A 56452-nucleotide genomic window follows, 5' to 3' on the forward strand; every position below is an offset into this window, starting at 1 on the left:
GCGACACGGCCGGCCCGCAGCGCCGATTCGCAGGCGTCGAGGTCGCGCGTGGCGATATGCAGCATCGGCTCGGCGCCGACGCCGAGGGTGAAGCCGCCGATCGCGACCTCATCGCCCTGCCGCCGCGCCCCGTCCAGCGCCGACCAGGCGGCCAGGGCCGGCTCGGCGAGCGGCGCCGGCAGGTCGAGACGGAGGACGCCAACGGCGCCGTTGGCGTGGCGTTCCCATCCCGGCCGGCGCAGCAGCTCCGGCGTCCGATGCTCGGTGGCGAAGAGCGACAGGCCGAAGGCGTCGCGCCGGGCCGGATAGGCCAGCCGGAAGGAGGGTTGCACCGGACCCTCCGGCAGATCGAGCAGCCGGGCCAGGTCGCGCGCCGGCTCTCCCCCTGCCCCCGCGGCCTCGAAGGCGGCCGCGGCCGAATCGGCCGAGCGGGTGGCGAGCGCGATCCCGAGCAGCCCCTCCCCGTCCCGCGCCAGGCGCTCGCCGAGGCCGTTGTCGAACTGGCTCGGGTCGAGCACGCCGAGCAGCTCGATATAGTCCGCCTCCAGCATGACGCAGTAATTGGCGGTGCCCCAGCCGATGTGCCGGCCGCGAGGCGTCGGGGTGAAGCCGAGCCGGTGCCAGGTGTCGCGCGCGTCGTCCAGCGCCGCCACCGCCAGGATGACGTGGTCGAGCCCGGTGATCGCCGGCATCAGAAGCCTCCGTGCTCGGCCAGATAGGCCTCCTCCTCCGGCGTGGTGATCCGCCCGAGGATGAGGTTGCGGTGCGGGAATCGGCCGAAGCGCTCGATCACCGCGAGGTGCCGCCGGGCGTAGTCGATGTATCCCGGGTCGCTGAGGCCGGCCGTCTGCAGCTCGACGCTGCGCTGCTGGTCGGCCAGGTCCTCGCTGTGCTCGAAGGGCAGATAGAGGAACAGCCGGTGGTCGTCGGTCAGCGCCGGATCCTTGTCGAAGCCCTGCTCGACCGCCGCCTTCGCCGTGGCCAGCGCCTGGGGATCGGTGGCGAAGGCGCGCGGCGTGCCGCGGAACAGGTTGCGCGGGAACTGGTCGAGCACGATGCACAGCGCCACCGCGCCCAGCGGCGACGCCGCCCAGTCGTCGTGCCGCCCGGCCGCCGCCTCCTCCTGCAGGGTCAGGAAGCGGGCACGGATCTCGGCGTCGAATCCGGCGTCGCCGGAGAACCAGCGGTCCTTCCCGGACTGCTCGAACCAGAAGGTCAGGACGTCGTGCGCGGCGACGGCAAGCGGGGTCATGCCGGACAGGCTCCATAACCGATGATGTCGTCGAACAGGGCGTGCAGCGGGTCCTCGGCCAGATCGACCCCGCCCCGCGGGTCGAGCCGGGCGGCGAATCGGCCGGCCATCAGCGCCTTGCGCCGGTCGCCGCCGGCCAGATCGGCCGCCGCCTCCTCCAGCATCAGCGAAGCGGCCAGCAGCTCCGCCGCCGGATGCATCAGCCGGAGGGCGAGGCGAGGTCCGTCCTCCGGACGCGCCCGCAGATGGGCGAAGCCGGCGCGGCACGAATCGAGCACCGGCCGCAGCCGGGCCGCGACGTCCTGCAGCGCCGCGGGCGTGGCGTCGAGGATGCCGGACACCCGGTCCAGGAAGGCCTGGTCGCCCGGCAGCTTGCCGATGGTGGCGCGCAGGAACTCCAGCGCCTGGACGTTGGCCGGCCCCTCCCACACCGCGGTCACCAGGGCGTCGCGGTAGAGCCGCGCCGTCGGCCATTCCTCGGTGTAGCCGTTGCCGCCGACGATCTCGACCGCCCGGGCGGCCGCCGCCGTCGCCTCGGCCGCGGTCCAGTACTTGGCCAGCGCCACGGCAGCGCGGCGCCAGCCTTCGACCGCCGGGTCCTCGCCCGGCGCCTCGAAGGCCTCGGCCGCCTCGAAGGCCAGCGCCGCCGAGGCCTCCTGCGTCGCGGCGAGGTCGAGCAGCGCGTCGCGCATCATCGGCGTGGTGCGCAGCAGCGTGCCGCCGACCCGGCGATGCCTGGTCCAGGCCAGCGATTCGAGCACGGCGCGGCGATGCAGCCCGGCGGCGCCGAAGGCGTTGTGCACCCGGCTGTATTCCAGCGCCTCCAGCATCGCCTTCAGGCCGTGCGGCGGCGGCGCCACCTCGGCCGCCCAGGCGCCGTCCAGCACGGTCTCGCCGGTGGCGAGGCCGCGGGTGCCGACCTTGTCCTTGAGGCGGCGGACATGCAGCCGGTTCGGCGTGCCGTCCGGCAGGACCGAGGGCACCAGGTAGCAGCCGAGGCCGCGCGCGCCGTCCGGCGCGCCGCGCGGCCGGGCGGTGGCCAGCGCCGCCCCCGCCCCGGCATTGCTGGTGAACCATTTCAGTCCGGTCAGGCGCCAGGCCGCGCCGTCCGGCTCCGCCACCGTGGTGGTGGCGGCGACGTCGGTGCCGCCGTGCAGCTCGGTGGCCCAGGTGCCGCCGCTCAGCGCCTGACCGTCCATCCGGGTCAGCAGCGGCAGCCATTGGCTGCGCACCGGGTCCGGCGCCAGCCGGTCGAGCACCCAGGCGACGGCGCCGGTCAGCGTCACCGGGCAGTGCAGCGAGACGTCGGCCTGGGACAGCACGCCGCCCATGACGAAGGACAGCAGATGCGGCGCCCGATCGGGTCCGAAGGCCAGACCGATGACGCCGCGGCGATAGGCGTCGGCGTGGCAGGCCCGGTACTCGGCGTTCAGCACCACCCGGCCGGTGGCGTGGCCCGCCCCGTCATGGGTCTCGAGCCGCGGCGGCGCGTGCCGGCTGGTGTAGTCGGCCTGCGCCTCCACCGCGTCGCCGACCCAGGCGCCGAACTCCGCCAGCCGGTCGCCGAAGCGCGGCAGCAGGTCCGGGCTGCGCCGGGCCAGGCGGCGCTGCAGGTCGCGGTCGGTGGTGAACAGGTTCAGGCCGCGGATGGCGGGCGGAAGCTCGATCGGTCGGGTCCGGTCCATGGAGGCGGCCTCCCAGCAGCGATGCCCCAAAATAGCACGGGGCGGCCCCCGGCCGGATGACATGTCATCCGGCCAGCCCAATGGAAAAGAGCGCGATTCACGTTTCAGGGGAAAGCGAAACCGCTTTCCCCTGAAACGATCGCGCTCCAGCGCCGCCCCGCGGGGAACATTCCGGCAAGAAGGACTCAGTGGGCGTTGGCCCAGACCTTCCGCTTCACCGAATAGAGCAGCCCGGCGAAGATGATCAGGAACAGGATCACCTTGACGCCGGTGCGCTTGCGCTCCTCCAGCGTCGGCTCGGCCGTCCACATCAGGAAGTTGGTGACGTCCCAGGCCATCTGCTCATGCGTGGCGTTGGTGCCGTCGCTGTAGGTGACGGCGCCGTCGGTCAGGATGTTCGGCATCGCCGTCACGTGACCGGGGAAATAGGTGTTGTAGTTCAGTCCCTCCGGCACCTGGAAGCCTTCCGGCGCGTCGTGGAAGCCGGTGAGGAAGGCGAAGACGTAGTTCGGGCCGTCGGTCTCGCCGCCCGAGCCGCGCGCCTTGGCCATCAGCGACAGGTCGGGCGGCACCTTGCCGCCATTCGCCGCCGCCGCCGCCTTGTCGTTCGGGAACGGGTTGTGGAACCGGTCCGAGGGCAGCGCCGTGCGCTCGATCGGCTCGCCGGCGTCGTTGGTGTCGGCGACCTTGTATTCGGCGGCGATCGCCTTGACCTCGTCCTCGCTGAAGCCCAGGCCGCTGAGGTCGCGGAAGGACATCAGATGCATCGAGTGGCAGGTCGAGCAGACCTCCTTGTAGACCTGGAAGCCGCGCTGGGCCGCCGCCCGGTCGAAGGTGCCGAAGAAGCCGCCGAAGGACCAGTTCTGGGCCGGCGGCGCGGCCCCCTCCTCCGCGGCGCGGGCGGCCGGAAGCCCGGCGCCGAGGGCCAGCACCAGGGCCGCGGCGGTGACGGCGGATCTGCGCATGATCTTGTCGAGGAGCATGGTCACGCCTTCACCGTGTTCGTAGCGGCCGACGGCCCGAGGACGGATTCGCTGATGCTGCGCGGCAGCGGCAGCGGCCGTTCGATCTTGCCCAGGATCGGCAGGATCACCAGGAAGTGCAGGAAGTAGTAGGCCATGCCGACCTGGCCGATCACCACCGGCAGGCCTTCCGGCGGCTGCGACCCGGCGTAGCCGAGGCCGATCACCGACGCGACCAGCAGCCAGAAGCACCAGCGGTAGATCGGGCGGAACCGGGCGCTGCGCACCCGGCTGGTGTCGAGCCAGGGCAGCACGAACAGGATGGCGATGGCGCCGAACATGGCGATCACGCCCAGCAGCTTCGCCGGGATGCCGAACAGGCTGAAGGTGATCGAGCGCAGGATCGCGTAGAACGGCAGGAAGTACCATTCCGGCACGATATGCGCCGGCGTCTGCAGCGGGTTGGCCTGGATGTAGTTGTCCGCATGCCCCATCAGGTTCGGCGCGAAGAACACGATGAAGGCGTAGAAGATCAGGAACACGGCGATGCCGAAGCTGTCCTTGGCCGTGTAGTACGGGTGGAAGGGCAGCGTGTCCTGCGGACCCTTCGGGTCGATGCCCGACGGGTTGTTCGAGCCGGTGATGTGGAAGGCGCCGACATGGATGATGACGACGCCGAGGATCACGAAGGGCAGCAGGAAGTGCAGCGAGTAGAAGCGGTTCAGCGTCGGGTTGTCGACCGCGAAGCCGCCCCACAGCCAGGTGACGATGTTCTCGCCGACCAGCGGGATGGCCGAGAACAGGTTGGTGATGACGGTGGCGCCCCAGAAGCTCATCTGGCCCCAGGGCAGCACGTAGCCCATGAAGGCGGTGGCCATCATCAGGAGGAAGATCAGCACGCCGAAGATCCACACCAGCTCGCGCGGCGCCTTGTAGGAGCCGTAATACAGCCCGCGGAAGATGTGGATATAGACCGCGATGAAGAACATCGACGCGCCGTTGGCGTGGATGTAGCGCATCAGCCAGCCGTAATTGACGTCGCGCATGATGCGCTCGACCGACTGGAAGGCGAAGTCGACATGCGGCGTGTACTGCATCGACAGGAACAGGCCGGTCGCGATCATGATGACCAGCATCATCCCGGCGATGGCGCCGAAGTTCCAAAGATAGTTGAAGTTCCGCGGAGCCGGGTACTCGCCGTACTCCTTGTACATCATGGAGAAGATCGGCAGCCGCGAGTCGATCCAGCGGATCGTCGGGCTCCGGAAGGTCGACGGTTGGGCCGAGTCGTGGGCCATGGGGCAGTCTCCGGAACGAGCGGCTCAGCCGATCTTGATCTTGGTGTCGGCGGTGAAGGCGTAGGTCGGCACCTCCAGATTCGTCGGCGCCGGTCCCTGCCGGATGCGCCCGGAGGTGTCGTAGATCGACCCGTGGCAGGGGCAGAACCAGCCGCCGAACGGGCCGCGGTTCTCGCCCGGGTTCTGGCCCAGCGGGATGCAGCCGAGATGGGTGCAGACGCCGACGACCACCAGCCATTCCGGCTTCTGCACGCGCGCCGAATCGGGCTGTGGGTCCGGCAGCTGGTTGAGCGGCGTGTCCTCGGCGGCCTTGATCTGGTCCTCCGGCCGGTGGCGGATGAACACCGGCTTGCCGCGCCACTTCACCGTCAGGGACTGGCCGACCGCCACCGGCGCCAGGTCGACGTCGATCGTCGCCAGGGCCAGCACGTCCTTCGACGGGTTCATGCTGTCGATCAGGGGCCAGGCGACGCTGGCGACGCCGACCGCGCCCACGGCGCCGGTCAGGAGATAGAGGAAGTCGCGTCGGGTGCCCCCCTCCCCGGATGCGTGATCCCCGGTCGGCGTATGGCTCGGGCCAGGCGTGCCCTGGAGGGTGGTATCCGACATTGTTTCAACGGTCCTTCTTGGTCGACCTTATTCCCCCGCGCCTCCCCGAAACTGGCTGGCTTCGGCCCGGACGGCGACACGCAATCCGGGCAGGAGGCGGCTTCGGGTCTATACAATGCCATCCCGACCCTGGCAATTCGCTAAGAACCACCAGCGACGCAGCACCGCGGCCCGGCCTCAGTCACCATGCGCCTCGTCCTCTACGAACCGGATATCCCCCAGAACGCCGGCACCATGATGCGGCTGGCCGCGGCGCTCGGCGTCGCCGTCGACCTGATCGAGCCCTGCGGCTTCCTGGTCGACGACCGGCGGCTGCGCCGCGCGGCCATGGACTACGCGGATTTCCTCGATCTCACGCGCTGGACCAGCTGGCGGCGCTACGCCGGGACGGCCCATTCCGGGCGGCTGGTGCTGCTGACCACGAAGGCCGACCTGCCCTATACGGGCTTCGCCTTCGCCCCCGACGACCGGATCATGGTCGGGCGCGAGAGCGCCGGCGTGCCGGACGAGGTGCATGACGCGGCAGATGCGCGCATCGTCATCCCGCTGCGGCCGGAGGCGCGCTCGATCAACGTCGCGACGGCGGCGGCGATGGCGCTGGGCGAGGCGATTCGCCAGACCCGGGCCGGTTCCTGACCCCGCCCTGCGGCGCGGATGGACATTCCCGGGCCCCTCCCGCCCGTCCTATGGTGCCGGCGCTGCAACGAAGGTCCGCCGCATGAGCCCGACACCCGACCTGACCGACTCCCGCAAGGCCGAAGCCGCCGCCTGGTTCGCGACTCTGCGCGACCGGATCTGCGCCGCCTTCGAGGCGATCGAGGACGACTATGCCGGCCCGCCCGCGAGTCCCTGGGCCGACCGGCCGCCGGGCCGCTTCGAGCGCCGCGCCTGGGACCGGCCGGGCGGCGGCGGCGGGGTGATGTCGATCATGCGCGGCCGGGTGTTCGAGAAGGTCGGCGTCAACATCTCGACCGTCCACGGCGAGTTCTCGGAGGCGTTCCGAGCGCAGATCAAGGGTGCCGAAGGCGACGGAAGGTTCTGGGCCTCGGGCATCAGCCTGGTTGCGCATCTGCAGAGCCCGCTGGTGCCGGCGGTGCACATGAACACGCGGCGGATCGAGACCTCGGTCGGCTGGTTCGGCGGCGGCGCCGACCTGACCCCGATGGTGCCGGACGAAGCCGACACGGCCGAGTTCCACGCGGCGCTCCAGGCCGCCTGCGACCGGCACGATCCCGGCTACTACCCGCGCTTCAAGGAGTGGTGCGACAGATACTTCTTCCTGCCGCACCGCGACGAGCCGCGCGGCGTCGGCGGCATCTTCTACGACAATCTCGACAGCGGCGACTGGGACGCCGACTTCGCCTTCACCCGCGACGTCGGCCTGGCCTTCCTCGACGTCTATCCGCGCATCGTCCGCCGCCACATGGACCGGCCCTGGACCGAGGAGCAGCGGGCCCACCAGCTGCGGCGCCGCGGCCGCTACGTCGAGTTCAACCTGCTGTACGACCGCGGCACCACCTTCGGTCTGAAGACCGGCGGCAACACCGAGGCGATCCTGATGTCGCTGCCGCCGCTGGTGGCCTGGCCCTGAGCCTGCCGCAGCCCGGCGCTGCATATTTGCCGGGTGGACAGCGATCGAGGCCGGCGTGAACTCCCGCCCTTTGGACGGCAGTCCCAAGGGAGGCGCAGGGAATGGCGGTACAGGCTTCGGGCCCCATCGGTCTTCAGGCGGCGGAGCGGCGGCACGCCATCGCCGCGGCCACGATCGGCAACGGGCTCGAGTGGTTCGACTTCACGGTCTACGGCTTCTTCACCCCGATCATCGCCCGGCTGTTCTTCCCGGCCGGCGACGACCTGACCTCGATCCTGCTGACCGTCGGCACCTACGGCGTCGGCTTCTTCATGCGCCCGGTCGGCGCCGTGGTGCTGGGCATCTATGCCGACCGCGTCGGGCGCAAGGCGGCGCTGACCCTGACCATCCTCCTGATGGCGATCGGCACCGCCCTGCTGGGCTTCGCCCCGACCTATGCCCAGGCCGGGATCGTCGGGCCGCTGGTGATCGTGCTGGCGCGGCTGATCCAGGGCTTTTCCGCCGGCGGCGAGATCGGCGGCGCCACCGCCTTCCTGATCGAATACGCCCCGCCGCAGAAGCGCGGCTTCTACGCCAGCTGGCAGCAGACCAGCCAGGCCCTGGCCGTGGTGCTGGGCGGCGTCTGCGGCACCATCGTCACCCAGGCGCTGGACCCGGCCGCGATCGACAGCTGGGGCTGGCGCGTGCCGTTCCTGTTCGGCCTCCTGATCGGGCCGGTCGGCTTCTACATCCGCGCCCGGATCGACGAGACTCCGGTCTTCACCGACAGCCACACCCGCAAGAGCGAGTCGCCGCTGCGCGACGCCCTGGCCGAGCATCCGCGCGGCATCGCCTCCGGCTTCGGCGTCACCATCCTGTGGACGGTCTGCACCTATGTGCTGCTGTTCTACATGCCGACCTATGCCGTGAAGCAGCTCGGCATTCCGCTGGCCGACGCCTTCATCGCCACCACGATCGGCGGCGTGGTGCTGATGGCGGGCTGCCCCTTCGCCGGCGCGTTCTCCGACCGGATCGGCCGCAAGCGGCTCCTGCTCACCGCCGCGGTCGCCATCGGCGTGCTGGTCTGGCCGCTCTTCGCCTGGGTCAACGCCTCCCCGACCCTCGCCGTGCTGGCGACGGTCCAGGCCGTCCTCGGCCTGCTGCTGGCGGCCTTCACCGGGCCGGCCCCCGCCCTCCTGGCCGAGCAGTTCCCGGCCGGGCTGCGCTCGACCGGGCTGTCGCTGGCCTACAACTTCGCGGTCACCATCTTCGGCGGCTTCGCGGCGCTGATCGTCACCCTGCTGATCGAGGAGACCGGCAGCAAGCTGGCGCCGAGCTTCTACGTGATCGCGGCCGCCCTGGTCAGCGCCCTCACCCTCGCCACCATGCGCGACCGCACCGGCAAGCCGATCGACTGAGGCTGTCGGATCGCCGCGCCCTCATCCGTCCTCTGGTCGAATCCGGCGTGCGAGGCGCCGAAATCGACAGGAGGACGAGATGAGAAAAGTCGTCGCCGCCACGTTCCTGAGCCTGGACGGCGTGATGCAGGCCCCGGGCGGGCCGGAGGAGGACCCGACCGGCGGCTTCGCGTTCGGCGGCTGGGTGTTCCCGCACTGGGACGAGGCCACGGGCCAGGCGATCGACGAGACCTTCGGCGCGCCCTTCGACCTGCTGCTCGGCCGCAAGACCTACGAGATCTTCGCCGCCTACTGGCCGTATGTCGGCGAGGACGATTCGATCGGCAAGGTGTTCAACCGGGTCACCAAATACGTCGCCACGAGATCGGCCACGCCGCTGACCTGGCGGAACTCCGTGGCCCTGCACGGCGATGCGGCGGATGCGGTGGCCGAGCTGAAGCGGCAGGACGGGCCGACCCTGCTGCTGCAGGGCAGCAGCGGCCTGATCCAGTCGCTGCTGGCGCGCGACCTGATCGACGAGTTCCGCCTGATGACCTTCCCGATCGTGCTGGGCAAGGGCAAGCGCCTGTTCGGCCCGGGCGCCATCCCGATCGGGCTGAAGCTGGTCGGCAGCAAGGCCTCGACCACCGGGGTGGTGATGAGCACCTATGTCCGCGCCGGCGAGGTGGCGGCCGGATCCTTCGCCCAGGCCGAGCCGAGCGAGGCCGAGCTCGCCCGACGCGAGCGGATGAAGCGGGAAGGCTGAGACAGGCGCCGGTCGCTTTCACATGACCTCTCCCGGGGCGGGAGAGGTCGGGCTCGCGTAGCGAGACCGGGTGAGGGCTGGCACAGGCTTCGACAAAAAGCCCCTCACCCGGAGCCGCTTCGCGTCTCCGACCTCTCCCGCAAGCGGGAGAGGCGACAACTCGGCGCCTGCTGCGATCGCTCTTGCGTGATCTTGCCCGACTCTACGCCGGCAAGGCCCCCGAGCGCTTGGCGGTCCAGGTCGCGACGTAGTCCATCAGCGCCGGCGACAGGCAGTCATAGGGCGGCAGCCCGAGCTCCTTGAGCCGGGCCCGGATGCCCTCCATCCGGCTGGGATCGACGCCCGATTCGATGATCGAGGAGACAAAGGCGGCGAAGGTCGGCTCGGCATAACCGTCGTGGTCGAACCGTTCGGGATGGATGAAGGACAGGCCCTTGAATGGGTGGTCGCGCTCCACCGGTCCGTACAGATGGACGCCGCACTGCTTGCAGGCGTGCCGCTGGATCAGGGCGCTCGGATCGACCACCGCGAGCTTGTCGCCGTTCTCCAGCACCGTCACCTTGTCGCTCGGCACCACCGCGACGACGGAGAAGGCGGCGCCCTGCGGCTTCCAGCATTTGGTGCAGCCGCAGGCGTGGTTGTGGGCGACGTCGCCTTCGATGCGCACCTTGACGGGACGGTCGGTGCACAGGCAGGTCAGCGTGCCGCCCTGGAAGCTGCCGGACCCGCGGCGCACGCCGCCGTCGACGACCGGGTGTATCGACACTTGGCCGTTCATCGCGTTTCTCCCCTTGAGGTTCGTTGACCCGGATGGTCGTTCCGACGGAAGTGTCCGACATGTGCGGCGGAATCTCTATTGGACCCTGGGACGAGAAATGGTGCCGGGATCGGGAGTCAGCCCAGCCGGCCAGACAATCGGGTCAAGGAATATTCACCTACCACTGTCACGCCCGGGCTTGACCCACGGGTGTCCGGTTAAGGATGGACAACAACCGGCGGAAGAATTTCAGAGCTCAAGCCTCAATTTATAACTGTCATGCTCGGGCTTGACCCGAGCATCCAGGAATGTCGATGCCGCTCTGGGTGGCCCTGGGTTGCCGGGTCAAGCCCGGCGATGACAATAGAAATTGAGCCCTACTCCTCTTTCGCACCCTGAAAACCCTCAACCGGACACCCGTGGGCTTGACCCGGGCATCCAGAAGGTCTCGACATCCTCTGGATTGCCGTCCTCGGGCTTGACCCGAGGACCGCCCGGCAATGACAAAAAGCAAAGAGCCCAGCGTTGTTCAGCCTCCACCCGATCGCCCTGCCAGCCCAGCCCGAGGAGTGCCATGTTCGATCCCGTTGAGCGCCGCCCGATCGGCCGTACCTCGCTGCGCGTGTCCCGCCTCGGCATCGGCGGCGGCAGCCTGTTCAGCTCGATCGGCGACGCCGCGGTGGCGGCCCTGGTCGACCACTGCTGGGAGCGCGGCCTGCGCCATTTCGACACCGCCGCCCTCTATGCCGGCGGGGTCAGCGAGGAGCGGTTCGGCACGGCGCTGGCGGACCGGCCGCGCGACGAGCACGTCCTGTCGACCAAGGCCGGCCGCACCACCGAGGACGGCGAGAACCGCTTCGACTACACGCGGGACGGCTTCCTGCGCTCGATCGACCGCAGCCTGACCCGGCTGAAGCGTGACCGGCTGGACATCGTCTTCATCCACGACGTCACCCCCGACCTGCTCGGCGACGCCTACGACGCCCGCTTCGCCGAGGCGATGGACGGCGCCTACCCGGCGCTGGCGGAGCTGCGGAGCCAGGGCGTGGTCGGCGCCGTCGGCGTCGGGGTCGGCAGCTGGCAGGTCTGCCGGCGCTTCGCCGAGGCCGGCGATTTCGACTGCATGATGCTGGCCGGCGGCTACACCCTGCTGAAGCAGGATTCGGTGCCGTTCCTCGATCAATGCTTGGCGCGCGGCATCTCGGTGCTGCTGGCGGCGCCGTTCAACACCGGCATCCTGGCGACCGGCGCGGTCGAGGGCGCCCGCTACCAGTACAGGCCGGCCCCGCCCGAGATCCTGGAGCGCACGCGGCGGATCGAGGCGGTGTGCCGCCGCCACGACGTGCCGCTGCCGGCGGCGGCGCTGCAGTTCCCGCTGCGCCACCCGGCCGTGGCCAGCGTCGTCGTCGGCCACCAGTCGGCGGAGGAGGTCGACCGCAACATGGCCCTGCTGCGGCGGGAGATTCCGGACGCCTTCTGGGCCGAGCTGGCGGCGGAGGGGGTGGCAGCCGTCCAGCCGACGCCGTGACGATCCCGGGGCGGGACGGCTCTGCCCCACAGCCATGTTGTTGCAGGCGAGCGCGACTCGCTTCGAAGCGCCCCTCCATCCGGCACGCGCCGGAGCATCTCACCCGTTCCAGGCGAGGCCGATCGCGGCGTTCTCCTCCCGCGAGCCGAGCCAGTATCCATAGTCGGCGACATGCCCGGGAAACGCCGCCATCTCGGCAGGGCTTGCCGGCCGCGGCGTGTCGCCGATCGCGGGGGAACCGATGGTTGCGAAAAACCGGCTCATCCGGACGGTCGTGACCGTCAGGAGATCCGCGGAAGCGGAGCCGGCGTTCCGGATGGCGTGCCGGACATTCGGCGCCACATATCCGGCCTCGTCGGGATCCAGCCTCAGCCAGCCTCCGCCGGGGCCGTCCCGATAGAGGTCGAGCGTGCCGCTGATGATGAAGACGCACTCCGGATCGGCATGGCCGTGAAGCGGCACGGTCCACCCCGGCGCCACGGACTCACGAAGCAGCACCAGATCGTCGTCGCCGCCTCCCAGCCGGGCGAGCACCTCGACCCGGGCCCCGAGCGCATCCCACCGCTCCGGTTCCCTGATGGCGGGCGGCGGGGCGGGCTGATCGGGTTCGGCCGAACGCAGCAGGCGGACCCCGAAGGCCGGCGCGGCCTCCACGAGACGCTGCCGATCCGCATCCGTCATCGCGCGCGGTTCGGCATAGGGCGAAACCTCCGAGCCCGCGGCCGCGACGAACCTGTCGAACCAGGCCGGCACGCACAGCAGGAACTCCCGCGCGGCTGCAGCGGAGTCATTGAACAGCCGGTGCGGGCGTTTCGGCGGAAGCACGCGGAGCTCGCCCGGGCCGAGAATCGTGCTGCGCCCCTCCGTCTCCACGCCGAGGGCGCCCGACAGCACATAGGAGACCTCGGTCTCCCGGTCGTGGCTGTGAGGCGGCGTCGAGCTGCCCGCCGGCTTGACGACGTGCAGGACGGCGAAGGCTCCGCCCGTCTCCGCCCCCGGGACCAGCACCGTCATCGTGTTTCCGCCGAACGCATAAGCCTTCGTCATGATCACACCCTCGCGGCTCGGTCCTCGCGAACGCGGTCGGATAAGGGAGACACCATTGTCAGCCGTGGCCGGTCGGGGCTGCGGCCCGGTCCGAAATCCCGAGCAGCGAGTTGATCTGGCCGATGATGTTGCGCGGATCGGGCGGCTTCGGGCAGACCGGCACATCCGCATAGATCCGCGAGAGATCCTGCGCGCTCTCGCCCGTGACGAAGACGAAGGGGATCTTCCGGGCCGCCAGTTCGGCGGCCACCGGATAGCTTCGCTCGCCATGGGCGAGCATGAGGTCGAGGAGGGCGAGGTCCGGCGGTCCGCCGGCGATGAGCCCGAGCGCCTCCGATACCGAGGCTGTCGGGCCCATCACGTCGAAGCCGGCCTGCTGAACGATGCTCGCCATCATCGCAGCAACAAAGAAGTCGTCCTCCACGATGAGGATCGATTTCGCCTCTCCATCGATCGACATCGCTCCCCCGCCCATAAGGCATGTATCGGCAGAAACGTCATACGATGAGATTGGTTCCTATGCTTCGGCTCGCCCCGCTTTTACCTCGCATCAGGAAATAATTCTTTTGCCCCCCCGACCCGATCGCGAAGATCTGCGATCGCCGTTCGGATACGGTCGGGCCCTGCCGGAGCGCTCGCCCGCATGACGGCGAACCATTGGCCCTGTCATTTCTATAGCCGGGCGCGCGACTTGGCACGACGGGCACATGCTTCGGCAGGTCGCCGATGGTCGGAGAGGGCGGCGAGGGGAAGTTCAGGGCCTGCCGATGGTGGCCTGCTCGATCCACTCGTTGCCGAACACGGCGCCCCACACGAATCTTTCGGTTTGTGGAGATAACCCCTGTCTCCTCGCCAGCTTCGGCCGAATGTCGAGAAGGAAGTTTCGGTCAAGAAAGCGACTCATGGGGGACTGAGGCTCCAGCAATTTGTCGAACGCCGTCAGGAAGGCCTTGTGCCCGAATTTGGCAGGCATCGAAGGCATGAACGCGCTCTTGGCCCGATACACCATCGTGGCCGGGACGTGCTGCGCCAGCGCCGCCTTCAAGACCCATTTCGGTTCCTTCTCGCATCCGACCCAATCGGCTGAGGCGAGCGCGACATGGATCATCTCTGGCAGAAGGAAGGGGTAGACGATATCCAATGACGTTCCGTTGAACAGCGATCGTGCTTTTTGCGCGGCAACCGAGGCACAGAGCTGCGCGAGGTCGAAGGCCAGCAGTTGTGGCCAGGGATCAGGTGAAGACATATAGGACAGCCACTGGGCCAGATGCCGCTCAATGGCATGAATGCTTTCCTTTGATGGATGATAGGCAATACCAAGCAGTGCATTCTGGGCAAAAGTGGCAAACGGGTACTGCCATTGGCTGGTTCGGCGAAGGAGCCTCAGCCAATACTCAAGCTTGCTGTCATGTCTCCACGCCCGAATTTCCTGATACGCCCTGGCACCGAGCTTCCGACCCCAAGCTGGGACCGAATGGAGACGCTGCCACTGCGCGACCTTGCCGAAGAGCCCGAAGTCACCGTCTGCTCCGATCCCGTCGAGAACGACACCACCGGCAGCACACTGCGAAATGACGGCACGGACCAATGTGCACGTCGGAACTGCCGAGGGATCGGAGAAGAGGGTTCGATAGTAGAGACCGGCATGCTGCAGCACATCCGCGACGTCGGAGCCGTCAGGAGCCTCTTCTACCCGCACGAATCTCAGCCCCAGATGCCGGGCCATTTGTTCGGCGAGCATCGACTCCGGGTCATTCGGACCGAAACTGTAGTTGACGAGCGTGACGTCCTTCAGCCCGACGGCGGATGCTCTGGCTGCGAGGAGCCCCGAGTCGACCCCGCCGCTGAACAGGATCGTGACCGGACGCCCCGCGCAGTTCTCGAGCAGGACGCGATCGAGCGCCGATATGACTGTCGAGACCTGCTGGTCGATGTTGGGGGACGGTGAGACCCTGGGCGATGGCTTCAGGGCGGATTGCTCGCGGATCGTCAGCGCACCGGAGATGGAAACGGTTGTGGTCGTCCCCGGAATGAATCTGCGGATGGCCTTCCAGGGGCTGAGAGGAGGAACAACTGCGCCGAACTGGAGATACGAATAGACGGCGGTTTCGTCCAGCTCGTCGCCAGGCGCATACAGAGCCCGCAGGTCATCGCTTGTCCGGACGAAGTCGTCCTCCGTCCGGTAATACAACTGATCCGTCGCAGCCAGCGGAACCGACACCTCCGCCCTGTCCTGCTTCCCATGCAGCCCAAAACTCTTCGCGAAGACATTGCGGCCCGCCGCCCGGACAGTTTTCCCACCAAGATCTAAATCGTCGGGCACAACAGCCGAAACTTGAGTCATCCCATAAACTCCGGACATATCTATTTATTTAGATCGGACAATTATTTCGATCCTCTCTTATTTTACACATAACTGCAAAGCTGAAGCCTTGTACGAAAGAATATGGGGCGCTACCCAATACCGGTGAGCCTATGAAGGGATCGTCATTGCGAGCGCAGCGAAGCAATCCAGGGCCTCAAGAGCGGAGGGATGGATTGCTTCGTCGGCTTCGCCTCCTCGCAATGACGGTTCTTTCGCAGGAGAGTCCGATCATGGGGGCGTCGGTATAAGAGGCGCACTCGCCTCTCGAGACGCGACTCGATGGCTAAGGGCGGCTCGGAGGAACGGAGTCGCAACCAGGGCTACCGAGGGATTCGGCAAGGACACGCGGCTGCTGAAGCTGATCCTGGCGGTCTGTCAGGCAGTCAATATCTCGATGATCTGAGGGGCACTGAGGTTGCAGCCGTACAAAGAGCCCCGCAGCGGTTCGAAGGCGGAGTACATCCGCCGATAGATTTCGGTTGTAGGCCTGCGCGCATCAAGATCACGTTCCTTGAAGCGAGCAAACCGGCCTATATCCTTTATCAATTGACGACAGGTGCTCAGGTGCTCTGATTCCCTATTCGAATCAAAGCCGAAAAACTTGATGTCCCTGACAAGATGCGGCGCTTTCGCCCTGATGCTGGCCTTGTCCTCCTCTGACAGTCCCTCATACGAGGCCTCAATGAGACACCACATATCCAGAATCTGAACAAGCTCCTCGACACGTTCTTTTTGATCTTCATACCCCCGGAAGAGATCAGGATATTGCCGCACCAATCGCCAGTACTCACCATCATTCAATGATGCCCCAACAATATTCGGATCTATTTTTCCAGATATATTTAGCTTCGCATATACCTCGCAGAGCATCGCCAATATCAGCCTTTCTCCGTCACTCAATTCCATGGCAATGCCTCCCGTCTTTTTTACATCTCGTCACCTGCGTCGATGTGTCCGGTTGGCTCGATTCGGGAATGGCACCTCTCCAGCCTGATCATCCGAAAGCGCCACGCGAAAACCCCTGCGCCGGGCTGGAGATGGATCGACCGTCTGGGGCTGCCCTTCTCGAGAGCAGCCCCAGCCCATCCCCGTGCTGCGGGCTGGTCGCTGGATCTCCAATAGCTTGGCCGACATCCCCTGGGTCGCTCCCCACCGCAGCAGCACTGTAATCTGAGTTAGTCGGTGGGAACTATTGCCCGAGAGAGGTAGAGGTCGCCCCCGAAGGCGGATCGCGCGAGCCGCGCCGACGAAGAGTGCCTGCCCGGTTATGGCCGGCTGTGGAGCTCCAGGGGGCCGGGCCTTGCGAGACAGGTGATGCGGTAGCCTGCGCCTGTTCGTGCCCGGCCCCTCACCGTCATCGCGAGGCGCACAGCGCCGTGGCGATCCAGCCTGCCGCCGCCGCGCCGGCCCGGCCCGTCGGGTTAACGCAATGTTCATTGCTTAACTCCAGGCGCCTCGTTCATGATATGTTCCATGCAGGAAGTGCCGCCCGATCTCGACATCCAGGCGTACTGCCGCGGCCTCGCGCTGCAGCAGGTCGAGATGCTCTCGCGTCTCGCCGAGATCGGCATGCGGCTGGCCGAAGGCGCCGGCGCCCGCGCCCTCGCCGCCCAGGCCGCGGCTCAGGCGGCTGCGGAAGCGCCGGCCCCGGCGGAAGCGCCGGCGTCGGCCGGACAGGATCCCGGCCTGGACTTCGCCCGCTACGCCCATCTGGTGCGCCAGACCCTGGCCCAGCGCGCCCGCGCCGCCAAGGATCTCTGCGCCGAGGACAAGGCCCGCACCGCCACGCAGGAGGCCGGCCGCCAGCCCCGCCGCATCCGCCACCGCAACGAGGTCTGGAACGTCCTCGACTGCATGATCAGCGACGAGGTCGAAGACAAAGGCCGTGCCAGGGCCCTGCAGGCCGAGCTCGCGGAGCGGGTCGAGCTCCTCTACGAGGATCAGGAGGTCCGGGTCGAGGACCGGCCGGTCGGCGCGGTGATGGCCGGGCTGGCCTGCGGCCTCGGCCTGTCCGAGGAGTGGCGCCGCTGGTCCGCCGCCTGGCCCGCCGAGCCGCGCCCGGCCCGGCCGTCCGGCAGCCCGGCCGCGATCGCGGCCGAACGGGCCCGGCGCCGCAAGCTGGTCGCCGCCATGGTCGGCCGGGCCATCGCCCAGGTCTCCGACCCCGCCCGCATCCCCGGCCTCGAGGCCGGGCTCGCCGTCCGGCTGCAGGAGCCCGACGCGGTCGAGCTGCTCGACACCGAGAGCTCCGCCATCGCCATGGTCCGCCTCTGCCGCTCCCTCGGCATCGATCCCGACTTCGACGACACCGGGTGATGGGCCGGCCTCCTACGATGCGGCCGCGGTGTGCTCCGTGATCGCGCCGACGATGACGTCCCAGTCGGCCGGATGCAGCTCGTGCCCGCCGCCTTCGATGCGGACCAGCCTCGCGCCCGGCACGACGGTGGCGAAGGCGGCGCCGTGCTCGACCGGGAAGATCGGGTCCGCCGTGCCGTGGATGACCAGCAGCGGCGCCCGCAGCTCGCCCAGCCGCCCCCGCCATCGGTCGCTGCCCTTCAGCATGAAGTGGTTGGTGGCGCTGGCGAAGCTGCGCGCCCGGTCGTGGTCGCGCTCGATCAGCCGGCGGGCCGCGGCCGGGTCATGCGGATGCGCGGTGCCGGCGATCGCGCGGACATCCCGGAGCACGAAGTCGATCACCTGCGACCGGTCGGTCCAATCGACCGATTCGCCGGTCGCGGCGTGCTCCAGATAGGCCGCGGTGGTCTGCGGCAGATGCGAGGTGTCGGTGCCGACCGGCGAGGTGCTGATCGCGGTCAGCGAGGCCACCCGGCCCGGATGCGCCAGCGCCGCGATCTGCGCGATCATGCCGCCGAGCGACATGCCGACGAGATGGGCCCGGCCCAGCCCGTAGCCGTCGAGCACGCGGATGGCGTCGTCGGCCATGTCGTCGAAGCCGTAGTCCGGCTCGCCCGGCGGGGTGGTGGTCGACAGGCCGGTGTCGCGGTTGTCGTAGCGGATCACATAGCGGCCCCGCGCCGCGAGGCGCCGGCAGAAATCCTCCGGCCACCACAGCATCGAAGCCATGGCGCCCATGATCAGCAGCACCGGCGGGTGCGCGGGGTCGCCGAAGGCCTCGGTCGCGATCTCCACGCCGTCAGCCCTGACCGTCTTCTCGTTCATCCCGATCCTCCCTTCTTCGCTTTTCCCGGCCCGGGGGGCGACCTCGGGGGTCTTCCGTTGAAGAAGAGTAGCACTCGATTTTCATTGTCATCGCCGGGCTTGACCCGGCGATCCAGGGGCCACCCAGCGCGGCATCGACATTTCTGGATGCCCGGGTCAAGCCCGGGCATGACAGCATAAAGAGCGACATCCAGCTGCGAGACCGATGGACAGTCGTCAGCCGGCCTGAGCCTCCGCCAATGCCCTCAGCCGGTCCAGGCTCTCCTCCCGGCCGGGGCGCAGGCCCTGGTCGATCCACCAGCGCTCGACCTCGGCCAGCGCCCGGCCGACCGCGGGGCCGGAGAGGCCGAGCGCGACCACGTCGCGGCCGCGCACCGGCAGGGTCGGCACCGGCTCCTTCTCCAGCGCCGCCAAGGCCCGCTTGAGGCTCCAGCGCTTCGGCGCCGCCGCCCAGGCCAGGCGCAGCCGGTCGCGGCCGCCGGCGCGGCCGTGCCGGTACAGCAGCAGCCGCACCCCGACCTCGTCCGGCGCCTTGTCCGGAACGCTCTCCCGCAGCCCGACCAGCCGGTCGCGCTCGTCATTCGACAGCCGGAGCCGCGCCGCCACCGCCGCCGCGTCGCCGCGCAGCAGCGCCGCCAGGCGCAGCAGCGAGTCGGAGGCCGGGGCCACCTGCACCAGCCCCTGCAGCCGGGCGATGTCGCCATCCTCGCCGATCACGTGCCGGGCGATGCCGGCCTCGACCATCGCCCGCCACACCGGCACCGGGTCCGGCGCGGCCAGCAGCTTCAAGAGCTCGGTCCGCACCCGCTCGCCCGACAGCCGGTCGAGGCTGCCGGCGGCGGCGGCGCAGGCGGCCAGCGCCGTCGGATCCAGCTCGCCGCGTCCGTAATGGGCGTGGAAGCGGAAGAAGCGCAGGATGCGCAGCGCGTCCTCGGCGATGCGCTGCGCCGGGTCGCCGACGAAGCGGACCCGGCCGGCCAGGGCGTCCGCCACCCCGCCGAAATAGTCGTGCACCACGCCCTCGGGATCGGCCGACAGCGCGTTCATGGTGAAGTCGCGCCGCGCCGCATCGGCCCGCCAGTCGGCGGTGAACTCGACGACGGCGCGGCGGCCGTCGGTCTCGACATCGACCCTGAGCGTCGTGACCTCGAAGCTCTTGCCGCCGGAGCGGGCGGTGACGGTGCCGTGCTCGAGCCCGGTCGGAATGACGCCGAGCCCGGCGTTGCGCAGCGCCACCATCACCGCCTGCGGCTTCAGCGGCGTGGCGATGTCGACATCCGCGGCGTCGCGGCCGAGCAGCGCGTTGCGCACGCAGCCGCCGACGAAGCGCGGGTCGAAGCCCGGGATCGACAGCGCGTCGATCACCGCCCGGGCGGCGGCATCGGTGGCCCAGCCGGGCAGCGGCGACAGGCGGTGGAAAGCCCCCATCTCTCACCCTCCCTGTGCCCTGCGCCGTCGTCCCAGGCCGGCAGGGCAGGAGAGCGGCGCAGCGCGATGCGGCACATCGGGTAAGCCGTTCGACGCACCCTGCCGGCCTGGGACGACGGCCCGGAGGGTCGCCTTACGGCGGCCGCCTGCGGGCGCGGGCCGCTCGACCGTAGTGCCGCTACGCTCTTCGCGTCCCGCCCCCGCATCCGACTCGCCGCAAGGCGACGCAGGGCGCAGGGAGGGTGAGAGATGGGGGCTACTTGTCATTCGGCGGTCCCGAGCAAGACGTCGCGCAGGTTGCGCAGGATGCCGGCGGTCACGCCCCAGACATAGCGGTCGCGATAGGGGAAGGCGTAGTATTGCCGCTCCACCCCCTGCACGGTGATGCGGTGCAGCTTCGGGTTGTTCGGCGCCAGGATGAAGGCCAGCGGCACCTCGAAGATCTCCGCCACCTCGAACGGGTCGGGCGCGGTCTCCAGGGGCGGCGTCAGGAGGCCGACGAAGGGCTGGATCTCGAAGCCGGTGCGGCTGGCATAGGTGTCGAGCCGGCCGACGATCTCCACCTTCGCGCGCGGCAGGCCGATCTCCTCCTCCGTCTCGCGCAGCGCCGCGGCCAGCGGGTCGGGGTCGTCCGCGTCGACCCCGCCGCCGGGGAAGGCGATCTGGCCGGCATGGGCGGTCAGGTGCGGCGTGCGCAGGGTCAGGAGGATGGCGTCGCCCTCCGGCCGCCGGACGATCGGCACCAGCACCGCCGCCGGCCGCAGCACCGGCATCGGCGTCAGGTCCGGGTTCAGGTCGTGGTCGCCGCGCGAGAGGCGCGGCCGGTAGCGCCGCAGCCGCTCCAGATCGGCCACGGCCGAGGGGGACCCGGCGGTCACGCCTGGTCCAGCGGGAAGAATGTCCGGTGGCTCCATACCCCCATCCGGCCGTCATGGCTGACGGCGATCTCGGCCAGCTCGTAGAAGACCGGGCGGGACAGCAGCGCGTCGAGCCCGTTCACCACCCGGATATAGGGCGACGGCTCGCCGGTGTCAGGCGCGAAGGTGACGCGGATCGGATGCTCCGGCCCGGCCTCGCAGAGCTGGTCGAGATTGGTGCGGAAGGTCAGGACCTGGTCCTCGCCGGCCCCCGTCCGCTCCACCGCCACGGCGACGAAGGGCGCGTCGTCGACCGTGATCCGCCCCCGCTCCGCCGGCGTGATCAGCCAGAAGTCGCCGGCCTCGTCGCGCCGCAGCACGGTGGCGAACAGCTTGACCAGGGCCAGGCGGCGGATCGGGCCGCCATTGTGGTACCAGGTGCCGTCGCGGGCGATGCGGATGTCGTAGGCCTCGTCCTCCGCAGCCATTTCCGTGGAAGGGGGCCCGCGCCGGGCGGCCGCCAGGGCCGCCTGCGCCGCACCTGCGTCAGACTGCGCCTGGGCCGGTTGCGTTTTCTTGGACTCGTCGTCGCTCAATTCCGCCATACTCTTGAAATAGATCCGTCAGTTCACTGGCAGAGCGGTGCGCCGATGCAAACGACCGTTTCGACCTCGACCGAGCTCGACACCCCGGCCACGCCCGGCGATATCGATGCGGCCGTGGAACGGCTGGCCGCCGTCCGCAGCATGATCGGCCGGGTCATCTTCGGCCAGCAAGACGTGATCGACCAGAGCCTCGTCACCATCCTCGCCGGCGGCCATGTCCTCTTGGTCGGCCTGCCCGGCCTGGCCAAGACCCGGCTGGTCGAGACGCTGGGCACCGTGCTGGGCCTCGAGGAGCGGCGGGTGCAGTGCACGCCCGACCTGATGCCGGCCGACATCCTCGGCTCCGAGGTGCTGGAGGAGAGCGAGACCGGCCGCCGCAGCTTCCGCTTCATCCCCGGCCCGGTGTTCTGCCAGCTGCTGATGGCCGACGAGATCAACCGCGCCAGCCCGCGCACCCAATCGGCGCTGCTGCAGGCGATGCAGGAGCACCGGGTGTCGATCGCCGGCCGCTACCTGCCGCTGCCCGAGCCGTTCCACGTGCTGGCCACCCAGAACCCGCTGGAGCAGGAGGGCACCTATCCCCTGCCCGAGGCGCAGCTGGACCGCTTCCTGATGCAGGTCGATGTCGGCTATCCCGACCTGGCGTCGGAGCGGCGGATGCTGCTGGCCACCACCGGCGTCGCCGAGGCCGACATCGAGGCGGTGATGAGCCCCGATTCCCTGCAGCGGGTCCAGCGCCTGGTCCGCCGCCTGCCGGTCGGCGAGACGGTGCTGGAGGCGATCCTGTCCCTGGTCCGCGCCGCCCGCCCGGATTCGACCGACCTGCCCGAGGTGCAGCGCATGGTCGGCTGGGGCCCCGGCCCGCGCGCCAGCCAGTCGCTGATGCTGGCCTGCCGCGCCCGCGCCCTCCTGACCGGCCGGCCGTCGCCCTCGATCGACGACGTCGCCGCGCTGGCCCGCCCGATCCTGCAGCATCGCATGGCCCTGACCTTCGCCGCCCGGGCCGACGGCGCGACCATCGCCGACGTGGTCGAGCGGCTGGTCGCACGCCTGGGCTGAGGCCGAGGTGGCGGCCGGTTCCTCACCTTTGACCGGCGCTGCGCGCCGCAAGGCGGCCGATGCGCTGGCGGCGACGCTGCCGCCGCTGCTGATCGCCGCCGACCGCGTCGCCTCCACCGTCGCCCAGGGCGTGCACGGCCGCCGCCGGGTCGGCGTCGGCGAGAGCTTCTGGCAGTTCCGCCGCTACCAGGCGGGCGAGCCGGTCGGCCGGATCGACTGGCGCCAGTCGGGCAAGTCCGAGGGGCTGTTCCAGCGCGAGACCGAATGGGCTGCGGTGCAGACCGCCTGGCTGTGGCGCGACGCCTCGCCGTCGATGGACTACCGCTCCGACCGGTCGCTGCCGACCAAGCGCGAGCGCGCCGAGGTGCTGCTGCTGGCCCTGGCCTCGCTCTTGAACCGGGCCGGGGAGCGGGTGGCGCTGATCGGCGGCGACAGCCCGCCGGCGACCGGCCGCGCCAGCCTGCTGCGCCTGGCCGCGTCCCTGGACCGGGCCGCCGGCGACGATTCCAGCAAGGCGGTGCCGTGGGAGCTGCGGGTGCCGCGGCACGCCGCCATGGTGCTGTTCGGCGACTGCCTGGCCCCGCTCGACGAATTCGGCGAATCCGTCGCCGCCTATGCCGCGCGCGGCGTGCGCGGCCACATCCTGCAGATCCTCGACCCCGCGGAGGCGACGCTGCCCTTCGAGGGCCGCATCCGCTTCGAGGGCATCGAGGAGGTCGAATCGGCGCTGATCCCGCGCGTCCGGTCGGTCCGCGACGCCTATCGCGAGCGCCTGGCCCAGCACCAGGACGGGCTGGCGGCGATCGCCCGCCGGGCCGGCTGGAGCTTCGCCGTCCACCGCACCGACCGTTCGCCCGAGGCGGCCCTGCTGAGCCTGTGGGGCGTCATGTCCGGCGCCGCCACCGGTAGGGCCAGATGGTGACGCTCGGCGGCCTCGTCTTCCTGGCGCCCGCCATCCTGGCGGCGCTGATCCTGCTGCCGGTGATCTACTGGCTGCTGCGGGTCACGCCGCCGGCGCCGCGGCGGCTGAGCTTCCCGGCGATCCGCCTTCTCCTCGGCCTGCAGACTCAGGAGGAGACGCCGGAGCGGATGCCCTGGTGGCTGATGGTGCTGCGCCTGCTTCTGGCCGCGCTGATCATCGTCGCCTTGGCGCATCCGGTGCTGAACCCCGGCGCGGCGCTGCCCGGCAGCGGGCCGGTGCTGCTGGTGGTCGACAACGGCTGGGCCGCGGGCAAGGGCTGGCCGCAGCGCCAGGAGGCCCTGCGCACCGCCGTCGACAAGGCGGAGCGGGCGGGCCGCGACGTGGTGCTGCTGGCCACCGCGCCGACCGCCCCGGGCGAGCCGGTGGCGGCGAGCCGGCTGCTGCGCCCGGGCGAGGCGCGCGGCATGATCGACAATCTGGCGCCCAGCCCCTGGCCGACCGACCGGGCCGCGGCGCTGAAGGCGCTCGACTCGCTGCGCCTCTCCGGCTCGGCCCATGTCGTCTGGGCCAGCGACGGCATCACCACCGAGAAGGACGCGGCCGGGGTGCGCGACTTCGCCGCCCGGCTGCAGCGCTTCGGCGGGCTGGAGGTGCTGCTGCCGCAGGCCTTCGACCTGGCGCATCTGGTCGGCACCCCGCAGGTGGCCGACACCGCCCTGACCGTGCCGGTCCGGCGCGCCGTGGCCACGGGCGACGCGCCGCTGGTGCTGCGTGCGGTGGCGGAGGACGGCCGTCCGCTGGCGCGCAGCGAGATCCGCTTCGCCGCAGGGCAGCGCCAGGCCGAGGCCCGGTTCGAGCTGCCGTCGACCGCACGCAACGCCATCGCCGCGGTGTCGATCGAGGGCGAGACCACGGCCGGCGCCACGGTGCTGGTCGACGAACGTTGGCGCCGCCGGCCGGTCGGCCTGGCCGCGCCGCAGGACACCGCCCGGGCCCAGCCGCTGCTGACCGAGAGCTACTACCTGCAGCGGGCGCTGGAGCCCTTCGCCGAGATCCGCCGCGGCAGCGTCGCCGACCTCCTGGGCGGCACCCAGCCGACCGATCGGCTGGCCGCGCTGCTGCTGCCGGACGGCACCCTGTCCTCCGAGGCCGACCGCCAGGCGGTGGAGCGCTGGATGGAGGGCGGCGGCGCCCTGATCCGCTTCGCCGGGCCGATCCTGGCGGCCAATCCGGACCCGCTGGTGCCGGTGCCGCTGCGCTTCGGCGACCGCACCCTGTCCGGCGCCATGTCCTGGACCGAGCCGATGCCGCTGGCGCCGTTCGACGCCAAGAGCCCGTTCCAGGGGCTGACCATCCCGTCCGACGTCCGGATCCAGCGCCAGGTGCTGGCCGACCCCTCCCCCGACCTGGCCGACAAGACCTGGGCCCGGCTGACCGACGGCACGCCGATCGTCACCGCCGAGAAGCGCGGCCGCGGCTGGCTGGTGCTGGTCCACACCACGGCCGGGCCGGGCTGGTCCAGCCTCGCCTTCTCCGGCCTGTTCGTCGACATGCTGCGCCGGGTGGTGGCTCTGGGCAGCGGCGTCGGCGGCGACAGCGGCCAGGCCAGCCTGCCGCCGGTCCAGGTGCTGGACGGGCTCGGCCGGCTGGTGCCGCCGCCGCCGCTGGCCCTGCCGATCGCCGGCCCCGCCTTCGCCAGCACCGTGCCGGGGCCGGAGCACCCGCCCGGCTTCTACGGCACCGAGGACAGCCGCCGCGCCCTCAATCTCGGCTCGGCCGTGACCAGCCTGGAGCCGGTCGCCAACCTGCCGCCCGGCGTCGCGGTGTCGAGCTACGAGGCGCCGGCGGAGATCGACCTGCGGCCGTGGATCTTCGCCCTGGCGATGCTGCTGCTGATCCTCGACGGGCTGATCGCCCTGTTCATGCGCGGCCTGCTGACGCCGCCGCGGCGCGCCGCGACGGCCGCGCTGCTGGCCGCCGGCGTCGTCGCCGCGGGGCTGGTCGCGCCCGGCGCGGCGCGGGCCCAGGACGACCAGCGGGTCATCGCCATGGCCAACCACGTGCGCCTGGCCTATGTCCAGACCGGGCAGCAGGATGTCGACGCCGTCAGCCAGGCCGGACTCGAAGGGCTGGCCCAGGTGCTGCGCGACCGCACCTCGGTCAATGCCGAGGGCGCCGTGGGCGTCAACATCGAGAACGACGAGCTGGCCTTCTTCCCCCTGCTCTACTGGCCGGTGACGCCGGGGCAGGCGGCGCCGTCCGATACCGCGATCGGCAAGCTGAACGCCTTCCTGCGCACCGGCGGCACCATCTTCTTCGATACCCGCGACCAGGGGATGGGCGGCGGCGGGGCCCTGGCCGGGCCGGGCGCCGAGAAGCTGCGCGAGCTGACCCGGGGTCTCGACATCCCGCCGCTGACGCCGGTGCCGCCGGACCACATCCTGACCCGCGCCTTCTACCTGATGCAGGACTTCCCGGGGCGCTACACCGGCAGCGACCTGTGGGTGGAGACCGCGGACGCCACGGTCAATGACGGCGTCTCGACCATCATCATCGGCGCCAACGACTGGGCCGGGGCCTGGGCCACCGGCCCGGGCGGCGCGCCGATGCTGCCGGTGGTGCCGGGCGGCGAGCGCCAGCGCGAGATGGCCTACCGCTTCGGCATCAACCTGGTGATGTACGCCCTGACCGGCAACTACAAGTCGGACCAAGTGCATGTGCCGGCGATCCTGGAACGGCTGGGGCAATAGGCCATGGATGCCACCTCCGTCGCCCTGTCGCCGCTGCTGCCCTGGACCGTCCTCGGGCCGCTGTTCGGCCTCGCGGTGCTGGCCCTGCTGGTCGGCGCCTGGCGCCGCGCCCCGGGCCTGGGCTGGCGTGCCCTCGCCTTCGCCGCCCTGGCCGCCGCCCTCCTGAACCCGTCGCTGGTGGAGGAGAAGCGCGACCCGATCCGCGACGTCGCGGTGGTGGTGGTCGACCGTTCGCCCTCCGACCAGATCGAGGACCGCCCGGCCCGGATCGACGCCGCTTTGGCCGATCTGCGCAGCAAGCTGGCCGCCTTCCCCGACCTCGAGACCCGCTTCGTCACCGTCGGCGAGAACGCCAACGCGCCGCTCGACGAGACCCATCTGTTCGAGGCGCTGGGCGCGGCCACGGCGGATGTGCCGCGGCGGCGCCTGGCCGGCGCCATCCTGGTCACCGACGGCCAGGTGCACGACGTGCCGACCGACCCGGCCGTCCGCACCTCCTTCGGGCCGGTGCACACCCTGCTGACCGGGCGGCCGGACGAGTTCGACCGCCGCATCGTCGTGGCCCAGGCGCCGAGCTTCGGCCTGGTCGGCCAGGACGTGACCGTGACGCTCAGGGTCGACGACCTGCCGAAGGCCGAGCCCGGCGCCGTCGCCACCGTGACCGCGACCAAGGACGCCGGCGCGCCGGAGGCGCTGCAGTTGCCGGTCGGGCGCGACACCCAGGTCAGCTTCCGGCTCGACCATGGCGGTCCGACCGTCTTCGAATTCGCGGTCGAGGGTCTGCCGGGCGAGCTGAGCCCGGCCAACAACCGCGCCGCCATCGTCGTCAACGGCGTGCGCGACCGGCTGCGCGTGCTGCTGGTCTCGGGCGAACCGCATCCGGGCGAGCGCACCTGGCGCAACATCCTGAAGTCCGACCCCTCGGTCGACCTGGTGCACTTCACCATCCTGCGGCCGCCGGAGAAGCAGGACGGGACGCCGATCAACGAGCTGTCGCTGATCTCCTTCCCGATCCGCGAGCTGTTCGAGACCAACCTCAAGGACTTCGACCTCATCATCTTCGACCGCTACCGGCGGATGGGGGTGCTGCCGAACCTCTATCTCGGCAACATCGCCCGCTACGTCGAGGAGGGCGGCGCCTTCCTCGAGGTCTCGGGCGAGGCCTTCGCCGAGCCCTTGAGCCTGTACCGCACCCCGATCGGCAACATCCTGCCGGCCGAGCCGACCGGCGAGGTGCTGGAGCAGGGCTTCCGCCCGCAGGTGACCGAGCTGGGCCAGCGCCATCCGGTGACGGCGACGCTGGACGGGTCCACCGGCGGCCCGGGCGGCGGGCCGAGCTGGGGCCGCTGGTTCCGCCAGATCGACGTGGTGCCGCATGGCGGCAACGTGGTGATGACCGGGGACGGCGGCCGGCCGCTCCTGATCCTCAACCGGGTCGGCGAGGGCCGGGTGGCACAGATGGCGTCGGACCAGATCTGGCTGTGGAGCCGCGGCTTCGAGGGCGGCGGCCCGCAGGCGGAGCTGCTGCGCCGCCTGGCGCATTGGCTGATGCGCGAGCCGGAGCTGGAGGAGAACGTGCTGCGGGCCGAGGCGGCCGGACAGCGCATCGAGATCCGCCGCCGCAGCCTGGACGAGGCCAACCCGCCGGTGACCGTGACCGACCCCGCCGGCAAGACCCAGAGCGTGACGCTGAACGAGGCCTCGCCCGGCCTCTATGTCGGCCGGGTCAACGCCCAGGGGCCGGGCATCTACCGCGTCAGCGACGGCGACCGGACCGCGCTGGCGGTGGTCGGCACGCTGAACCCGCCGGAGCTGAGCGACATGCGGGCGGTGACCGACAAGCTGGCCCCGGTGACCGAGGCCAGCGGCGGCGGCGTCGCCTGGCTGGCCGCCGACGGGGTGCCGAACATCCGCCGTACCCGGCCGGACCGGGCCGCGGCGGGCGCCGGCTGGATCGGACTGCGCGGCAACGGCGACTACACCGTCACCGGCATGACCGAGACGCCGCTGCTGCCGCCGCTGCTCGCCCTGTTCCTCGGCCTCGGCGGGCTGATGGCCGCCTGGCGGCGCGAAGGACGCTAGCGTCCTCCTCCGGATGGCGGCATTGCCGCCATTGCCGGAGAAGCGTAATATTTTAATAGCCTTTTATGCTTTGTTCGATTGTTGCGGCTGCTCCAGGTAATTCATCGGGGAGGCCAAGACCATGGTGGAATGGGAATTGCAGGCGACGGAGCTCGCCAACTGCAACTGCTCCTATGGCTGCCCGTGCCAGTTCAACGACCTGCCGACGCATGGTCATTGCCGCGCCGCCGCCGGCTTCGTGATCGAGACCGGACATTTCGGCGATGTCAGCCTCGACGGGCTGCGGGCCGGCGGCCTGTATCGCTGGCCCGGGCCGGTGCATCACGGCAACGGCACCATGCAGCTGATCATCGACGAGCGCGCCGATGCCGCGCAGCGCGACGCGCTGTCCAGGATCATGACCGGCCAGGAGACCGAGGACATGGCGACGATGTGGTGGGTGTTCACCGCCATGTCGCCGAACCGGCTCGAGACCCTGTTCAGGCCGATGGAGATCGAGATCGACGTCGACCGCCGCCGCGGGCGCATCGTCGTGCCGGGCGTGGTCGAGATCAACGCCGAGCCGATCCGCAACCCGGTGACGGGCGCCGAGCACCGCGTCCGCATCGACCTGCCGCACGGCTTCGAATACCGCCTGGCCGAGATCGGCAGCGGCAACACCAAGGCCACCGGCGACATCGAGCTGGACCTCACCCGCACCTATGCCCAGTTCGCCCGCCTTCACCTCAGCAACAGCGGGATCGTGGCGTAGCCGGCGCCGATGGCCACCACGGCCCCATCCGTGATCGAGGCGGTGCTGCGCCGCGACCGTCTGGTGACGCTGCTCGCCCTCGGCGGCGTCTGCCTCGCCGCCTGGGCCTATACCGACCTCGGCATCGGGATGCCGGGCATGGCGATGGACCCGGCGATGATGGCGATGCCCATGCCGATGCCTTGGACGGCCGCCACCTTCGCCCTGATGGTCGCGATGTGGACGGTGATGATGGTGGCGATGATGCTGCCGGGCGCGGCGCCGATGGTGCTGACCTATGCCGCGCTGCAGCGCCACCGCCGCCAAGCGCCGCCGCATGCGGCGACGGCGCTGTTCACGCTGGGCTATCTCGCGGTCTGGGCCGGCTTCAGCCTGCTCGCCACCCTGCTGCAATGGCGCCTCGACGGTCTGGCCCTGCTGCTGCCGTCGATGGCCACCGCCAGCACGGCGCTGGCCGGCGCCGTCCTGGTGGTGGCGGGCGTCTACCAGTTCACCGGGCCGAAGAACCGCTGCCTCACCCGCTGCCGGTCGCCGGTCGAGTTCCTCACACGGCACCACCGGTCCGGTCCGTTCGGCCTCGGCCTGCGCCACGGCCTCTACTGCCTCGGCTGCTGCTGGGCGCTGATGCTGCTGCTGTTCGTCGGCGGCGTGATGAATCTCGCCTGGATCGGCGTCATCGCGCTGTTCGTGCTGCTGGAGAAGACGATTCCCGCCGGCCCCTGGCTCGGCCGGGCCGCCGGCGCCGGCCTGGTGCTGTGGGGCGGTTGGGTGCTGATCGCGGCGGCGTAGGCCGGCCTCGCGAGACCGGCCTGCGCCCCGTCCGCCTCAGTTCATGACGATCTCGACCCGCCGGTTCTGCGGCTCGCGCACGCCGTCGGCGGTCGGCACCAGCGGGTCGGACTCGCCGAGGCCGCGCACCACGATCAGGTTGTTGTCGACCCCGTCCGCGACGAGCTGGGTGCGGACCGCCTCCGCCCGCCGCACCGACAGCGCCTGGTTGTAGGCCGGGGTGCCGGAGCGGTCGGTGTGGCCGGTGACGTCGATGCGGGTCGATTCGCCCCGCCGCGCGTCGGTGGCGGCGGCCGCCACGATCGACCGCGCCTCCGGCGTCAGGCGCGAGCTGTCGAAGTCGAAGAACACCAGATAGCTGCGCTGGCCCGTGTCGACCGCCGCCTCCGGCGCCGGCTCGCCCGAGGCGGCGCCGAAGTCGAAGATGTATTTGATGCCGACCAGGATGGTGTGGTTGGCCGGGGAGTCGAGCTTGATCTTGGTGTTGCCCGAGGTGAAATCGGCCCCGGTCTCGCCGAAATAGCGGTACTCCAGATTGGCGTTCAGCTTCGGCGTGATGGCGTAGGACACGCCGGCGATGCCCTGGTAGGCGAAGAGCGGCGAATCGTACTCGAAGTCGATGTTGAAATCCTTGGCCTTGACCTTCCAATTGTTGAAGCCGACGCCGATGCCGCCGCCGACATAGGGCACGAAGGGCGAGCCGAACTCGAAATCGTAATAGACATTGGCCATCAGGCCGATGGTGCGCTCATGGCCCTTGACGTTGATCTTCTGGTTGTCGACGCCGGGGACCGTAACGAACCGGTTCAACTGGAAGGAATCGTAGCTCAGCTTGGTGGTGCCGATGTCGTTCTGACGGAAGCTGCCTTCGAGATCGGCCCGGATCGCGCCGAAATCATAGCCGACATAGATATTGCCGGTCGGTGCCGTGTCGAAGGAGACGTCGGCATGGCCGTCGGTGGTGGTCGGATCGGTGAAGCTCCACCGCTGATCCTGCCGGATGTTCACGCCGGCGCCCGCGCCGAGATAGATCCCCCTCGCCTGCTGGGCCATGACAGGCGTGGCCAGCAACAGGGCAACGGCTCCCGCCGCACACAAGGTCAGACTCTTCATCCGCCGCCATCCTGGTCAGAGTTCGAACCAGGGCGCCCGCCCCCGGCATTTCATGCAGGGTTTCGCTTCGGCCCCCTGCGCATCAATACGGAGGCTCCGGCGGCCGATCAACGGAAATCAAGGATTCAATTCGAAATAGGCTTGGCGTCTTACCAGATTGCAAAGGTTTCGCAGGCGCCCGCACCCTCAAATCGGATTTATTTCAAATCCTTCAAATAAGACTCTCGCCTGTCTCTTGCGGCAGTCGAACAGATGATTCCGGTTGACGCGAAACCTGCGGCGCAGATGCGGCCGCAGCAGGACCCGGCTGTCGACCACTGTCGGCGCCAGCCCGGCGGCCGCCAGCCGGTCGGGGAAGTCGCGGCCGTTGATGCGGTAATGGTAGGGGTGGCCGAAGCGGCGCATCCGCTCGACCGGGTCGGCGATGCCGGCGCCTTCCTGCGTCGGGCCCTTCGGATCGAAGGGCACCATCAGGATGGCCCGACCGCCGGGGCGCAGCACCCGCGCCAGCTCGGCGATCGCCGCCCTGTCGTCCGGGATGTGCTCCAGCACATGGTTGGCGATCACGACGTCGAAGGCGCCGTCGGCGAAGGGCAGCGCCGTCAGGTCGGCCTGGACGTCGGCGAAGGGGCTGAAGCGATCGATCGAGCGGTAGCGCAGATGGGGCAGCCCGCGAAGCCGCGCTTCCAGCCACGGCTCGGGCGCAGCGTGCAGCACCCGGTGCCGGCCGGTCAGCAAGTCGGTCCGGGCGGTCAGGTAGAGCCAGAGGAACCGGTGCCGCTCGACGCTGCCGCAGCCCGGGCACATGGCGTTGCGCCGCCCCTCCAGGCCGAAGCGCAGGAAGCGTCGCGCCCGGGTGCTGCAGATCGGGCATTCCAGCACGCCCGGCGGCCCGGCCGGCGCCTGCGGCCGGGCGTAGAGCCGCTCGCGCCGGTACACCGCCGCCTCGTCCAGCCGGTCGCGGGCGATGGCGCCGACGACGCGGCCGAGGTCATGCAGCATTCGAGGGCTCCCGCGCCTCCTCCGGCGCGTCGCCATGGGCCGCGCCGTTGCCGCGGGCGCCGTCGCGCTCCCGCACCGCCGTCGCCAGCACCTGCACCGCCTGCGGCAGCGAGATGTCGGTCGCCGGCTGGAAGGCGAGGCCGCCCTCGCGGAACGCCTTCCAGATGGCGAAGCGCAGATCGGTGCCGACGCCGGCGAAGTTGTCGACGTCGGAGATGTGGCAGCGCAGCTCGAGGTCGAGCGCCGCGGTGCCGAAGCTCTTGAAGGCCACGACCGGCGCCGGGAAGCTGCTGACCCGGCTGTCGGCCTTGGCGATCTCGAGCAGGATCTCGCGCGCCTTCTCGGCGTCGGCCGAGGCGGCGATCGAGACCGGGATGTCGACCCGGCCGTTCTTGTCCTTGTGGGTCCAGTTGACGACCTGGGACGAGATCAGCGTGCCGTTCGGCACGATCACGGAGGAGCGCTGGAAGGTCTGGATCTCGGTGGCGCGGACGCTGATCCGCCGGACCACGCCCTCGGCCCCGCCGATCACCACCCAGTCGCCCACCTTCACCGGCCGCTCGACCAGCAGGATCAGGCCGGCGACGAAGTTCTGGACGATGTTCTGCAGGCCGAAACCGATACCGACCGACAGCGCACCGGCGATCAGGGCCAGGTTCGACAGGTCGAGGCCGAGCACGCCGACGCCGAGCAGCGCCGCGAGCAGCACGCCGAGATAGCCGATGCCGGTGCGGATCGAGTTCTTCAGGCCGCGGTCGATCTGCAGCTTGTCGAGGAAGCGCGAATCGAGCCGCCGCTGCAGGAAGCGGGTGGCGGTGATGCCGAGGGTGAAGGCGACGATGGCGCCGAGGATGTCGAGCGGCGCGATGCGGACGCCGCCGACGGTGGCGCCGTTCAGGATCGTGCCGCCGATCGCCGAGATGTCGCCGGCGCTGAGCCCCAGCACCGGGGCCAGGGCCAGGAAGGCGGCGACGCCGAAGACGATGTCGGCCGACAGGCTGGCACCGGTTTCGAAGGCCCACAGACCGCGGTCGTTCGGGAACAGCGAATGGCGGATCTTGGCCGTCGGCCCGACCGGCTGCGTCATGAACCGGCCGACCGCCTCCTGCACCATGCGGCGCAGGATCAGGAAGGCCGCACCGATGCCGATCGAGGCCGCCAGCAGATAGGTGATGTAGAGCGCCAGCTTCTGATAGCCGATCAGCCCCGCCACCATCACCACCACGGCCAGGAGGGCGGCCAGCAGGCGCAGCCGCGGCCAGCGCCCGGGCGGCCGCGATGCCGGCCGGTCGTCGGCGGCCTCGCCCTCCGGCACGGCCTGGACATCGGCACGGTGGCCCCAGAGCGATCCCGGCAGCGCCGTCAGCAGCGCCAGCGCGCTGGCGGTCAGCGCCGCGGCGACCAGGAGGGCGCGCAGTTCGCTCTGCAGCAGGATCCGCCCGTCGGCGATCGCCAGGGTCATGCCGGCGACGGCCCAGATCACGATCGCCGCCTGCAGGGCGCGGTGCAGCGCCCGCGCCGAGGCGTCGGTCAGCTCGATCAGGCGCCAGGACGGGTCGTCGGGGGCCAGCGCCGCCGCGGTCGCGGCCGAGGCGAGGAAATAGGCGACGACGCCCCAGGCCAGGACGCCCAGCGTGACCATGGCGACATAGCTGGCCGGCCGGTCGCCCAGCCAGCCGGCGCAGATCACCGCCGCCGCCAGCGTCACCATCGCCGGCAGCACGCCATGGGCGATGGTGTGGACGGCGGCGGCCCCGACCCGGCGGCCGAAGGACGGCACGGTCTCGGCCGGGCGCCGGCCGAACCGGCGCAGCAGCCAGCGCCGCACCAGCCAGCCGATGCCGAGGCCGATCGTGGCGAACAGGATGCGGCGCGCCATCTCGCCCACCCCGTTCCAGCCGGCGCCGCCATGGTCCTGGAACGGCCGCAGCAGCCGCGTGAGCAGATATCCGGCCTGGTCCGGGATCTCGACCCAGGTCTCGGGGTCGAAGGCGGCGGGAGAGACCGACAGCAGGTTGCGCCGGAACTGGTCCAGCCGCGCCGCCGCGGCGCTGCTCAGCAGGATCTCGGCCCGGGCCCGGACCAGATCCGCCTGCTTGGCCCGGCCGTCGGCCTCGGCGGCCTGGTCGGCCAGCCGCTTGCGGTCCGCCGCGACCGACGGTGCCTCGGGCGGCGCGCCCTCGGCCGGCGGCGGGCCGAGCGCGTCGGCCATCTGCTTGGACTGGTCGGCCTCGGCGCGGGCGGCCTCGGCCGCGGCCCTGGCCTGGTCGGCGATGGCCGCGGCCTGATCGCGCAGCGCGTTGTAGCTGTCCTCGGTCAGGCCCAGGGCCGAAAGCTGGACCTCGAGCTGGTTGAGCGTGCTCTGCCAGCCGGCGCTCTGAGTCGCGAAATCGGGCTTCGGCGCCTCCTGCTGCTGCTGCGCCCCGGCCGGCAGCGCCGCCAGGCACAGGACAAGGAGAATCAGAAGGCGGGGAAGGAATGTGCGAAGGATCATGTCCGGCCGGATGGCGCCGCGATGGCAGGGAGGCATCCCACCCTGCATGCCAAAGCGGCCGAAAGAAGGCGAGACCGCGCAGCGTCGCAGCAGCAATGCAGGTTTCCGAGGAGCCCGGCACCCCGCCGGAACCCCCGGCCCGCCCGCTCCGTTCGCCTGACAGGCGAAGGAGGTCATCATGGCACGGCAATCCAAGGCCCAGAAGGAAACCGTCGGGCGCGTGATGCACGAGTTCAAGCACGGCGAGCTCCGGATCCGCGGCACTGGCCCCAAGGTCAAGAACCCGAAGCAGGCGGTCGCGATCGCCCTGCACGAGGCGGGCGCCACCCGGCAGGAGAGCCCGAAGAAGAACCGACAGAATCTGAGCCGGACCAAGGCGAAGGAGCGCCGTGGCGAGACCGCGGAGGCGGAGACCGAGGGCAAGGCGGCGCAGGACCGGACGATGCGCCGCCAGACCGCCCGCAAGAGCGCCGACGGCGCCGGCAAGAGCCGCGGCGAGCTCTATGCCGAGGCGAAGCGCCGGAACATCCCGGGCCGGTCGAAGATGTCGAAGGGCGAGCTCGAGCGCGCGCTGCATCGGTAGCCCGGGTCCGGCCGATCAATCCGTGGCCGAGGCCCGATCCTCTTGCTATGAATGCGGGATCGTCCGGCCGGGGCGCGCCCACCCGGCCGGCGCGGAGAGAAAAGATCGATCGGGGAGACCCCATGAGCAGCGACGCCAGCCTTTTTCCCGTGTCCAACGACTGGGCCAACCGTGCCTGGGTGAACGAAGCCGAGTACAGGGCGATGTACGAGCGCTCCGTCCAGGATCCCGAGGCCTTCTGGGCCGAGCACGGCAAGCGGGTCGACTGGATCCGGCCCTTCACCAAGGTCAAGAACACCAGCTACACGGGCGACGTCCACATCCGCTGGTTCGAGGACGGCACGCTGAACGCCGCCTACAACTGCATCGACCGGCACCTGGCGAAGCGGGCCGACCAGACCGCGATCATCTGGGAGGGCGACGACCCCAAGGACAGCCGCCACATCACCTATCGCGAGCTGCACGAGCAGGTGTGCCGCCTGGCCAATGTGCTGAAGGCGCAGGGCGTGAAGAAGGGCGACCGGGTCACGATCTACCTGCCGATGATCCCGGAGGCCGCCTACGCCATCCTGGCCTGCGCCCGGATCGGCGCCATCCATTCCGTGGTGTTCGGCGGCTTCTCGCCCGACAGCCTGAAGGACCGCATCCTCGACTGCCGCTCGACGGTCCTGATCACCGCCGACGAAGGCCTGCGCGGCGGCCGCACCGTGGCCCTGAAGGCCAATGCCGACGAGGCGCTGAAGAGCTGCCCGGAGGTCGACAGCGTCATCGTCGTCCGCCGCACCGGCGGCAAGATCGGCTGGACCGAGGGCCGCGACATCTGGCTGCACGAGGCGGCGGCCAAGGTCTCCGCCGACTGCCCGCCGGAGGAGATGGGCGCCGAGGACCCGCTGTTCATCCTCTACACCTCGGGCTCGACCGGCAAGCCGAAGGGGGTGCTGCACACCACCGGCGGCTATCTCGTCTACACCGCGATGACGCACCAGTACGTCTTCGACTACCACGACGGCGACATCTACTGGTGCACCGCCGATGTCGGCTGGGTCACCGGGCACAGCTACATCGTCTACGGCCCGCTGGCGAACGGCGCCACCACGCTGATGTTCGAGGGCGTGCCGAACTATCCGGACACCTCGCGCTTCTGGCAGGTGGTGGACAAGCACAAGGTCAACATCTTCTACACCGCGCCGACAGCGATCCGTGCCCTGATGCGCGACGGCGAAGGCCCGGTGAAGAAGACCAGCCGCGCGTCGCTGCGCCTGCTCGGCTCGGTCGGCGAGCCGATCAACCCCGAGGCCTGGCTGTGGTACCACCGCGTGGTCGGCGACGGCCGCTGCCCGATCGTCGACACCTGGTGGCAGACCGAGACCGGCGGCATCCTGATCACGCCGCTGCCCGGCGCCATCGCGCAGAAGCCCGGCTCCGCCACCCTGCCCTTCTTCGGCGTCAAGCCGCTGATCGTCGACAATGACGGCAAGCCGCTGGAGGGCGCGGCCGAAGGCAATCTCTGCATCGCCGACAGCTGGCCCGGCCAGATGCGCACCGTGTTCGGCGACCACGAGCGCTTCGTCCAGACCTATTTCTCGACCTTCAAGGGGCTGTACTTCACCGGCGACGGCTGCCGCCGCGACGAGGACGGCTACTACTGGATCACCGGACGGGTCGACGACGTGCTGAACGTCTCCGGCCACCGCATGGGCACGGCCGAGGTCGAGAGCGCGCTGGTCGCCCATCCGAAGGTGGCCGAGGCCGCGGTGGTCGGCTATCCGCACGACATCAAGGGCCAGGGCATCTACGCCTATGTCACCCTGATCGCCGGCGAGCAGCCGACCGAGGAGCTGCGCCGCGAACTGGCGCAATGGGTGCGCAAGCAGATCGGCCCGATCGCCACGCCGGACCTGATCCAATGGGCGCCCGGCCTGCCGAAGACCCGGTCGGGCAAGATCATGCGCCGCATCCTGCGCAAGATCGCCGCCAACGAGCACGAGGCGCTGGGCGACACCTCGACCCTGGCCGACCCAGCTGTGGTCACCGATCTGGTCGAGAACCGGATGAACCGGGGATAGCTAAAGGCCCCTGGATCAAAGAGGCGATCTAGTCTAGACTAGTCCACATTGTGATGGAGTTCGCGATGTGGACGGTCCAGGACGCCAAAGCCCAGCTATCCGAAATCCTGCGGCGCGCCAAAGCTGGCGAGCCGCAGGTGATTGGAACGCAAGACCCCTGCGTCGTGATCTCTGCCAATACGTTCAAGGCGCTGACACAGGGCCAAGACCAGCATCTCGGTCGCTGGCTGATCGAACATGCGCCATCTGGAATCGAGATCGATTTGCCGCCCCGGGGGGAGTCCCGGGTCGATCCGTTCGATGTGGACTGAGCCTCGCTCGTGACGAAATACGTTCTCGACACCAATGTCGTGTCGGAACTGGCGAGGCCCGCCCCATCACCGCAGGTCGTTGCGTTTCTGCAGCGCGAGGCGGATCTCTGGATGAGCCCGATCCTGTTCCATGAACTGGCCTATGGCCTGGATCGGGTCAATGACGCCGCCCACAAATCGAAGCTGCTGGCCTTCATCGACGCGATGAAGGCGCGCTTCGAGAGCCGTATCCTCGTCGTCGATATGGCGGTCGCCGAGACGGCTGGACGCCTGCGCGCCTTCGCGGCAGCCAGAGGCCGGACGCTCGCCCCGCTGGATTCCCTGATGGCGGCGACCGCCATCACGCACGACGCCACCCTAGCGACGCACAACACCAAGGACTTTCTCGACCTTGGTGTCGACGTCATCAACCCGTGGCTCGCCGCGGCGAACGCCGACGCCCCCAGCGATTGAGCCCCCTCCCCACATTGTCATCGCGAGGAGGCGAAGCCGACGTGGCGATCCAGGCGGCCGGTGCCACTGGATCGCCACGCCCCTTCGGGGCTCGCGATGACGGTTTTGCAGGCCTCCAGACCCGTTTGAATCAGGCCCGAGCCACCGCCTCGCGCAGCTTGACGTCCGCCCGCGGACCGGCGCCGGGGCGGAGCAGCAGGACCAGCAGCGCTGCGGCGAGACCAGCCGCGGCCAGCACGTAGAGCCCCGCCGCGGTGGACTGGAAGCCCTGCTCCGCCGCTGTCTTCAGATTCGGGGCGAAGAAGCCGCCGAGATTGCCGATCGCATTGATCGCGGCGATCCCGCCCGCGGCCGCCGCCCCGCCGAAATAGCCGGTCGGGAAGGTCCAGAAGATCGGCTGCGAGGTGATGATCCCCATCGTCGTCAGGCACAGCGCCGCGATCGCGACCGCCGGCGGGGCGCTGGCCGAGATGACGAGACCGGCCGTGATCCCCAACAGCGAGACGAAGGCGAAGCTGCGGCGGTAGCCGGTGCGCACCGCCAGCCCGGGCCAGAAGGTGGCGGCGACGATGGCGCAGGCCCAGGGAATCGCCGAGACCAGGCCGACCATCAGCCCGACCTTCATGCCCAGGAGGGCGCCGACCTGGGTCGGCAGGTAGAAGGCGACGCCGTAGCCGCTGACCTGAATCAGGAAATAGATCGCGGCGAAATGCAGCAGCCTGGGGTCGGTCAGCACCGCGCGGAAGCCGACCCGGCCGGCCGCCTGCTTCTCCCGCTCCTCCGCTGCGATCGCCCGGCCCAGCGCCTCGCGCTCCTCGGCCGGCATCCAGCGCGCCTCGGATGGGCGGTCGCACAGGTAGAAATAGGCCCAGACGCCGACCAGTGAGGCGAGCAGCCCCTCGATCAGGAACATCAGCTGCCAGCCATGCAGCCCGAACAGCCCGTCGAGGTCGAGCAGCACGCCGGAGATCGGGCCGCCGAGCATCAGCGCCAGCGGCGAGCCGAAATAGAACAGCCCCATCACCCGCCCGCGCGCCTTGGCCGGGAACCAGTAGGTCATGAACAGGATCGCACCGGGGAAGAAGCCGGCCTCGGCCGCGCCGAGCAGCAGGCGGATCACCGAGAAGGAGGTCTCGCCATGGGCGAAGGCCATGGCCGCCGCGACCAGCCCCCAGGTCACCATGATCCGGGCCAGCCAGACCCGCGCCCCGATCCGGTGCAGGATCAGGTTGCTGGGCACCTCGAACACGGCATAGGTGATGAAGAAGATGCCGGCGCCGAAGGCGAAGACCGCGTCGCTGAGTCCGGTCGTCGCCTGATAGGCCTCCTTCGCGAAGCCGATATTGGCCCGGTCCAGATAGGCCATCATGTACATCAGGATCAGGAACGGCACGAGCCGCCACATGGCCCGCCGGACCGCGCGGTCCAGCACGGCCTCGTCACGAGTCCCCGGCGGCGCCGCCCCCGGCGCCGGTGGTGTCGTCGTCATCTTGGCTCCCTCTCGGCTGTTGTCGTTTCCGCCCGGGCCGGTCCGGGCGAAGGCGGGCTACAAGACCTTGCCGGGGTTCAGCAGGCCGCGCGGATCCAGCGCGTCCTTCAGCCGGCGCATCAGCGCCAGCTCCGCGTCGCTGCGCACATAGGGCAGGAACGGCTTCTTGGTCAGGCCGATACCGTGCTCGGCCGAGATCGTGCCGCCGAACTCACGGACCATGGCGTAGACGGTCTCGACGATCTCCTGCTTCGGCTGCGGCTCGGCGCCGGGCACGCAGGCGACGATGTGCAGGTTGCCGTCGCCGATATGGCCGTAGAACAGCGCCACGATACCGGGCAGCCGCCGCTCCAGAGCGGCGCGGCAAGCCTGGACATAGTCGTCCATCGTCGCCACCGGCAGGCCGATATCGAAGGATTCGTGCGGCCCCAGCACCTGCTTGAACTCGCCGGCGGCGTCGCGCACGCCCCAGAAGGCGCGGATGTCGGCCAGCGACTGCGCCACCGCCGCATCGGCGATCACGCCCTCCTCGGCCTGGCGCTCCAGCCAGGCCTGGAAGCGTGGACCGTCCACCGCCTCGTCGGAGCCCTGCGCTTCGACCAGCACATAGCTGGCATGGCCGCCGGAGATCGGGCTGCGCAGCCCCGGCACGCGGGTGGTGACCACGTCCCAGTAGTCCGGCCACATCACCTCGAAGGCCGAGAGCAGCGGCCCCAGCCCGCGCCGGGCCGCGGCCAGCAGCTTCACCGTGTGTTCGTAGCTGGACAGCCCGCACAGGGCGGCCATGGTGCAGCCGGGCTTCGGGTACAGGCGCAGCACCGCCCGGGTGATCACGCCGAGCGTGCCCTCGCTGCCGATGAACAGGTGCTTCAGGTCGTAGCCGGCATTGTTCTTCAGCATCTTGTTGAGGCTGGTGACCACCTGCCCGTCCGGCAGCACCACCTCGATCCCCAGCACCATCTCACGCGCCATGCCGTAGCGGATCACCCGGTTGCCGCCGGCATTGGTCGAGAGGTTGCCGCCGATGGCGCAGGAGCCGCGGGCACCGAGGTCGAGCGGGATGAAGAAGCCGGCCTCGTCCGCCGCCTGCTGCACCGCCTGCAGCGGGGTGCCGGCGCGCACCGTCATGGTGGCCGAGGCGGCGTCGACCTCCTCCACCCCGACCATGCGCTCTAGCGACAGCGCGACCGATCCCGCGACGGGCCGGGCGCCGCCGCACAGACCGGTCAGCCCGCCCTGCGGCACCACCGGAAAACCGTGCTCGGAGCAGATCCGCATCGCCGCGGCCACGCCCGCGGTGTCGGCGGGGCGGACCACCGCCAGCGGCCGCAGGGGGCCGAGCGTGCTCCAGTCCGACTCGTTGCGGGGCGGGATGTCGGGACCGGCAAACACAGCCTGGGCGCCGAGCGCCGCCCGCAAGGCCTCGATCAGCGCCTCGGAGCCGGCATCGGCCGGCGCGGCCGCGACTTCTGGGGCCAAGCTGCTCCTCCCTTCGTCCTAATGTCCGACATATCTATAGGACGATGGGCCTGAAGCCGCAACGCCGCGCAGCGTCGCGTCAGCCGACCGCGCGCAGCGCCACCACCGCGACGACGCCGACCAGGATGGTGGCGAGCAGCGGCAGCCGGGTGGCGGCGAGCGCGGTGACCAGCGCCGCCGCGGTCTCGGCCCAGCCGGTCGCCAGCACCATCGGGGCGATCACCGCGGTCAGCACCGCCGGTGGCGCCGCGTCGAACGCCGCCTTCATCCGGCCCTGCAGCCGCAGCCGGCCGACCAGGAACAGGCCGGAGATCCGGGTCAGATAGGTCACCACCGCCATGCCCAGGATGGCGGCCAGGGTGGTCGGATCCACACTCATGCCGGCACCTCCTTCGGCTCCGCGGCCAGCCAGGCGGCGGCGATGCCGGCCAGGGCACCGGCCGCGACATGCCAGGGCGGGCCGGCGAAGCGGTAGGCCAGTGCGGCGGTGACCAGGCTGGCGGCGATGGTCGCCGTGCTGCGGTGGCCGTTCCAGAAACCGACGACCAGGCCGATGAACAGGGCGGTGAAGGCGAAGTCGGCGCCGATCCGGGTCGGGTCGCCGATCGCGGCGCCGACCACGGCGCCCAGCGTTCCCCACACCACCCAGTTCAGCCAGAAGAAGCCGCCCATCGCCAGGAAATAGGCCGGGGTCAGCTCGCGGCCCATGGCCCGCCGCTCCGCCATCGCCCAGTTCTCGTCGGCCATCACCGCGTATCCGAGAAGGCGCTGGGACCAGGTGAAGGTCCCGGTGCGCCGGGCCAGCGACAGACTCATCAGGATGTGGCGGGAGTTGATCAGCAGGGTCGACACGACCAGCGTCGCCACCGGCACCGGCCAGGACCAGAGATCGATCGCGGCGAACTGCGCGCCGCCGGCAAAGACCAGCGCGCCCATCAGCGCCATCTCGGCCGGCGACAGCCCCTTGGCGGCTCCGAGCGCGCCGCAGAGCAGGCCGATCGGGATCGCCGCGATCGCGGCCGGAAGAATGTCGCGGATGCCGTCCGCGGCATCGCGCCAGAAGGTTCGGGTCATGCGGCAGCCGATGAGAGGTCAGGGATGAAAGCCGGCCCGGTAGGCGCCGGGGGCGATGCCGAGCCGCGCCTTGAAGGCATGGGTCAGATGGGCCTGGTCGCAGAAGCCGGTGGCGGCCGCGACCTCGGCCGGCGCCTCGCCCGCCTGCAGCCGGCGGCGCGCGGCCTGGACCCGAAGGTTGAGCAGATAGGCGTGCGGCGTCATCCGAGTCTCGCGACGGAAGGCGCGGATCAGGTGGTCGCGCGACAGCCCGGCCTCGGCGGCGAGGTGGTCGAGCGACAGCCCCTCGGCATGACGGTCGCGCATGACCTGCCTGACCCGAGCGATCCGGCCGGAGTCCGGCGCCGGCTCCGCCGGCTGGAAAGCGGCGTGGCGGACCAGGCAGCGGCCATAGGCGCACAGCAGCAGCTCCTCCACCGCCAGGAGGTCGCCACCCCGGGCCAGCGCGGCGAAAGCTTCCGCGAACAGCGCCGCGGTCTCTGGGTCGTGCACCACCGGTTCCGGAAAGAACGGGGTCCCGGTCACGGGCCGGCCGGTGATCTCCGACGCCAGGCGCCGCAGCAGCGCGACCGAGGGATAGGTCATGCGGTAGCGATAGCCGTCGCCATGCGGCGCACCGTCATGCACGTCCTCCGGGTTCACCAGGACCAGGTCGCCCGGGCCGCCGTAGCGCTGCACGCCGCGCGCCAGCCAGGTCTCGCAGCCGGCGAAGATGCCGCCGACGACATAGGTCTCGTGCATGTGCAGGGCGTAGCGATGGGTGCAGAACGTGGCCTCCAGGCATTCCAGCCCGTCGAAGCTCGCGACCGTGAAGAACCGTGCCTGCTCGCCGCGCGCGAGCGGCTCGGCCGCCATCGCCTGTTCCTGTGTGACGCTGTCCATCCGCCCGATCATAGGCGCGGGCACCGCCCCGTCTTGTAGAAAATCGGCATGGCGAGGCCGGGCTTTGCACCGTCACGGCCGATACATCCATCCGGCATTGGCCGCGGAGACCCGAAGGGCGCGATAGTGTCCCGGAATCACAGGGGACGCCGCCATGAGCGCGATCAGGGAAGTGCAGTCGTGGAGCGCCGAGGGCTATGCCCGCAACGCCCGCTTCGTCGCCGATCTGGGCCAGCCGGTGCTGGATCTGCTGGCGCCGCGGCCCGGCGAGCGCATCCTCGATCTCGGCTGCGGCGACGGCGCCCTGACGGCCAAGCTGGCGGCGGCGGGCGCCGAGGTGGTGGGCGCCGACAGCTCGGCCGAGCTGGTCGCCGCCGCCCGCGCCCTGGGCCTCGACGCCCGCATCGCCGACGGCCAGGCCCTGCCCTTCGCGGCCGAGTTCGACGCGGTGTTCAGCAACGCCGCGCTGCACTGGATGCCCAAGGCCGACGCGGTGATCGCCGGCGTCCGGCGGGCGCTGAAGCCGGGCGGCCGCTTCGTCGGCGAGTTCGGCGGCCATGGCAATGTCGCGGCGATCGTCACCGCGCTGGTCGCGGCGCTGAACGCCCGTGGCCTGGACGGCGCGGCCCGGGTGCCCTGGTTCTTCCCGACCCCGGCCGAATACGCGGCGAAGCTGGAGGCGCAGGGCTTCCGCGTCGACACGATCGGCCTGGTGCCGCGGCCGACGCCGCTGCCCACCGGGATGCGCGGCTGGCTCGACACTTTCGCCAACCCGCTGCTCGACGGCATCGACGGGCCGGCGCGGTCGGCGCTGCTGGACGAGGTCGAGGCGCTGCTGGCGCCCAGCCTGCGCGACCAGGCCGGACAGTGGACCGCGGATTATGTCCGGCTGCGCTTCGCCGCGACGCTGGCGTCATGACCGCGGCGGTGCGGGCCGAAGCCGGCCGGCGCGGCGAGGCGCTGGGCTACCTGCTGGCGGTCCTCGGCGTGCTCGCCTTCTCCACCCGGCCGGTGCTGATCCGGCTGGGCTATGCCGAAGGGGTCGACGCCGAGACCCTGCTGGCGCTGCGCATGGGCCTGTCGCTGCCCTTCTTCGTGGCGATGTGGGCCTGGAGCCGGCGGCGCACCGCCGGTCCGCTGGCGCCGGGCGACCTGCTGCGCACCGTGGCGCTCGGGCTGCTCGGCTACTGGATCGCCAGCTACTGCGACTTCCTGGGGCTGCGCACGGTGCCGGCCGGGCTGGGCCGGATCATCCTGTTCCTGTACCCGACCTTCGTGCTGGTGCTGTCGGCCCTGGTGCTCGGCCGGCGGCCGCAGCGGCGCGAGATCCTGTGCCTGGTCGTCGCCTATGCCGGGCTCGCACTGGTGCTGGACGCCGCGGCCGAGAGCTTCGACGAGGCGAGACTGGGCGGCGCCGGGCTGATCCTGCTGAGCGCCCTGGCCTATGCCGCCTATCTGGTCTGGGGCAGCGACACGGTGCCCCGGATCGGCAGCACCCGCTTCACCGCCATCGCCATGATGGCGGCCTGCGCCGCCTGCATCGCGCAGTTCTTCGTGCTGCGCCCGGCCGACCACCTGCTGGTGTCGGGCAGGGTGCTGGGCATCGCCGCCTGGATCGCGGTGATCGGCACGGTGCTGCCGGTCTGGGCCACCAGCGAGGCGCTGAAGCGGATCGGCGCCGCCAGGGCGGCGCTGCTCGGCGCGCTCGGCCCCGTCTCCACCATCCTCCTGGCCTGGGCCGGGATGGATGAAGGGCTGACCGGGCTGCAGGTGCTGGGGGCGGTTCTGGTGGTGGGTGGCGTCGGGCTGCTCACGCTGCCACGGCGCCAGGATCCTAAAATAGCAGGGCGATGACCGCCGCGACGGCGCTGAGCACGACAGGCACGGCCGCAATCACCCATGCGACCGCGACCTCGGACCAGGACACCCGGGGCGACCGGGTCTCCGGAGCTGTCCATCTTTCGCTCTGCGCCATCGGATCGTCCGGCTCCAGGCCGGTCATTCCGATGAGGCCCATGTTTCAACTCCGCGCTTCATTCCAGCGCAGCGCCTCGGCCGGACCATCCGACCGAGGCGCATCTACGACTATCGCGAAGTTGACGCACCGCCGCTGTGACCTACGGCACAGCGCACCCGGCGAAACCCGGTTCCGCGCCGAGGCGGCCCGGCTTCAGCGCCAGTGGCCCTCGATCCAGATCCCCCGGCTCCAGTAACCCGGCACCCAGACCCGGGCCGGCGGCGCCGCATAGACCACGCGGGGCGGCGGCGCATAGACCACCGGCGGAGGCGGCGGCGCGTAGACCACGGGCGGTGGGGCGTAATAGACCGGCGGCGGCGCGTAATAGACCGGGGGCGGCGCGTAGTAGGCCCGCGGCCCCAGCGGGATGCCGATGCCGATGCTCACACCGGAATGCCAGCCCCAGCCGCCGCGCCACCAGGCTTCGGCCGGGGTGGAGGCCATCAGCGGCACGGCCAGGGCGGCGCCGAGCACCGCCAGGATCGCGGCGCGGCGCGGGATGATGCGGAACACCTTCAGCATGGTGACACCATCTGTCTGAACGCGGCACGCCGAAGCGGGCGTGTCCCTGATCACACGGAGAGATGGTGCGCCGCCGTCGCCGGCGGCAAGGCGATTTACCGCAATTTAATGCGCCACGGCACGGGCGCCCGATGACGCCCGTGCCGGTGCCGTCAGGCCTGGACCGTCTTCTGGGCCTGCTCGCCCAGTTTTTCGATGCCGAGGCGGATGGTCTGGCCCGCCTTCAGGTACTTCGGCGGCTTCTGCCCCATGCCGACGCCCGGCGGCGTGCCGGTGGTGATGATGTCGCCCGGCTGCAGGCTCATGAACTGGCTGAGATAGCTGACCAGGAACGGCACCTGGAACACCATGGTCCTGGTCGAGCCGTCCTGGTAGCGGTGGCCGTCGACCTCGAGCCACATGTGCAGGTCCTGCGGGTCCGGCACCTCGTCGCGAGTCACCAGCCAGGGCCCGATCGGGCCGAAGGTGTCGTGGCCCTTGCCCTTCACCCACTGGCCGGAGCGCTCGATCTGGAAGGCGCGCTCGGAGACGTCGTTGACCACGCAGTAGCCGGCGATGTGGTCGAAGGCCTCGGCCTCGCTGATGTACTTGGCCGCCTTGCCGATGACGACGCCCAGCTCGACCTCCCAGTCGGTCTTCTCGCTGCCGCGCGGGATCTCGACATCGTCGTTCGGACCGACGATGGCGCTGGTCGGCTTCATGAAGATCACCGGCTCCGGCGGCACGGCGAGGCCGCTCTCGGCCGCGTGGTCGGAGTAGTTGAGGCCGATGCAGATGAACTTGCCGACCCGCCCGACGCAGGGGCCGAGCCGCGGATTGCCGGCGACGACCGGCAGCGAGGACGGATCCACGGCCTTGAGCCGGGCGATGCCCTCGGGCGTCAGCGCCTCGCCGGCGATGTCGGGAACCACACCCGACAGGTCGCGGATCCGGCCCTCGGCGTCGAGCAGGCCCGGCTTCTCCTGCCCCGCGGGGCCGTAGCGCAGCAGCTTCATTGATGTTTTCTCCCAGAAGCTCGGTTCAGATGGTGATGCCGCCGTCGACGGCGATGGCCTGGCCGGTGATGTAGGAGCTCTCGTCCGAGGCCAGGTAGACCGCCAGCGACGCGATCTCCTCGGCGGTGCCGAGGCGGCCCATCGGCTGCCGCGCCACGAAGGCGGCGCGCGCCTTCTCGACATCGCCCTGCGCCGCCATGCGGTCCTGCAGGCTCGGCGTCTCCACCGTACCCGGGCAGATGGCGTTGCAGCGGATGCCCTGGCCGACGAAATCGGCGGCGATCGACTTGGTCAGGCCCAGCAGCGCCGCCTTGGTGGCGCCGTAGACGAAGCGGTTCGGCAGCCCCTTGATCGAGGAGCAGACCGAGGCGACGTTGACGATGGCGCCGCCGCCCGCCCCGATCATCGCCGGCAGGAAGGCCCGGCACATGTGATAGGCCGAGCGGACGTTGAGGTCGAAGGAGAAGTCCCAGTCCTTCTCCTCGCAGTCGAGGATGGTGCCGGCATGGACGAAGCCGGCGCAGTTGAACAGCACATCGACAGCGCCGCGCTGCGCCGCATAGGCCTTGATCGCGTCGTGGTCGAGCACGTCGAGCCGGGCGACGCTGATGCCGGGCACCTCGGCCGCCAGCGACTGCAGCGCCGCCTCGTTGACATCGGTGGCGTGGACCGTCGCCCCTTCGCGGGCGAAGGCCAGCGCCGTCGCCCGGCCGATGCCCTGCCCCGCCGCGGTCAGAACCGCCGTCTTGCCCGCCAGCCTTCCAGCCATGTCCGCAACCCGGTTGTTAAGTCGGACGTATTCCTCGCCCCGGACAGCGTGGCCGTCAAGCCGGAAGCGTATCACCGCTGGTCAAAGCGATGGCAACGGCGTTAGGAAGGCGGAACGAAACTGACCACGAGCGTGGAGATGTCATGAAGCGGACCCGGACCGCGGTGATCGGCGCGGGCTATTTCGGCAGCCTGCACGCCGCCAAGCACGCGGAACTGCCCGAGGCCGAGCTGGTCGCGGTCTGCGACACCGACCCTGGCCGGGCCGAGGCGCTGGCGGCCAAGCACGGCGCCCGGGCGGTGACCGGCCTGGCGGAGCTGATCGGCCAGGTCGACGCGGTCAGCATCGCGACGCCGACCAACGCCCATTTCGAGACCGCGCGAACCTGCCTCGAGGCCGGGATCCACGTGCTGATCGAGAAGCCGATCAGCAACACGCTGGAGGAGGCCGATGCGCTGACCCGCCTGGCCGCCGAGCGCAAGCTGGTGCTGCAGGTCGGCCATCTGGAGCGGTTCAACCCGGTGGTGCAGGGCCTGACCAAGATCCTGGACCGGCCGCGCTACATCGAATGCCAGCGCATCTCCGCCTTCAAGCCGCGCGGCACCGACGTCAATGTCGTGCTGGACATGATGATCCACGACATCGACCTGGTGCTGAAGATCGTCGGCTCGCCGGTCGAACGGATCGACGCCGTCGGCGCGCCGGTGCTGAGCGAGGCCGACGACATCGTCAACGCCCGGCTGCAATTCGCCAATGGCTGCACCGCGGCCGTCACCGCCAGCCGGGTCAGCTGGAAACGCCACCGCACCATGCGGATCTTCCAGCAGGACGGCTACATCATGGTCGACCTGAGCGAGGCCAAGCTGACCTTCATCCGCAAGACGCGCGGCCGCGACGGCCAGCCGGAGCTGTATCAGGAGGAGCAGCAGTTCGAGGCCGGGGATCCGCTGAAGCTGGAGATCCAGAGCTTCCTCGACAGCGTCGGCAACGGCCGCCCGCCGGTGGTCAGCGGGCCGGAGGGCCGGGCGGCGCTGGCCGCGGCGCTGGATATCACGCATCAGCTGGCCGACTGGCGCCGGCGCTTTCAGGACGACGACGCAACCGCAAATTGAAGACCGCAGGGGCGAGGGGGAGCGTTGAAACCGAGGCGGCGCGACATCATCTATCCGGATCAAAGGCTTACCCCCCGAGATCCGAGCCATGGATGACCCGTATGCCGTGCTGGGCGTGCCCCGCACCGCCAGCGACGACGAGATCCGGCGGGCCTATCGCAAGCTCGCCAAGAAGTACCACCCGGACCTGAACCGCGGCGATCCGGGAGCCGAGGAGCGGTTCAAGGCGGTGTCGGGCGCCTATGACCTGCTGGGCGACGCCGAGAAGCGCCGCCGCTTCGACGCCGGCGAGATCGACGCCAACGGCGCCGAGCGCGGCTATGCCCGCCGGCCGGGCGGCGGCTGGGCCGGTGCCGGAACCGGCGCCGGCGGTACGCGCTATCAGCGCTACGACAATTTCGACGTCTTCGCCGATGCCGGTGACCTCGACGACATCCTGCGCGGCATGTTCGGCCAGGGCGCCCGGGCCGGCGGCGGCAAGGGCCGCGACATCAGCTATACGCTGCGGGTCGACTTCCGCCGCGCCCTCGAGGGCGGCGAGACCACGGTGACGCTGGCCGACGGCCGCTCGCTCAAGGTCACCCTGCCGGTCGGGCTGACAGACGGCCAGACCATCCGCCTGCGCGGCCAGGGCGAGAAAGGCCCCCGCGGCGTCCCCGGCGACGCGCTGATCGAGGTCCGGATCATCCCCGACCCGGTGCTGGAGCGCGACGGCAACGACATCCGCATGACCCTGCCGGTGTCGCTGCAGGAAGCGGTGCTGGGCGGCCGGGTGGAGGTGCCGACGCTGGTCGGCCCGGTGATGCTGACCATCCCGAAGGGCTCGAACAGCGGCACGGTGCTGCGGCTCAAGGGCAAGGGCGTGCACAGCCCGACCGCCGGCGGCCGCGGCGACCAGTATGTCCGGCTGGCCGTCACCCTGCCCGACCCGGTCGACCCGGAGCTGGCCCGCTTCGTCGAGGAATGGGGCAGCCGCCACCCCTACGACCCGCGGCGCGGCAAGATCCGCTGAGCGCGGTCCGGAACGGCCACGGATCCCTGCGACAAAAGCAGATTTGACGCCGCCGCGGCCCGGCGCGATAAGGCCGCTCCATGCAATCCGTTCCTGCCGCCGCGGCCCTGCGCCCCGCCGTCGCCTCCACCATGCGCCCGGTCGCGCTGTGGCTCTTCCTCTGCGCCGCCATGGTCTTCGCCATGGCGGTCATCGGCGCGGTCACGCGGCTGACCGAGAGCGGCCTGTCGATCGTCGAATGGGCGCCGGTCAGCGGGGCGATACCGCCGCTGTCCGACCAGGCCTGGCAGGACGCCTTCGCCGCCTACAAGGCGACGCCGGAATATCTCTACAAGAACACCGGCATGTCGCTGGAGGCGTTCAAGCAGATCTTCTTCTGGGAATGGCTGCACCGGCTGTGGGGCCGGCTGATCGGCCTGGTCTTCGCCGCCGGCCTGGCCTGGTTCTGGTGGCGCGGCGGGCTCGACCGCGGCCTGCGGCTGCGCCTGCTCGGCCTGCTGGTCCTGGGCGGGCTGCAGGGGGCGCTGGGCTGGTTCATGGTGATGAGCGGCCTGGTGGACCGGCCCTCCGTCAGCCATTACCGGCTGGCCGCGCATCTCGGCCTCGCCGTGCTGCTCTACGCCCTGATCCTGTGGACCGCCTACGGGCTGACGCTGCCGCGGCTCGGCCATTTCGCCGGGGTGCCGTCGCTGCGCCGGCACGCATCGGTCGCCATCGGCTGCGTCGCGGTCACCATGTGCTGGGGCGCCTTCGTCGCCGGGCTGGACGCGGGCCAGGTCTACAACACCTTCCCGCTGATGGACGGACGGTTCCTGCCGCCGGAATCGTTCAGCATCATCCCGGCCTGGCTGAACTGGTTCGACAACACCGCCCTGGTGCAGTTCACCCATCGCTGGCTGGCGATCGGCACCGCCCTCGTGGTCCTGGCGCTGGCCTTCCGCGGCCGCGGCACGCCGGCAGCGGGATGGGCCGGGCTGGCCGGGCTGATGGTGGCGGTCCAGGTCGGCCTCGGCATCTCCACCCTGCTGGCGCAGGTGCCCGTCTGGCTGGGGGCGATGCACCAGGCGGGGGCGCTGCTGCTGCTGGCCCTGCTGCTCGCGCTCCGCTTCGTCAGCCGGCCGGCTTCGGAATCGCGGGTCAGATGACGGCAAGAACACGCCGAAGAACAAATCCAGCACCGACTTGACGCTTTATCCAGCGCGACTTGCGCGGCTTCGAAGATCCGCAACGGAGTTGTGGACAGCCATGAATTCGATTGCCCGGATACGGTCGCGGCGGTACCGTCCCAGCCATCACTCTTGCCGACGACGGATGGATGAGGAGACCGCCGCCGCGAGAGCGCTCGCAGACAGGACAGCAGGGGGCAATCACATGCACAGCTTCAGCCGGCCCCTGGCGCGCGGGCTGCTGGTCGCCGCCCTCCTGGCCGGCATGTCGGGCGCGGCCGCGGCCGAGACAGTGCTCAACCGCGGGAACGGCGCCGAGCCGTCGACCCTCGACCCCCACAAGATCGAAGGGAACACGGAAGCCAACATCGCGACCGACCTGTTCGAAGGCCTGATGACCTACGGCGCCAAGGGCGAGCCGGTCCCGGGCGCGGCCGAGCGCTATGCGATGTCGGATGACGGCCTCACCTACACCTTCACGCTGCGGGCGGACGCGAAGTGGTCGGACGGCACGCCGGTCACCGCGGCCGACTTCGTCTTCTCCTGGCAGCGGCTGGTCGACCCCAAGACCGGCTCGGCCTACGCCTACTATCTGGACCAGGTCGTCAACGCCCGGGAGATCCGGAACGGCCAGAAGCCGCCCGACGCCCTCGGCGTCAGGGCGGTCGACGACCGCACCTTCGAGGTCAAGCTGGTGGCACCGACGCCGTATTTCGTCTCGTCGCTGGTGCACCAGTCGACCTATGCGGTCAGCCGGGCCAATCTCGAGACGTACGGCAACGACTTCATCAAGCCCGGCAACCTGGTCTCGAACGGCGCCTACAGGCTGGCCGAGGCGGTGCCGCAGGGCTACATCAAGCTGGTCAAGAATCCGCAGTTCCACGACACGGCGAACGTCGCGATCGACACGGTCATGTACTACCCGACCGAGGACGTCGATTCGGAGCTGCAGCGCTACAGGGCGGGCGAGCTCGACATCACCTTCGACCTGCCGAGCCAGCAGATCCCCGCCCTGAAGAAGGAGATCCCCGACCAGCTCCACATCGTGCCCTTCCTCGCCACCTATTTCTACGCCTTCAACATGACGCGCGAGCCGTGGAAGAGCAGCCCGGAGCTGCGCCAGGCCCTGTCGCTGGCCGTCGACCGTGACGTGCTGATCAAGAACATCACCCAGGCCGACCAGGTCCCGGCCTACAGCTTCGTACCGCCCGGCACCGACAACTTTCCGGGCTGGGAGCCGGAAGCGGCCCGGATGACCCAGGCCGAACGCGACGCCAGGGCCAAGGACCTCTACGCCAAGGCCGGCTACGGTCCGGACAAGCCGCTGAAGCTGACGATCACCTACAACACCAGCGAGAACCACAAGCGGCTGGCGGTCGCCATCGCCGCGATGTGGAAGCAGAAGCTGGGCGCCGACGTGACCCTCGACAACGAGGAGTGGGCCACGTTCCAAAGCACCCGCAACAAGAAGACGTTCCCGGACATCGCACGGCACGGCTGGTTCGGCGACTACAACGACGCGTATACCTTCCTGCAGCTCGAGCTCGGTGACGTCGGCGAGCAGAGCACCTCGGGCTATGCCAATCCCAAGTTTGACGCGCTGATGGCCGAGGCCACCAAGGCGACGGACCCGCAACAGCGCGGCGCGCTGCTGCAGGAGGCGGAGAAGGTGATGATCGCCGACATGCCGATCCTGCCGCTCTATTTCTACACCACCAAGCACGCCGTTTCGCCGGCCGTGAAGGGTTGGACGGACAACGTCGCGGACTTCCACCTCTCGCGCTGGCTCTCGGTCGACCGGTGAGGCCGCGCCCGGCGCCGCTCCGTTTGGTCACCTGGCCGGTTTCGGAATCGCGGCTGAGATGACGCCAAGAAGAAAGTTAAGAACAAGCAGGATGCCGATTCGACACTTTCCTTTTTGCGACTTTTGCAAGGCATGAAACCCGCGCCGGATTCATAGCAGACCCGCGAATTCGATTGCTCAAATGCGGTCGAAACGATACCGTCCAGCGCATCACTCCTCGCTGGTGGGAGACGGACGAGAGCGCGTCCGAACGGCCGCGCTTTGCAAACAAACCAGTGACCGGGAAACCGGAAACAGTAGGGGCGAACACATGCACAGCTTCACCAAGATCCTGGCTCGCGGCCTGCTGGCGGCCGCGCTGCTCGGCGGCGTGTCCAGCGTGGCCGTGGCCGAGGTGGTCTTCAACCGCGGCAACGGTGCCGAGCCGGAGACGCTGGACGTCCACAAGTCGACCGGCGTGCCGGAGTCCCACATCCAGATGGACCTCTTCGAGGGCCTGATGACTCCGGACGCCAAGGGCGAGCCGGTCCCCGGCGCCGCCGAGAGCTGGACCGTCTCCGATGACGGCCTGACCTACACCTTCAAGTTGCGCCAGAACGCCAAGTGGTCGGACGGGTCGCCGGTGACGGCGGCGGACTGGGTGTTCTCCTGGCAGCGTCTGGTCGACCCCAAGACCGCCAGCGACTACGCCTATTTCCTGGACCAGGTGGTGAACGCCAAGGACATCCGCGACGGCAAGAAGCCGGTCACCGATCTGGGGGTCAAGGCGGTCGACGACCACACCTTCGAGGTGAAACTGGCCGCCCCCACCCCGTATTTCCTGGCGATGCTGGTCCATCACTCGACCTATGCGATCAGCAAGGCCAACTACGAGAAGTTCGGCGACGACTTCGTGAAGCCGGGCAACATGGTGTCGAACGGCGCCTTCATGCTGGCAGAGGCGGTGCCGCAGTCGCATGTGAAGCTGGTCAAGAACCCGAACTTCCATGACGCGGCGAGCGTCAAGGTCGACACGGTGATGTTCTACGCCACCGAGGATCAGAACGCCGAGCTGCAGCGCTTCAAGGCCGGCGAGCTGGACGCGACCTACGAGATCCCGCCGCAGCAGATCAAGGAGCTGCAGCAGACCAATCCGGACGAAACCCGGCTGGCTCCGTATTTCGGCACCCACTTCTACGCCTACAACCTGACCCACGAGCCGTGGAAGAGCACCCCGGAGCTGCGTCAGGCGCTGGCCCTGGCCATCGATCGGGACGTCATCACCGGCAAGATCATGAACGCCGGCGAGATCCCGGCCTACACCTTCGTCCCGCCGGGGACCGACAACTTCAACGGCTGGGAACCCGACTACGCCAAGATGACCCAGGCCGAGCGCGACGCGAAGGCGAAGGAGCTGCTCGCCAAGGCGGGGTACGGCCCGGACAAGCCGCTCGACGTCGAGATCATCTACAACACCAGCCAGCTGCATAAGAATGTCGCCGTGGCGATCTCGGCGATGTGGAAGCAGAAGCTGGGCGTCAACGCCACCCTCACCAACATGGAGTGGAAGACGTTCCTGGACACGCGCGACAAGAAGCAGTTCAAGGACATCACGCGCCACGGCTGGATCGGCGATTACAACGACGCCAACAACTTCCTGGAGCTGGAGCGCTGCGACATCGGCGAGCAGAGCACGTCCGCCTACTGCAACCCGAAGTTCGACGAGCTGATGAACCAGGCCGCGCGTGAGGCCGACCTCCAGAAGCGGGCCCAGATCCTGCAGGACGCCGAGAAGCTGATGATCGCCGATGCGCCGATCATCCCCTTCGCCTTCTATGCCAGCAAGCACATGGTCTCCGCCCATGTGAAGGGCTGGGAGAACAATGTTCAGGACTTTCACCCGAGCCGTTGGGTGACGGTCGAACGCTGAGCACGATGCCATGACGATGCTCGCCATCCGCCGGTCGGATGGCGGGCATCGCCTTTTCGGCGCCCGGGCGCACCCTTCGGGCCTGCCGCACGGGCGCAAGGATCCCTGATATGTTGAGCTACACAGTCCGCCGAATCCTCGGTGCCATACCGACCCTTCTCATCATCATCGCGGTCGCCTTCTTCATGATCCGGCTGGCGCCGGGCGGCCCGTTCGATGGCGAGAGGCCGCTGCCGATCGAGATCAAGCGGAACCTGGAGAAGGCCTATCACCTGGACGAGCCGCTCTACATGCAGTTCGGCCGCTACATGGCCAATGTCCTGCAAGGCGACTTCGGGCCTTCGTTCAAATACAAGGACTATTCGGTCAACGAGCTGATCAGCGAAGGCTTCCCCTATTCGCTGCAGATCGGCCTGGCGGCGATCGCGATCGCAACCGTCTGCGGCATCTTCTTCGGAACGATGGCGGCGCTGCGGCAGAACTCGATCGGCGACTACGGGACGATGACCCTGGCGATGGTCGGCATCACCATCCCGAACTTCGTGGTGGCACCGCTGCTGATCCTGCTCTTCGCGGTGATGTGGCGGCTGCTGCCCGCCGGCGGCATCACCGCCGGCTGGACCTCCTTCATCCTGCCGATCGTGGCGCTGGCCCTGCCGCCGACCGCCTATATCGCCCGCCTGACCCGCGCCAGCATGATCGAGGTGCTGCGGTCGAATTTCGTGCGCACCGCCCGGGCCAAGGGCCTGCCGGAGCGGATCACGATCATGCGCCACACGCTGAAGGCCGGCCTCCTGCCGGTCGTCTCCTATCTCGGCCCCGCCACCGCCGGCATCATCACCGGCTCGGTCGTGATCGAGCAGATCTTCGGTATTCCCGGGATCGGCCGCTACTTCGTCCAGGCGGCGCTGAACCGCGATTACACCCTGGTCATGGGCGTGGTGATCTTCTTCGCCGCCCTGATCATCCTGTTCAACCTGCTGGTCGACCTGCTGTACGGCGCGCTCGACCCGCGCGTGCGCTACGATTGAGGATCCGGCCATGACGGACGCCACGATCGGGACCGTTCCCTCCCGGCCCAACCAGATCAAGGGACGCAGCCTCTGGCAGGACGCCTGGCGCCGCCTGCGCGGCAACAAGGCCGCCGTGGCCAGCCTGGTTGCCCTGTTGCTGATCGCCATCGTCTGCGTCGCCGGGCCGTATTTCCTGCCCTGGGGGCTGGACGACGTCGACTACACCGCGTTCCAGGCCGCGCCGAGCTTCGCAGCCGCGGCCGACGGCACCGCGCCGCATTATTTCGGCACGGAATCCAACGGCCGCGACCTGCTGGTGCGGACCCTGTACGGCGGCCAGATCTCGCTGCTGGTCGGCATCGTCGGCACCCTGGTCAGCCTGATCATCGGCGTCACCTACGGCGCCACCGCCGGCTTCCTGGGCGGGCGGGTCGACAACCTGATGATGCGCGTCGTCGACGTGCTCTATTCGCTGCCCTTCATGTTCTTCGTGATCCTGCTGATGGTGTTCTTCGGCAGGAACATCCTGCTCATCTTCGTCGCCATCGGCGCGGTCGAGTGGCTCGACATGGCGCGCATCGTCCGCGGCCAGACCCTGTCGATCAAACGCAAGGAATACATCGAGGCCGCGCATGCCTGCGGCGTCTCGACCTGGCGGATCATCCGCAAGCACGTGATCCCGAACACGCTCGGCCCGGTCATCGTCTACATGACCCTGACCGTGCCGAAGGTGATCCTGCTGGAGAGCTTCCTGTCCTTCCTCGGCCTCGGGGTGCAGGAGCCGATGACGAGCTGGGGCGTGCTGATCGCCGACGGCGCCCGCAACCTGAACATCGCCTGGTGGATGCTGGTGTTCCCGGCCGCCTTCCTGGCCGTCACCCTGTTCTGCCTCAACTTCATCGGGGACGGGCTGCGCGACGCCCTCGACCCGCGTGACCGTTAAGCCATGACCGCAACCCTCGTGACCACCCCGACCCCGATGACCGGCACCGCGGCCGCCCCGGCCACCCAGGCCGAGACCATCCTGGCGATCCGCAACCTCGTCACCCGCTTCAAGACCGGCGACGGCGTCGTCGCCGCGGTGAACGGCATCTCGCTCGACATCGCCGCCGGCGAGACCCTCGGCGTCGTCGGCGAGAGCGGCTCGGGCAAGAGCCAGCTGTTCATGTCGGTGATGGGCCTCCTGGCCGCGAACGGCCGCGCCACCGGCAGCGTCCAGTACCGCGGGCAGGAGATCCTGGGCCTGCCGCCGGCGAAGCTGAACCGCTTCCGCGGCTCGAAGATGTCGATGATCTTCCAGGATCCGATGACGTCGCTGAACCCCTACCTGACCATCGCCCGGCAGATGACCGAGGTGCTGGTGCAGCACAAGGGGATGACCCAGTCCCAGGCGCTGAAGCGCTCGGTCGAGATGCTGGACCTGGTCCGCATCCCCGAGGCGAAGCGGCGCATCGGCATGTATCCGCACGAATTCTCCGGCGGCATGCGCCAGCGCGTGATGATCGCCATGGCGCTGCTGTGCCAGCCG

53 protein-coding genes (2 of these 53 running past the window's edge) are annotated in these 56452 nt (G+C 69.8%); 26 read left to right on the top strand and 27 right to left on the bottom strand.

Going from position 1 to position 56452, the window contains the following annotated elements; genetic code table 11:
- The 6 genes from G537_RS42645 to petA form a co-directional block, all read right to left on the bottom strand.
- On the bottom strand, positions 1-692 hold the 5' portion of the coding sequence (locus G537_RS42645) for a VOC family protein (protein WP_051249514.1). Its footprint begins 76 nt before the window's first position; only the first 692 of its 768 coding nucleotides appear in the window; its start codon is at positions 690-692; its stop codon lies beyond the left edge, outside the window.
- Positions 692-1252: a DUF924 family protein gene (locus G537_RS0135080; RefSeq protein WP_026874002.1), complete on the bottom strand. Its 561-nt coding sequence runs from the start codon at positions 1250-1252 to the stop codon at positions 692-694. Before G537_RS0135080 ends, G537_RS42645 begins: the two co-directional genes overlap by 1 nt.
- Positions 1249-2937: an acyl-CoA dehydrogenase family protein gene (locus tag G537_RS41660; protein WP_051249515.1), complete on the bottom strand. Its 1689-nt coding sequence runs from the start codon at positions 2935-2937 to the stop codon at positions 1249-1251. Before G537_RS41660 ends, G537_RS0135080 begins: the two co-directional genes overlap by 4 nt.
- Before the next feature lie 185 nt (positions 2938-3122).
- A complete protein-coding gene (locus tag G537_RS0135090) occupies positions 3123-3920 on the bottom strand; it encodes a cytochrome c1 (RefSeq protein WP_425402325.1) in 798 nt (265 codons plus the stop codon).
- 2 nt (positions 3921-3922) lie between these two features.
- On the bottom strand, positions 3923-5197 hold the full coding sequence (locus G537_RS0135095; protein ID WP_026874004.1) for a cytochrome b: 1275 nt from the start codon (positions 5195-5197) through the stop codon (positions 3923-3925).
- Positions 5198-5221: 24 nt separating this feature from the next.
- Positions 5222-5806, bottom strand: coding sequence for a ubiquinol-cytochrome c reductase iron-sulfur subunit (petA, locus tag G537_RS0135100; RefSeq protein WP_026874005.1), 585 nt, complete (start codon positions 5804-5806; stop codon positions 5222-5224).
- Positions 5807-5992: 186 nt separating this feature from the next.
- Between petA and G537_RS0135105 the strand changes: the two genes are divergently transcribed.
- The 4 genes from G537_RS0135105 (at position 5993) to G537_RS0135120 (ending at position 9539) form a co-directional block, all read left to right on the top strand.
- A complete protein-coding gene (locus G537_RS0135105; protein ID WP_026874006.1) occupies positions 5993-6442 on the top strand; it encodes a tRNA (cytidine(34)-2'-O)-methyltransferase in 450 nt (149 codons plus the stop codon).
- Positions 6443-6524: 82 nt separating this feature from the next.
- A complete protein-coding gene (gene hemF / locus G537_RS0135110) occupies positions 6525-7397 on the top strand; it encodes an oxygen-dependent coproporphyrinogen oxidase (RefSeq protein ID WP_026874007.1) in 873 nt (290 codons plus the stop codon).
- A 101-nt stretch (positions 7398-7498) separates the two neighbouring features.
- The gene (locus G537_RS0135115; RefSeq protein WP_026874008.1) at positions 7499-8794 is read left to right on the top strand and encodes an MFS transporter; all 1296 of its coding nucleotides are present in this window, start codon (positions 7499-7501) and stop codon (positions 8792-8794) included.
- Positions 8795-8873: 79 nt separating this feature from the next.
- A complete protein-coding gene (locus G537_RS0135120; RefSeq protein ID WP_026874009.1) occupies positions 8874-9539 on the top strand; it encodes a dihydrofolate reductase family protein in 666 nt (221 codons plus the stop codon).
- A 202-nt stretch (positions 9540-9741) separates the two neighbouring features.
- On the opposite strand, the gene gfa is transcribed toward G537_RS0135120, so the two are convergent.
- Positions 9742-10317: an S-(hydroxymethyl)glutathione synthase gene (gfa, locus tag G537_RS0135125; protein WP_026874010.1), complete on the bottom strand. Its 576-nt coding sequence runs from the start codon at positions 10315-10317 to the stop codon at positions 9742-9744.
- A 553-nt stretch (positions 10318-10870) separates the two neighbouring features.
- On the opposite strand from gfa, the gene G537_RS0135130 reads away from it, so the two are divergent.
- Complete coding sequence (locus tag G537_RS0135130) at positions 10871-11824, top strand: aldo/keto reductase (RefSeq protein WP_026874011.1); 954 nt, start codon at positions 10871-10873, stop codon at positions 11822-11824.
- A 99-nt stretch (positions 11825-11923) separates the two neighbouring features.
- Here G537_RS0135130 and G537_RS0135135 read toward each other — a convergent pair whose 3' ends face one another.
- From G537_RS0135135 to G537_RS43345, 4 genes are all read right to left on the bottom strand, one after another.
- Positions 11924-12871: a cupin domain-containing protein gene (locus G537_RS0135135; protein WP_026874012.1), complete on the bottom strand. Its 948-nt coding sequence runs from the start codon at positions 12869-12871 to the stop codon at positions 11924-11926.
- 58 nt (positions 12872-12929) lie between these two features.
- The gene (locus G537_RS41665) at positions 12930-13346 is read right to left on the bottom strand and encodes a response regulator (RefSeq protein ID WP_081689257.1); all 417 of its coding nucleotides are present in this window, start codon (positions 13344-13346) and stop codon (positions 12930-12932) included.
- Positions 13347-13625: 279 nt separating this feature from the next.
- Positions 13626-15215, bottom strand: coding sequence for an asparagine synthase-related protein (locus G537_RS0135145; RefSeq protein WP_162146194.1), 1590 nt, complete (start codon positions 15213-15215; stop codon positions 13626-13628).
- A 396-nt stretch (positions 15216-15611) separates the two neighbouring features.
- Positions 15612-16142: a YfbU family protein gene (locus tag G537_RS43345; RefSeq protein WP_081689259.1), complete on the bottom strand. Its 531-nt coding sequence runs from the start codon at positions 16140-16142 to the stop codon at positions 15612-15614.
- A gap of 567 nt (positions 16143-16709) precedes the next feature.
- Between G537_RS43345 and G537_RS0135155 the strand changes: the two genes are divergently transcribed.
- Complete coding sequence (locus G537_RS0135155) at positions 16710-17552, top strand: hypothetical protein (RefSeq protein ID WP_026874014.1); 843 nt, start codon at positions 16710-16712, stop codon at positions 17550-17552.
- A gap of 12 nt (positions 17553-17564) precedes the next feature.
- On the opposite strand, the gene G537_RS0135160 is transcribed toward G537_RS0135155, so the two are convergent.
- The 4 genes from G537_RS0135160 to G537_RS41680 form a co-directional block, all read right to left on the bottom strand.
- Positions 17565-18416 carry an alpha/beta fold hydrolase gene (locus G537_RS0135160; protein WP_026874015.1) on the bottom strand — a complete coding sequence of 284 codons (852 nt, stop codon included), beginning with the start codon at positions 18414-18416 and terminating at the stop codon, positions 17565-17567.
- 216 nt (positions 18417-18632) lie between these two features.
- Positions 18633-19844, bottom strand: coding sequence for a CCA tRNA nucleotidyltransferase (locus tag G537_RS0135165; protein ID WP_034854102.1), 1212 nt, complete (start codon positions 19842-19844; stop codon positions 18633-18635).
- Between the two features lie 263 nt (positions 19845-20107).
- Positions 20108-20722 carry a CoA pyrophosphatase gene (locus G537_RS41675; RefSeq protein ID WP_245579222.1) on the bottom strand — a complete coding sequence of 205 codons (615 nt, stop codon included), beginning with the start codon at positions 20720-20722 and terminating at the stop codon, positions 20108-20110.
- Positions 20719-21189, bottom strand: coding sequence for a DUF1285 domain-containing protein (locus G537_RS41680; protein ID WP_034854105.1), 471 nt, complete (start codon positions 21187-21189; stop codon positions 20719-20721). The genes G537_RS41675 and G537_RS41680 overlap by 4 nt, the downstream gene beginning before the upstream one ends.
- A gap of 162 nt (positions 21190-21351) precedes the next feature.
- Between G537_RS41680 and G537_RS0135180 the strand changes: the two genes are divergently transcribed.
- The 6 genes from G537_RS0135180 to G537_RS0135205 all read left to right on the top strand — a co-directional run bounded on the left by G537_RS0135180 (position 21352) and on the right by G537_RS0135205 (position 29659).
- Positions 21352-22365: an AAA family ATPase gene (locus G537_RS0135180; RefSeq protein ID WP_026874017.1), complete on the top strand. Its 1014-nt coding sequence runs from the start codon at positions 21352-21354 to the stop codon at positions 22363-22365.
- A gap of 7 nt (positions 22366-22372) precedes the next feature.
- A complete protein-coding gene (locus tag G537_RS0135185) occupies positions 22373-23287 on the top strand; it encodes a DUF58 domain-containing protein (protein ID WP_051249519.1) in 915 nt (304 codons plus the stop codon).
- The gene (locus tag G537_RS0135190; RefSeq protein WP_026874019.1) at positions 23281-26037 is read left to right on the top strand and encodes a DUF4159 domain-containing protein; all 2757 of its coding nucleotides are present in this window, start codon (positions 23281-23283) and stop codon (positions 26035-26037) included. Before G537_RS0135185 ends, G537_RS0135190 begins: the two co-directional genes overlap by 7 nt.
- Positions 26038-26040: 3 nt before the next feature.
- Positions 26041-28119 carry a membrane protein gene (locus G537_RS0135195; RefSeq protein ID WP_026874020.1) on the top strand — a complete coding sequence of 693 codons (2079 nt, stop codon included), beginning with the start codon at positions 26041-26043 and terminating at the stop codon, positions 28117-28119.
- A gap of 121 nt (positions 28120-28240) precedes the next feature.
- Positions 28241-28870: a DUF1326 domain-containing protein gene (locus tag G537_RS0135200; RefSeq protein ID WP_026874021.1), complete on the top strand. Its 630-nt coding sequence runs from the start codon at positions 28241-28243 to the stop codon at positions 28868-28870.
- A gap of 9 nt (positions 28871-28879) precedes the next feature.
- Positions 28880-29659: a DUF2182 domain-containing protein gene (locus G537_RS0135205; protein WP_026874022.1), complete on the top strand. Its 780-nt coding sequence runs from the start codon at positions 28880-28882 to the stop codon at positions 29657-29659.
- Positions 29660-29695: 36 nt separating this feature from the next.
- On the opposite strand, the gene G537_RS41685 is transcribed toward G537_RS0135205, so the two are convergent.
- The 3 genes from G537_RS41685 to G537_RS0135220 all read right to left on the bottom strand — a co-directional run bounded on the left by G537_RS41685 (position 29696) and on the right by G537_RS0135220 (position 34268).
- Positions 29696-30730: an OmpA family protein gene (locus G537_RS41685; RefSeq protein ID WP_162146195.1), complete on the bottom strand. Its 1035-nt coding sequence runs from the start codon at positions 30728-30730 to the stop codon at positions 29696-29698.
- A 228-nt stretch (positions 30731-30958) separates the two neighbouring features.
- On the bottom strand, positions 30959-31774 hold the full coding sequence (locus G537_RS41690; protein ID WP_051249521.1) for a class I SAM-dependent methyltransferase: 816 nt from the start codon (positions 31772-31774) through the stop codon (positions 30959-30961).
- Positions 31764-34268 carry a mechanosensitive ion channel domain-containing protein gene (locus G537_RS0135220; protein WP_026874023.1) on the bottom strand — a complete coding sequence of 835 codons (2505 nt, stop codon included), beginning with the start codon at positions 34266-34268 and terminating at the stop codon, positions 31764-31766. Before G537_RS0135220 ends, G537_RS41690 begins: the two co-directional genes overlap by 11 nt.
- Positions 34269-34446: 178 nt before the next feature.
- On the opposite strand from G537_RS0135220, the gene G537_RS0135225 reads away from it, so the two are divergent.
- The 4 genes from G537_RS0135225 (at position 34447) to G537_RS0135240 (ending at position 37681) form a co-directional block, all read left to right on the top strand.
- Positions 34447-34851, top strand: a complete 405-nt coding sequence (locus tag G537_RS0135225; protein ID WP_026874024.1) for a DUF6496 domain-containing protein — start codon at positions 34447-34449, stop codon at positions 34849-34851.
- 122 nt (positions 34852-34973) lie between these two features.
- Entirely contained in the window at positions 34974-36917 is a 1944-nt protein-coding gene (gene acs / locus G537_RS0135230; RefSeq protein WP_026874025.1) for an acetate--CoA ligase, read from the top strand.
- Between the two features lie 65 nt (positions 36918-36982).
- A complete protein-coding gene (locus G537_RS41695; RefSeq protein ID WP_162146196.1) occupies positions 36983-37228 on the top strand; it encodes a type II toxin-antitoxin system prevent-host-death family antitoxin in 246 nt (81 codons plus the stop codon).
- A 9-nt stretch (positions 37229-37237) separates the two neighbouring features.
- Entirely contained in the window at positions 37238-37681 is a 444-nt protein-coding gene (locus G537_RS0135240; protein WP_026874026.1) for a type II toxin-antitoxin system VapC family toxin, read from the top strand.
- Between the two features lie 130 nt (positions 37682-37811).
- Here G537_RS0135240 and G537_RS41700 read toward each other — a convergent pair whose 3' ends face one another.
- The 5 genes from G537_RS41700 to G537_RS0135265 form a co-directional block, all read right to left on the bottom strand.
- Entirely contained in the window at positions 37812-39170 is a 1359-nt protein-coding gene (locus G537_RS41700; protein WP_081689261.1) for an MFS transporter, read from the bottom strand.
- Between the two features lie 57 nt (positions 39171-39227).
- On the bottom strand, positions 39228-40649 hold the full coding sequence (locus G537_RS0135250) for an FAD-binding oxidoreductase (RefSeq protein WP_026874027.1): 1422 nt from the start codon (positions 40647-40649) through the stop codon (positions 39228-39230).
- Between the two features lie 79 nt (positions 40650-40728).
- The gene (locus G537_RS0135255; protein ID WP_026874028.1) at positions 40729-41028 is read right to left on the bottom strand and encodes an AzlD family protein; all 300 of its coding nucleotides are present in this window, start codon (positions 41026-41028) and stop codon (positions 40729-40731) included.
- Positions 41025-41723, bottom strand: a complete 699-nt coding sequence (locus tag G537_RS0135260) for an AzlC family ABC transporter permease (protein WP_026874029.1) — start codon at positions 41721-41723, stop codon at positions 41025-41027. Before G537_RS0135260 ends, G537_RS0135255 begins: the two co-directional genes overlap by 4 nt.
- An 18-nt stretch (positions 41724-41741) precedes the next feature.
- The gene (locus G537_RS0135265) at positions 41742-42605 is read right to left on the bottom strand and encodes an AraC family transcriptional regulator (protein ID WP_026874030.1); all 864 of its coding nucleotides are present in this window, start codon (positions 42603-42605) and stop codon (positions 41742-41744) included.
- Between the two features lie 154 nt (positions 42606-42759).
- Here G537_RS0135265 and G537_RS0135270 point away from each other — a divergent pair, with 154 nt between their 5' ends.
- Entirely contained in the window at positions 42760-43524 is a 765-nt protein-coding gene (locus tag G537_RS0135270) for a class I SAM-dependent methyltransferase (protein WP_026874031.1), read from the top strand.
- Positions 43521-44459, top strand: a complete 939-nt coding sequence (locus tag G537_RS0135275) for a DMT family transporter (RefSeq protein ID WP_026874032.1) — start codon at positions 43521-43523, stop codon at positions 44457-44459. Before G537_RS0135270 ends, G537_RS0135275 begins: the two co-directional genes overlap by 4 nt.
- On the opposite strand, the gene G537_RS0135280 is transcribed toward G537_RS0135275, so the two are convergent.
- From G537_RS0135280 to G537_RS0135295, 4 genes are all read right to left on the bottom strand, one after another.
- Positions 44440-44622, bottom strand: coding sequence for a hypothetical protein (locus tag G537_RS0135280; protein ID WP_026874033.1), 183 nt, complete (start codon positions 44620-44622; stop codon positions 44440-44442). The genes G537_RS0135275 and G537_RS0135280 overlap by 20 nt on opposite strands.
- A 153-nt stretch (positions 44623-44775) precedes the next feature.
- On the bottom strand, positions 44776-45144 hold the full coding sequence (locus tag G537_RS41705; RefSeq protein ID WP_064742268.1) for a hypothetical protein: 369 nt from the start codon (positions 45142-45144) through the stop codon (positions 44776-44778).
- Between the two features lie 152 nt (positions 45145-45296).
- Positions 45297-46139, bottom strand: a complete 843-nt coding sequence (locus G537_RS0135290) for an ureidoglycolate lyase (RefSeq protein WP_026874034.1) — start codon at positions 46137-46139, stop codon at positions 45297-45299.
- 25 nt (positions 46140-46164) lie between these two features.
- Positions 46165-46908 (bottom strand): SDR family oxidoreductase, encoded by a 744-nt coding sequence (locus G537_RS0135295; RefSeq protein WP_026874035.1) that lies wholly within the window; start codon positions 46906-46908, stop codon positions 46165-46167.
- 143 nt (positions 46909-47051) lie between these two features.
- Here G537_RS0135295 and G537_RS41710 point away from each other — a divergent pair, with 143 nt between their 5' ends.
- The 8 genes from G537_RS41710 to G537_RS41715 form a co-directional block, all read left to right on the top strand.
- Positions 47052-48020: a Gfo/Idh/MocA family protein gene (locus G537_RS41710; RefSeq protein ID WP_034854109.1), complete on the top strand. Its 969-nt coding sequence runs from the start codon at positions 47052-47054 to the stop codon at positions 48018-48020.
- Between the two features lie 88 nt (positions 48021-48108).
- Entirely contained in the window at positions 48109-49032 is a 924-nt protein-coding gene (locus G537_RS0135305) for a DnaJ C-terminal domain-containing protein (protein ID WP_026874036.1), read from the top strand.
- Positions 49033-49112: 80 nt separating this feature from the next.
- Entirely contained in the window at positions 49113-50177 is a 1065-nt protein-coding gene (locus tag G537_RS0135310; RefSeq protein ID WP_026874037.1) for a COX15/CtaA family protein, read from the top strand.
- A 226-nt stretch (positions 50178-50403) separates the two neighbouring features.
- Positions 50404-52002, top strand: coding sequence for a peptide ABC transporter substrate-binding protein (locus G537_RS0135315; RefSeq protein WP_026874038.1), 1599 nt, complete (start codon positions 50404-50406; stop codon positions 52000-52002).
- Between the two features lie 310 nt (positions 52003-52312).
- Positions 52313-53911 (top strand): peptide ABC transporter substrate-binding protein, encoded by a 1599-nt coding sequence (locus tag G537_RS0135320; protein WP_064742269.1) that lies wholly within the window; start codon positions 52313-52315, stop codon positions 53909-53911.
- A 110-nt stretch (positions 53912-54021) separates the two neighbouring features.
- On the top strand, positions 54022-54942 hold the full coding sequence (gene oppB, locus G537_RS0135325) for an oligopeptide ABC transporter permease OppB (protein WP_026874040.1): 921 nt from the start codon (positions 54022-54024) through the stop codon (positions 54940-54942).
- Between the two features lie 10 nt (positions 54943-54952).
- The gene (locus tag G537_RS0135330; RefSeq protein WP_051249524.1) at positions 54953-55867 is read left to right on the top strand and encodes an ABC transporter permease subunit; all 915 of its coding nucleotides are present in this window, start codon (positions 54953-54955) and stop codon (positions 55865-55867) included.
- 3 nt (positions 55868-55870) lie between these two features.
- On the top strand, positions 55871-56452 hold the 5' portion of the coding sequence (locus tag G537_RS41715; protein WP_281171526.1) for an ABC transporter ATP-binding protein. 525 nt of this gene lie beyond the right edge of the window; the window shows 582 of its 1107 coding nt (coding positions 1-582); it begins with the start codon at positions 55871-55873; its stop codon lies off the right edge, out of view.

It is taken from the genome of Inquilinus limosus DSM 16000 (assembly GCF_000423185.1).
Lineage (GTDB): Bacteria > Pseudomonadota > Alphaproteobacteria > DSM-16000 > Inquilinaceae > Inquilinus > Inquilinus limosus.

Coding starts and splice junctions, on each gene's coding strand:
- G537_RS41660 (WP_051249515.1), bottom strand. CDS start 2,937: ATGGACCGGACCCGACCGATCGAGCTTCCGCCCGCCATCCGCGGCCTG.
- G537_RS0135220 (WP_026874023.1), bottom strand. CDS start 34,268: ATGATCCTTCGCACATTCCTTCCCCGCCTTCTGATTCTCCTTGTCCTG.
- G537_RS41680 (WP_034854105.1), bottom strand. CDS start 21,189: ATGGCTGCGGAGGACGAGGCCTACGACATCCGCATCGCCCGCGACGGC.
- G537_RS41665 (WP_081689257.1), bottom strand. CDS start 13,346: ATGGGCGGGGGAGCGATGTCGATCGATGGAGAGGCGAAATCGATCCTC.
- G537_RS0135145 (WP_162146194.1), bottom strand. CDS start 15,215: ATGACTCAAGTTTCGGCTGTTGTGCCCGACGATTTAGATCTTGGTGGG.
- G537_RS0135135 (WP_026874012.1), bottom strand. CDS start 12,871: ATGACGAAGGCTTATGCGTTCGGCGGAAACACGATGACGGTGCTGGTC.
- G537_RS0135180 (WP_026874017.1), top strand. CDS start 21,352: ATGCAAACGACCGTTTCGACCTCGACCGAGCTCGACACCCCGGCCACG.
- gfa (WP_026874010.1), bottom strand. CDS start 10,317: ATGAACGGCCAAGTGTCGATACACCCGGTCGTCGACGGCGGCGTGCGC.
- G537_RS0135155 (WP_026874014.1), top strand. CDS start 16,710: ATGCAGGAAGTGCCGCCCGATCTCGACATCCAGGCGTACTGCCGCGGC.
- G537_RS0135330 (WP_051249524.1), top strand. CDS start 54,953: ATGACGGACGCCACGATCGGGACCGTTCCCTCCCGGCCCAACCAGATC.
- G537_RS41695 (WP_162146196.1), top strand. CDS start 36,983: ATGTGGACGGTCCAGGACGCCAAAGCCCAGCTATCCGAAATCCTGCGG.
- G537_RS41700 (WP_081689261.1), bottom strand. CDS start 39,170: ATGACGACGACACCACCGGCGCCGGGGGCGGCGCCGCCGGGGACTCGT.
- G537_RS41705 (WP_064742268.1), bottom strand. CDS start 45,144: ATGCTGAAGGTGTTCCGCATCATCCCGCGCCGCGCCGCGATCCTGGCG.
- G537_RS0135195 (WP_026874020.1), top strand. CDS start 26,041: ATGGATGCCACCTCCGTCGCCCTGTCGCCGCTGCTGCCCTGGACCGTC.
- G537_RS0135090 (WP_425402325.1), bottom strand. CDS start 3,920: ATGCTCCTCGACAAGATCATGCGCAGATCCGCCGTCACCGCCGCGGCC.
- G537_RS0135315 (WP_026874038.1), top strand. CDS start 50,404: ATGCACAGCTTCAGCCGGCCCCTGGCGCGCGGGCTGCTGGTCGCCGCC.
- G537_RS41690 (WP_051249521.1), bottom strand. CDS start 31,774: ATGCTGCATGACCTCGGCCGCGTCGTCGGCGCCATCGCCCGCGACCGG.
- G537_RS0135295 (WP_026874035.1), bottom strand. CDS start 46,908: ATGGCTGGAAGGCTGGCGGGCAAGACGGCGGTTCTGACCGCGGCGGGG.
- G537_RS0135225 (WP_026874024.1), top strand. CDS start 34,447: ATGGCACGGCAATCCAAGGCCCAGAAGGAAACCGTCGGGCGCGTGATG.
- G537_RS0135275 (WP_026874032.1), top strand. CDS start 43,521: ATGACCGCGGCGGTGCGGGCCGAAGCCGGCCGGCGCGGCGAGGCGCTG.
- G537_RS0135115 (WP_026874008.1), top strand. CDS start 7,499: ATGGCGGTACAGGCTTCGGGCCCCATCGGTCTTCAGGCGGCGGAGCGG.
- G537_RS0135280 (WP_026874033.1), bottom strand. CDS start 44,622: ATGGGCCTCATCGGAATGACCGGCCTGGAGCCGGACGATCCGATGGCG.
- G537_RS0135260 (WP_026874029.1), bottom strand. CDS start 41,723: ATGACCCGAACCTTCTGGCGCGATGCCGCGGACGGCATCCGCGACATT.
- G537_RS0135270 (WP_026874031.1), top strand. CDS start 42,760: ATGAGCGCGATCAGGGAAGTGCAGTCGTGGAGCGCCGAGGGCTATGCC.
- G537_RS0135190 (WP_026874019.1), top strand. CDS start 23,281: ATGGTGACGCTCGGCGGCCTCGTCTTCCTGGCGCCCGCCATCCTGGCG.
- G537_RS0135255 (WP_026874028.1), bottom strand. CDS start 41,028: ATGAGTGTGGATCCGACCACCCTGGCCGCCATCCTGGGCATGGCGGTG.
- G537_RS0135290 (WP_026874034.1), bottom strand. CDS start 46,139: ATGAAGCTGCTGCGCTACGGCCCCGCGGGGCAGGAGAAGCCGGGCCTG.
- G537_RS0135105 (WP_026874006.1), top strand. CDS start 5,993: ATGCGCCTCGTCCTCTACGAACCGGATATCCCCCAGAACGCCGGCACC.
- G537_RS0135130 (WP_026874011.1), top strand. CDS start 10,871: ATGTTCGATCCCGTTGAGCGCCGCCCGATCGGCCGTACCTCGCTGCGC.
- petA (WP_026874005.1), bottom strand. CDS start 5,806: ATGTCGGATACCACCCTCCAGGGCACGCCTGGCCCGAGCCATACGCCG.
- G537_RS43345 (WP_081689259.1), bottom strand. CDS start 16,142: ATGGAATTGAGTGACGGAGAAAGGCTGATATTGGCGATGCTCTGCGAG.
- G537_RS0135160 (WP_026874015.1), bottom strand. CDS start 18,416: ATGAACGAGAAGACGGTCAGGGCTGACGGCGTGGAGATCGCGACCGAG.
- G537_RS0135310 (WP_026874037.1), top strand. CDS start 49,113: ATGCAATCCGTTCCTGCCGCCGCGGCCCTGCGCCCCGCCGTCGCCTCC.
- G537_RS0135095 (WP_026874004.1), bottom strand. CDS start 5,197: ATGGCCCACGACTCGGCCCAACCGTCGACCTTCCGGAGCCCGACGATC.
- G537_RS0135320 (WP_064742269.1), top strand. CDS start 52,313: ATGCACAGCTTCACCAAGATCCTGGCTCGCGGCCTGCTGGCGGCCGCG.
- G537_RS0135265 (WP_026874030.1), bottom strand. CDS start 42,605: ATGGACAGCGTCACACAGGAACAGGCGATGGCGGCCGAGCCGCTCGCG.
- G537_RS0135305 (WP_026874036.1), top strand. CDS start 48,109: ATGGATGACCCGTATGCCGTGCTGGGCGTGCCCCGCACCGCCAGCGAC.
- G537_RS0135080 (WP_026874002.1), bottom strand. CDS start 1,252: ATGACCCCGCTTGCCGTCGCCGCGCACGACGTCCTGACCTTCTGGTTC.
- hemF (WP_026874007.1), top strand. CDS start 6,525: ATGAGCCCGACACCCGACCTGACCGACTCCCGCAAGGCCGAAGCCGCC.
- oppB (WP_026874040.1), top strand. CDS start 54,022: ATGTTGAGCTACACAGTCCGCCGAATCCTCGGTGCCATACCGACCCTT.
- G537_RS0135165 (WP_034854102.1), bottom strand. CDS start 19,844: ATGGGGGCTTTCCACCGCCTGTCGCCGCTGCCCGGCTGGGCCACCGAT.
- G537_RS0135200 (WP_026874021.1), top strand. CDS start 28,241: ATGGTGGAATGGGAATTGCAGGCGACGGAGCTCGCCAACTGCAACTGC.
- G537_RS41710 (WP_034854109.1), top strand. CDS start 47,052: ATGAAGCGGACCCGGACCGCGGTGATCGGCGCGGGCTATTTCGGCAGC.
- G537_RS0135205 (WP_026874022.1), top strand. CDS start 28,880: ATGGCCACCACGGCCCCATCCGTGATCGAGGCGGTGCTGCGCCGCGAC.
- acs (WP_026874025.1), top strand. CDS start 34,974: ATGAGCAGCGACGCCAGCCTTTTTCCCGTGTCCAACGACTGGGCCAAC.
- G537_RS0135120 (WP_026874009.1), top strand. CDS start 8,874: ATGAGAAAAGTCGTCGCCGCCACGTTCCTGAGCCTGGACGGCGTGATG.